The 54,820-nt window shown below is 66.3% G+C and carries 57 protein-coding genes (2 of these 57 only partly in view); 29 read left to right on the top strand and 28 right to left on the bottom strand.

Annotation, left to right across the window (positions count from 1 at the left end):
* The 5 genes in view from AC1RMD_RS02370 to AC1RMD_RS02350 are tightly spaced (at most 57 nt apart) and all read left to right on the top strand, a layout consistent with a single transcriptional unit that may run on beyond the window.
* Positions 1 to 605: the final stretch of a penicillin-binding protein activator gene (locus AC1RMD_RS02370; protein ID WP_492923277.1), read on the top strand. The gene continues 832 nt to the left of window position 1, outside the view; 605 of the gene's 1,437 nt are visible here — the last part of the coding sequence; its start codon lies off the left edge, out of view; it ends in the stop codon at positions 603 to 605.
* 7 nt (positions 606 to 612) lie between these two features.
* Positions 613 to 963 (top strand): YraN family protein, encoded by a 351-nt coding sequence (locus AC1RMD_RS02365; RefSeq protein ID WP_492923275.1) that lies wholly within the window; start codon positions 613 to 615, stop codon positions 961 to 963.
* 57 nt (positions 964 to 1,020) lie between these two features.
* The gene (locus AC1RMD_RS02360) at positions 1,021 to 1,617 is read left to right on the top strand and encodes a phosphoheptose isomerase (protein ID WP_020703882.1); all 597 of its coding nucleotides are present in this window, start codon (positions 1,021 to 1,023) and stop codon (positions 1,615 to 1,617) included.
* Positions 1,610 to 2,260, top strand: coding sequence for a BON domain-containing protein (locus AC1RMD_RS02355; protein ID WP_492923273.1), 651 nt, complete (start codon positions 1,610 to 1,612; stop codon positions 2,258 to 2,260). Before AC1RMD_RS02360 ends, AC1RMD_RS02355 begins: the two co-directional genes overlap by 8 nt.
* A gap of 50 nt (positions 2,261 to 2,310) precedes the next feature.
* The gene (locus AC1RMD_RS02350) at positions 2,311 to 2,826 is read left to right on the top strand and encodes a peroxiredoxin family protein (RefSeq protein ID WP_492923271.1); all 516 of its coding nucleotides are present in this window, start codon (positions 2,311 to 2,313) and stop codon (positions 2,824 to 2,826) included.
* 98 nt (positions 2,827 to 2,924) lie between these two features.
* On the opposite strand, the gene AC1RMD_RS02345 is transcribed toward AC1RMD_RS02350, so the two are convergent.
* The 5 genes from AC1RMD_RS02345 to AC1RMD_RS02325 are packed head-to-tail and all read right to left on the bottom strand — an operon-like array spanning position 2,925 to position 6,088.
* Positions 2,925 to 3,815, bottom strand: coding sequence for a DUF3034 family protein (locus AC1RMD_RS02345; RefSeq protein WP_492923269.1), 891 nt, complete (start codon positions 3,813 to 3,815; stop codon positions 2,925 to 2,927).
* A 19-nt stretch (positions 3,816 to 3,834) separates the two neighbouring features.
* A complete protein-coding gene (locus AC1RMD_RS02340; protein WP_492923267.1) occupies positions 3,835 to 4,308 on the bottom strand; it encodes a group I truncated hemoglobin in 474 nt (157 codons plus the stop codon).
* A gap of 10 nt (positions 4,309 to 4,318) precedes the next feature.
* Entirely contained in the window at positions 4,319 to 4,741 is a 423-nt protein-coding gene (locus AC1RMD_RS02335) for a PaaI family thioesterase (protein ID WP_492923265.1), read from the bottom strand.
* A gap of 58 nt (positions 4,742 to 4,799) precedes the next feature.
* Positions 4,800 to 5,504: an anti-sigma factor gene (locus tag AC1RMD_RS02330; protein ID WP_492923263.1), complete on the bottom strand. Its 705-nt coding sequence runs from the start codon at positions 5,502 to 5,504 to the stop codon at positions 4,800 to 4,802.
* Complete coding sequence (locus tag AC1RMD_RS02325) at positions 5,501 to 6,088, bottom strand: sigma-70 family RNA polymerase sigma factor (RefSeq protein WP_492923261.1); 588 nt, start codon at positions 6,086 to 6,088, stop codon at positions 5,501 to 5,503. Before AC1RMD_RS02325 ends, AC1RMD_RS02330 begins: the two co-directional genes overlap by 4 nt.
* A gap of 145 nt (positions 6,089 to 6,233) precedes the next feature.
* On the opposite strand from AC1RMD_RS02325, the gene AC1RMD_RS02320 reads away from it, so the two are divergent.
* The 5 genes from AC1RMD_RS02320 (at position 6,234) to AC1RMD_RS02300 (ending at position 12,462) form a co-directional block, all read left to right on the top strand.
* Positions 6,234 to 8,249: a TonB-dependent receptor gene (locus AC1RMD_RS02320; protein WP_492923259.1), complete on the top strand. Its 2,016-nt coding sequence runs from the start codon at positions 6,234 to 6,236 to the stop codon at positions 8,247 to 8,249.
* Between the two features lie 95 nt (positions 8,250 to 8,344).
* Positions 8,345 to 9,871: a DUF4331 domain-containing protein gene (locus AC1RMD_RS02315; protein WP_492923257.1), complete on the top strand. Its 1,527-nt coding sequence runs from the start codon at positions 8,345 to 8,347 to the stop codon at positions 9,869 to 9,871.
* Positions 9,868 to 10,107: a hypothetical protein gene (locus AC1RMD_RS02310; RefSeq protein WP_492923255.1), complete on the top strand. Its 240-nt coding sequence runs from the start codon at positions 9,868 to 9,870 to the stop codon at positions 10,105 to 10,107. The genes AC1RMD_RS02315 and AC1RMD_RS02310 overlap by 4 nt, the downstream gene beginning before the upstream one ends.
* A gap of 61 nt (positions 10,108 to 10,168) precedes the next feature.
* Positions 10,169 to 11,344: a tetratricopeptide repeat protein gene (locus tag AC1RMD_RS02305; RefSeq protein WP_492923253.1), complete on the top strand. Its 1,176-nt coding sequence runs from the start codon at positions 10,169 to 10,171 to the stop codon at positions 11,342 to 11,344.
* Entirely contained in the window at positions 11,341 to 12,462 is a 1,122-nt protein-coding gene (locus AC1RMD_RS02300) for a HupE/UreJ family protein (RefSeq protein WP_492923251.1), read from the top strand. Before AC1RMD_RS02305 ends, AC1RMD_RS02300 begins: the two co-directional genes overlap by 4 nt.
* 11 nt (positions 12,463 to 12,473) lie before the next feature.
* Here AC1RMD_RS02300 and AC1RMD_RS02295 read toward each other — a convergent pair whose 3' ends face one another.
* From AC1RMD_RS02295 to yfcF, 6 genes are all read right to left on the bottom strand, one after another.
* Complete coding sequence (locus AC1RMD_RS02295) at positions 12,474 to 12,779, bottom strand: Txe/YoeB family addiction module toxin (protein ID WP_492923249.1); 306 nt, start codon at positions 12,777 to 12,779, stop codon at positions 12,474 to 12,476.
* Positions 12,742 to 13,029: a type II toxin-antitoxin system Phd/YefM family antitoxin gene (locus AC1RMD_RS02290; protein WP_492923247.1), complete on the bottom strand. Its 288-nt coding sequence runs from the start codon at positions 13,027 to 13,029 to the stop codon at positions 12,742 to 12,744. Before AC1RMD_RS02290 ends, AC1RMD_RS02295 begins: the two co-directional genes overlap by 38 nt.
* 151 nt (positions 13,030 to 13,180) lie before the next feature.
* Positions 13,181 to 13,417 (bottom strand): type II toxin-antitoxin system Phd/YefM family antitoxin, encoded by a 237-nt coding sequence (locus tag AC1RMD_RS02285; protein WP_492923245.1) that lies wholly within the window; start codon positions 13,415 to 13,417, stop codon positions 13,181 to 13,183.
* A 145-nt stretch (positions 13,418 to 13,562) separates the two neighbouring features.
* Positions 13,563 to 14,549: a lipoyl synthase gene (lipA, locus tag AC1RMD_RS02280; protein ID WP_492923243.1), complete on the bottom strand. Its 987-nt coding sequence runs from the start codon at positions 14,547 to 14,549 to the stop codon at positions 13,563 to 13,565.
* A 31-nt stretch (positions 14,550 to 14,580) separates the two neighbouring features.
* Entirely contained in the window at positions 14,581 to 15,267 is a 687-nt protein-coding gene (gene lipB / locus AC1RMD_RS02275) for a lipoyl(octanoyl) transferase LipB (protein WP_492923241.1), read from the bottom strand.
* Positions 15,268 to 15,281: 14 nt separating this feature from the next.
* Complete coding sequence (gene yfcF / locus AC1RMD_RS02270; protein ID WP_492923239.1) at positions 15,282 to 15,911, bottom strand: glutathione transferase; 630 nt, start codon at positions 15,909 to 15,911, stop codon at positions 15,282 to 15,284.
* A gap of 122 nt (positions 15,912 to 16,033) precedes the next feature.
* Here yfcF and AC1RMD_RS02265 point away from each other — a divergent pair, with 122 nt between their 5' ends.
* On the top strand, positions 16,034 to 16,933 hold the full coding sequence (locus AC1RMD_RS02265; protein WP_492923237.1) for a transcriptional regulator GcvA: 900 nt from the start codon (positions 16,034 to 16,036) through the stop codon (positions 16,931 to 16,933).
* A 1-nt stretch (position 16,934) separates the two neighbouring features.
* Here AC1RMD_RS02265 and AC1RMD_RS02260 read toward each other — a convergent pair whose 3' ends face one another.
* From AC1RMD_RS02260 to AC1RMD_RS02245, 4 genes are all read right to left on the bottom strand, one after another.
* Entirely contained in the window at positions 16,935 to 17,210 is a 276-nt protein-coding gene (locus tag AC1RMD_RS02260; protein ID WP_492923235.1) for a DUF493 family protein, read from the bottom strand.
* A 79-nt stretch (positions 17,211 to 17,289) separates the two neighbouring features.
* Positions 17,290 to 18,102 carry a hypothetical protein gene (locus AC1RMD_RS02255; RefSeq protein WP_492923233.1) on the bottom strand — a complete coding sequence of 271 codons (813 nt, stop codon included), beginning with the start codon at positions 18,100 to 18,102 and terminating at the stop codon, positions 17,290 to 17,292.
* A 26-nt stretch (positions 18,103 to 18,128) separates the two neighbouring features.
* Complete coding sequence (locus AC1RMD_RS02250) at positions 18,129 to 18,914, bottom strand: DUF2491 family protein (RefSeq protein ID WP_492923231.1); 786 nt, start codon at positions 18,912 to 18,914, stop codon at positions 18,129 to 18,131.
* Between the two features lies 1 nt (position 18,915).
* On the bottom strand, positions 18,916 to 19,701 hold the full coding sequence (locus tag AC1RMD_RS02245) for a hypothetical protein (protein WP_492923229.1): 786 nt from the start codon (positions 19,699 to 19,701) through the stop codon (positions 18,916 to 18,918).
* Between the two features lie 86 nt (positions 19,702 to 19,787).
* On the opposite strand from AC1RMD_RS02245, the gene AC1RMD_RS02240 reads away from it, so the two are divergent.
* Positions 19,788 to 20,273 (top strand): phage regulatory CII family protein, encoded by a 486-nt coding sequence (locus AC1RMD_RS02240; protein ID WP_492923227.1) that lies wholly within the window; start codon positions 19,788 to 19,790, stop codon positions 20,271 to 20,273.
* A gap of 263 nt (positions 20,274 to 20,536) precedes the next feature.
* On the opposite strand, the gene AC1RMD_RS02235 is transcribed toward AC1RMD_RS02240, so the two are convergent.
* A complete protein-coding gene (locus AC1RMD_RS02235; protein ID WP_492923225.1) occupies positions 20,537 to 22,477 on the bottom strand; it encodes a DUF6600 domain-containing protein in 1,941 nt (646 codons plus the stop codon).
* 88 nt (positions 22,478 to 22,565) lie between these two features.
* On the bottom strand, positions 22,566 to 23,207 hold the full coding sequence (locus AC1RMD_RS02230; protein WP_492923223.1) for a LysE family transporter: 642 nt from the start codon (positions 23,205 to 23,207) through the stop codon (positions 22,566 to 22,568).
* A gap of 149 nt (positions 23,208 to 23,356) precedes the next feature.
* Here AC1RMD_RS02230 and AC1RMD_RS02225 point away from each other — a divergent pair, with 149 nt between their 5' ends.
* Together AC1RMD_RS02225 and AC1RMD_RS02220 are read left to right on the top strand one after the other, a co-directional pair.
* Positions 23,357 to 24,295 (top strand): DUF808 domain-containing protein, encoded by a 939-nt coding sequence (locus AC1RMD_RS02225; protein ID WP_492923221.1) that lies wholly within the window; start codon positions 23,357 to 23,359, stop codon positions 24,293 to 24,295.
* Positions 24,296 to 24,375: 80 nt separating this feature from the next.
* A complete protein-coding gene (locus AC1RMD_RS02220) occupies positions 24,376 to 26,454 on the top strand; it encodes an EAL domain-containing protein (protein ID WP_492923219.1) in 2,079 nt (692 codons plus the stop codon).
* On the opposite strand, the gene AC1RMD_RS02215 is transcribed toward AC1RMD_RS02220, so the two are convergent.
* Positions 26,451 to 26,645 carry a hypothetical protein gene (locus tag AC1RMD_RS02215; protein ID WP_492923217.1) on the bottom strand — a complete coding sequence of 65 codons (195 nt, stop codon included), beginning with the start codon at positions 26,643 to 26,645 and terminating at the stop codon, positions 26,451 to 26,453. The two genes, AC1RMD_RS02220 and AC1RMD_RS02215, sit on opposite strands and share 4 nt — an antisense overlap.
* 150 nt (positions 26,646 to 26,795) lie before the next feature.
* On the opposite strand from AC1RMD_RS02215, the gene AC1RMD_RS02210 reads away from it, so the two are divergent.
* The 11 genes from AC1RMD_RS02210 (at position 26,796) to AC1RMD_RS02160 (ending at position 38,448) form a co-directional block, all read left to right on the top strand.
* Positions 26,796 to 28,427 (top strand): methyl-accepting chemotaxis protein, encoded by a 1,632-nt coding sequence (locus AC1RMD_RS02210; protein WP_492923215.1) that lies wholly within the window; start codon positions 26,796 to 26,798, stop codon positions 28,425 to 28,427.
* Positions 28,428 to 28,429: 2 nt separating this feature from the next.
* Positions 28,430 to 29,863, top strand: a complete 1,434-nt coding sequence (gene hemN / locus AC1RMD_RS02205; RefSeq protein ID WP_492923213.1) for an oxygen-independent coproporphyrinogen III oxidase — start codon at positions 28,430 to 28,432, stop codon at positions 29,861 to 29,863.
* The gene (locus AC1RMD_RS02200; protein WP_492923211.1) at positions 29,860 to 30,621 is read left to right on the top strand and encodes a sulfite exporter TauE/SafE family protein; all 762 of its coding nucleotides are present in this window, start codon (positions 29,860 to 29,862) and stop codon (positions 30,619 to 30,621) included. Before hemN ends, AC1RMD_RS02200 begins: the two co-directional genes overlap by 4 nt.
* Positions 30,600 to 33,101, top strand: coding sequence for a heavy metal translocating P-type ATPase (locus tag AC1RMD_RS02195; RefSeq protein WP_492923209.1), 2,502 nt, complete (start codon positions 30,600 to 30,602; stop codon positions 33,099 to 33,101). Before AC1RMD_RS02200 ends, AC1RMD_RS02195 begins: the two co-directional genes overlap by 22 nt.
* Positions 33,101 to 33,256: a cbb3-type cytochrome oxidase assembly protein CcoS gene (gene ccoS / locus AC1RMD_RS02190; protein ID WP_492923563.1), complete on the top strand. Its 156-nt coding sequence runs from the start codon at positions 33,101 to 33,103 to the stop codon at positions 33,254 to 33,256. Before AC1RMD_RS02195 ends, ccoS begins: the two co-directional genes overlap by 1 nt.
* Positions 33,257 to 33,353: 97 nt before the next feature.
* Positions 33,354 to 34,781, top strand: a complete 1,428-nt coding sequence (gene ccoN / locus AC1RMD_RS02185) for a cytochrome-c oxidase, cbb3-type subunit I (protein WP_492923207.1) — start codon at positions 33,354 to 33,356, stop codon at positions 34,779 to 34,781.
* Positions 34,782 to 34,795: 14 nt separating this feature from the next.
* Complete coding sequence (gene ccoO, locus AC1RMD_RS02180; protein ID WP_492923205.1) at positions 34,796 to 35,410, top strand: cytochrome-c oxidase, cbb3-type subunit II; 615 nt, start codon at positions 34,796 to 34,798, stop codon at positions 35,408 to 35,410.
* Between the two features lies 1 nt (position 35,411).
* Positions 35,412 to 35,576: a cbb3-type cytochrome oxidase subunit 3 gene (locus AC1RMD_RS02175; RefSeq protein ID WP_492923203.1), complete on the top strand. Its 165-nt coding sequence runs from the start codon at positions 35,412 to 35,414 to the stop codon at positions 35,574 to 35,576.
* Complete coding sequence (ccoP, locus tag AC1RMD_RS02170) at positions 35,569 to 36,522, top strand: cytochrome-c oxidase, cbb3-type subunit III (protein WP_492923201.1); 954 nt, start codon at positions 35,569 to 35,571, stop codon at positions 36,520 to 36,522. The genes AC1RMD_RS02175 and ccoP overlap by 8 nt, the downstream gene beginning before the upstream one ends.
* Positions 36,519 to 37,904, top strand: coding sequence for a cytochrome c oxidase accessory protein CcoG (ccoG, locus tag AC1RMD_RS02165; RefSeq protein WP_492923199.1), 1,386 nt, complete (start codon positions 36,519 to 36,521; stop codon positions 37,902 to 37,904). Before ccoP ends, ccoG begins: the two co-directional genes overlap by 4 nt.
* A gap of 10 nt (positions 37,905 to 37,914) precedes the next feature.
* Entirely contained in the window at positions 37,915 to 38,448 is a 534-nt protein-coding gene (locus AC1RMD_RS02160) for a FixH family protein (protein ID WP_492923197.1), read from the top strand.
* Between the two features lie 7 nt (positions 38,449 to 38,455).
* Here the strand turns inward: AC1RMD_RS02160 and fnr are convergent, their stop codons facing one another.
* From fnr to AC1RMD_RS02145, 3 genes are read right to left on the bottom strand one after another with little or no spacing between them, the layout of a single operon-like run.
* The gene (gene fnr / locus AC1RMD_RS02155) at positions 38,456 to 39,214 is read right to left on the bottom strand and encodes a fumarate/nitrate reduction transcriptional regulator Fnr (protein ID WP_492923195.1); all 759 of its coding nucleotides are present in this window, start codon (positions 39,212 to 39,214) and stop codon (positions 38,456 to 38,458) included.
* A 46-nt stretch (positions 39,215 to 39,260) separates the two neighbouring features.
* Positions 39,261 to 39,779 carry an RNA polymerase sigma factor gene (locus AC1RMD_RS02150; RefSeq protein ID WP_492923193.1) on the bottom strand — a complete coding sequence of 173 codons (519 nt, stop codon included), beginning with the start codon at positions 39,777 to 39,779 and terminating at the stop codon, positions 39,261 to 39,263.
* On the bottom strand, positions 39,776 to 40,000 hold the full coding sequence (locus AC1RMD_RS02145; RefSeq protein ID WP_492923191.1) for a YgaP family membrane protein: 225 nt from the start codon (positions 39,998 to 40,000) through the stop codon (positions 39,776 to 39,778). The genes AC1RMD_RS02150 and AC1RMD_RS02145 overlap by 4 nt, the downstream gene beginning before the upstream one ends.
* 189 nt (positions 40,001 to 40,189) lie before the next feature.
* Between AC1RMD_RS02145 and AC1RMD_RS02140 the strand changes: the two genes are divergently transcribed.
* The 4 genes from AC1RMD_RS02140 (at position 40,190) to AC1RMD_RS02125 (ending at position 47,909) form a co-directional block, all read left to right on the top strand.
* Entirely contained in the window at positions 40,190 to 40,936 is a 747-nt protein-coding gene (locus AC1RMD_RS02140; RefSeq protein ID WP_492923189.1) for an alpha/beta fold hydrolase, read from the top strand.
* A gap of 91 nt (positions 40,937 to 41,027) precedes the next feature.
* Positions 41,028 to 44,576: a response regulator gene (locus tag AC1RMD_RS02135; protein WP_492923187.1), complete on the top strand. Its 3,549-nt coding sequence runs from the start codon at positions 41,028 to 41,030 to the stop codon at positions 44,574 to 44,576.
* Between the two features lie 209 nt (positions 44,577 to 44,785).
* Positions 44,786 to 47,161 carry a catecholate siderophore receptor Fiu gene (locus AC1RMD_RS02130; RefSeq protein ID WP_492923185.1) on the top strand — a complete coding sequence of 792 codons (2,376 nt, stop codon included), beginning with the start codon at positions 44,786 to 44,788 and terminating at the stop codon, positions 47,159 to 47,161.
* A gap of 67 nt (positions 47,162 to 47,228) precedes the next feature.
* The gene (locus AC1RMD_RS02125) at positions 47,229 to 47,909 is read left to right on the top strand and encodes a Fe2+-dependent dioxygenase (protein ID WP_492923183.1); all 681 of its coding nucleotides are present in this window, start codon (positions 47,229 to 47,231) and stop codon (positions 47,907 to 47,909) included.
* 7 nt (positions 47,910 to 47,916) lie between these two features.
* On the opposite strand, the gene AC1RMD_RS02120 is transcribed toward AC1RMD_RS02125, so the two are convergent.
* The 7 genes from AC1RMD_RS02120 to AC1RMD_RS02090 form a co-directional block, all read right to left on the bottom strand.
* Positions 47,917 to 48,564 carry a TMEM175 family protein gene (locus tag AC1RMD_RS02120; protein WP_492923181.1) on the bottom strand — a complete coding sequence of 216 codons (648 nt, stop codon included), beginning with the start codon at positions 48,562 to 48,564 and terminating at the stop codon, positions 47,917 to 47,919.
* A gap of 63 nt (positions 48,565 to 48,627) precedes the next feature.
* Complete coding sequence (locus tag AC1RMD_RS02115) at positions 48,628 to 49,017, bottom strand: YybH family protein (protein WP_492923179.1); 390 nt, start codon at positions 49,015 to 49,017, stop codon at positions 48,628 to 48,630.
* Positions 49,018 to 49,103: 86 nt separating this feature from the next.
* Positions 49,104 to 50,213, bottom strand: a complete 1,110-nt coding sequence (locus tag AC1RMD_RS02110; protein WP_492923177.1) for an ABC transporter ATP-binding protein — start codon at positions 50,211 to 50,213, stop codon at positions 49,104 to 49,106.
* Between the two features lie 12 nt (positions 50,214 to 50,225).
* On the bottom strand, positions 50,226 to 51,068 hold the full coding sequence (locus AC1RMD_RS02105; RefSeq protein WP_492923175.1) for a carbohydrate ABC transporter permease: 843 nt from the start codon (positions 51,066 to 51,068) through the stop codon (positions 50,226 to 50,228).
* On the bottom strand, positions 51,065 to 51,964 hold the full coding sequence (locus AC1RMD_RS02100) for a carbohydrate ABC transporter permease (RefSeq protein WP_492923173.1): 900 nt from the start codon (positions 51,962 to 51,964) through the stop codon (positions 51,065 to 51,067). The genes AC1RMD_RS02105 and AC1RMD_RS02100 overlap by 4 nt, the downstream gene beginning before the upstream one ends.
* Entirely contained in the window at positions 51,961 to 53,190 is a 1,230-nt protein-coding gene (locus tag AC1RMD_RS02095) for an extracellular solute-binding protein (protein WP_492923171.1), read from the bottom strand. The genes AC1RMD_RS02100 and AC1RMD_RS02095 overlap by 4 nt, the downstream gene beginning before the upstream one ends.
* 67 nt (positions 53,191 to 53,257) lie before the next feature.
* Positions 53,258 to 54,820 carry the 3' portion of a hypothetical protein gene (locus tag AC1RMD_RS02090; protein WP_492923169.1) on the bottom strand. Its footprint extends 420 nt past the window's final position, so only the last 1,563 of its 1,983 coding nucleotides appear in the window; the start codon falls outside the window, past its right edge; the stop codon is at positions 53,258 to 53,260.

The raw sequence follows: 54,820 nt of genomic DNA, 5'->3' as shown, positions 1-54,820 counted from the left end.
TCAGAATGGTGGAGCTGAGCGCGCCGGACGGCTACCTCAGCGATCCGGAACTGATGCAGCTGCGCGCCCGCCTGCGCGACGATACGCCCGGCCTGCTGTTTTCCGCCATGAGCGCCGACCAGACCCGCCAGCTGCGCGGCGCCCTGGGCGACGCCTCCAACAGCGAGCCGAGCAACCCCACCTTCAGCACCGCCGACGCGCTGCCGCCGCCGCCCGTTCCCGCGCCGGCGCCGCAATTGCGGGCGCTGCCGATCTACGGCACCTCGGCGCTGAACCCCGGCGGCGGCAACAGCAGCCCGACCCAGGAGCTGGACGGCGTGCGCCTGCTGGACCTGCCGTGGCAAATCCAGCGCGACCATCCGGCGGTGATGGTCTATCCGCATCCGCTGCAATCGAACAGCGCCGACATCGAGCGCCTGTACGCGCTGGGCATCGACGCCTACCGGGTGGCGCGCGAGATCGGCCGTCACCGCGCCGGCCGCTTCCACCTGGACGGCGTGACCGGCCGGCTGACCGTCGACTTCGGCCAGGGCGCGGCCAGTTTCGAGCGCATCGAGCAGCCGGCCGTGTATAAAAACGGCGTGCCGCTGCCGGTCACGCCGTGAGGCCGCCATGCCGCAGACCGCGCAACAACGGCTGGGCCGGCTCGGCGAAGACCGGGCGCTGGCCCACCTGAGCGCCGCCGGACTGGTGTTGGTCGAGCGCAATTTCCTGTGCAAGGCCGGCGAGATCGACCTGATCATGCAGCACGGCGCCCACCTGGTGTTTGTCGAAGTGCGCCGGCGCGCCCTCGGCCGCTTCGGCGGGGCGGCCGCCAGCGTCACCCCGGCCAAGCAGCGGCGCCTGATCCACGCCGCCCAGTTCTACCTGCTGCGCTACCGCCAAGCGCCGCCGTGCCGCTTCGACCTGGTCGCCATCGACGGCGAAAAGTTGTCATGGATACAAAATGCGCTGGAAATGTAAGCATTTTTAACAGCGCTTGTCCGGACCGCTGTGCGGCTGCACTATAATCAGCACACTATGAATAATCAACGCATACTCTCGCACTTCCACGAAAGTGCCGAACTCAAAATCCAATCCGCCACCGTCCTCGCTCCGCATATCGCGCAAGCGATCGAGCTGATGTTCTCGGCGTTGTCCAACGGCAATAAGATTCTGGTGTGCGGCAACGGCGGTTCGGCCGCCGACGCCCAGCACTTCGCGGCCGAGCTGGTGGGGCGCTTCGAACGCGAACGCTTCCCGCTGCCGGCCATGGCGCTGACCACCGACACCTCGATCCTGACGGCGGTGGCCAACGACTACAGCTACCGCGAGATCTTTTCCAAGCAGGTGCAGGCGTTCGGCCAGGCCGGCGACATCCTGCTGGCGTTCTCCACCTCGGGCAACTCGGCCAACGTGATGGCGGCGATCGAAGCGGCGCTGGAGCGCGAAATGCGCGTGGTGGCCATGACCGGCAAGGGCGGCGGCGCCATCGGCAAAATGTTGACCGACGCCGACGTGCACATCTGCGTGCCGGCCGACCGTACTGCCCGTATCCAGGAAGTCCATCTGGTAACCATACACTGCATTTGCGACGGCATCGACGTCGCGCTATTCGGAGGAGATGCGAATGACTAATCCCGGCGCAATCTGGAAAAAAGTACAACGGCCGCTGGCCATGAGCGTGCTGTGCGGCGCTATGCTGGCGTCGTTGTCGGGCTGCGTCGCGCTGGTCGCGGGCGGCGCCATTTCCGGGACGCTGGCCGCAACCGACCGCCGCACCCTGGGTGCGCAGACGGAAGACCGGGCGATCGAAGTCAAGGGCAGCCTCAAGCTCAACAACGTCGTCGGCGATGCGGGTCATACCAACATCAACAGTTTCAACCGCCGGGCGCTGCTGACCGGCGAAGTGCGCGACGAGGCCATGAAGGCCGCCGCCGAGCGCGAGCTGCGCGGCATCGAAGGCGTGGTCATGGTGATCAACGAGCTGGAAATCGCCGGTCCGTCGAGCTACACCTCGCGCTCCAACGACGCGCTGATCACCACCAAGGTCAAGGCCAGCCTGGTCGACATGAAGGATATCTCGGCCAACTCCTACCAGGTGGTGACCGAGCGCGGCGTGGTGTTCCTGATGGGTCGCGTGACCCAGCGCGAAGGCCAGATCGGCGCCGACGTGGCGCGCGGCGTCAGCGGCGTGAACAAGGTGGTCAAGGCGTTCGAATACATCACCGAGGACGAGTGGAAGAGCTTGCAGCCGAACAAGTCGGCGTCCAACTCGTAATCCGGGGGAGGTCTATAATGGCCTCCTCTCCTTAGTCGCCTGGATTCATCATGCAAAAGACGCAATCGCCCGGCTGGATCAAGCCAGTACTGGCCGCCGTGCTGATCGGCGCCATCGGCTTTGGCGGCTACCTGTCGCTGAACAAGCGGCAGAGCGCGCCGGAAGTCACCTTCCTCAGCATCAAGGGCGAGAAGATCGCGCCGGAGAGCTTGCGCGGCAAGGTAGTGATGGTCAATTTCTGGGCCACCTCGTGCACCACCTGCGTGGCCGAGATGCCGAAGATGGTCGAGACCTACAACAAGTTCAAGGGCCAGGGCCTGGAGTTCGTCGCCGTGGCGATGAGTTACGACCCGCCGAACTACGTGCTGAACTACGCCGAAACCCGCCAGCTGCCATTCAAGGTGGCGCTCGACACCGACGGCTCGGCCGCCAAAGCCTACGGCAACGTCGCGATGACGCCGACCACCTTCGTCATCGGCAAGGATGGCAAGATCCTCAAGCGCTACCTGGGCGAGCCCGATTTCGCCGCCCTGCACAAGCTGCTGGAAGAATCACTGCAAGGCTAAAACCCTCGGGGGTCAAGTCTGACATTCGGACACGAGCTCTGCCGTAACTGGCGTTACGGCAGAGCTCGTGTCCGAATGTCAGACTTGACCCCCGCGTTTTAGAAACCGGCCTGCGCTGACAGGTACAGGCCGTGCTGTCGCTTCGGGTTGAAGATGGTGATGTCGCCCAGCTCGGCATACGCTGCCGTCAGCGAAAAATTTTTGCTCGGGAACCAGGCGACAAACGCGTCGTAATATGCCTTCTCGTTGTCCACGCCCAGATTGTGCGGCTTGCGGCGGTACTCGGCGCCCACCGCCAGCTTGCGGTTGAGCAGGTAGGCAATCGACACCTCCGGCATCAAACGCATGCTGTCCCCCTTGTCGCCGCCAAAGCCCAGCAAACCCATCTGATTGGCGCGGGTCGCGCGCAGCGTGCCGTTCAATAGCAGACTCTGCTCGAACAGGATCTTGGTGGCCGCCACGTAGTAGTCGTAGCCATGGTCGTCCTTGGCGCCGAGTTGCTTCACATTGCTCACGCCCAGCGCGCCCAGACCACCCACACCCTTGTTGCGCTTGTACAGGATGCCGAGCGCCACCTGCGGCATCCAGCTATCCTGCTGGTAGACGGCGTCGCCCGCCAGCCTCAGCTTCACGCCCAGGATGTCCTGCTTGATGTCGAGCAGGTTCAGCGGCGCCAGGCTGCCCTTGAATGCCTGCGTGGCCAGCGACAGCTCCAGCCGGTCGGCGATGCCGACCGCCATGCCGTAGCTGTCGAGCTTGTAGTCCTGGGTGGCCAGGCGCGTGTAGTGCGCGTTGCCGCCCCAGCTGTCGCGCGTGCCGTAGCCGCCGATCAACGCCCACGGCGTGATGCCGCCGCCGCCCGCGCCTTCGACCTGGCTGACGCCGCCGGTGGCGAGGAACTTGCCCATGTCAGGCTTGGCCTGCGCGGCCGCGCCGCCGCAGGCCAGCACGGCGGTCAGGACGGTCAGCGCCGATACGAGGTTTTTCATCGTGCTGCTCCTGGCGCCATCATTTGGTCACGATGGCGCGCTGCATCGGCGCCAGTTTCGCAATCAGCTTGTTCGATACGCTGCTGGGCACATGGTTCTGCTCCATCGCGATCTGCAAGTCCTCGGTCAGCGCGTTGAACATCGCATTGGTGATCTGCATGTCCTGGTGCACGCTGGCCATGTCGCGCACGGTGCCGACGCCATCCATCGTCCTGTCGCGGTATTTGCCGGTGTACTTGCACGGGCCGCCGGCGAACTCGCAAAACTGCTCCTGCAGGCGCGCGCCAACCTGCACCATGTCGAAGTCGGCAAAGGTGTCCTTGATGCGCGGGTCGGCCAGCACCAGCGGGATAAAGGTGTCGACGATCTTGCGGATGCCCTCCTTGCCGCCCAGGCCGACGTAGGTGGCGTCATCGGTGTAGGGCGTTTGCGCCATCGCCAGCGACGACGCCAACAACATGCCGAGCCCGGCCATCCTGGAAAAATGCGGCATGCCATCCCTCCTATTTCGGGAACAAAATCATCTGCGTGCAGCGGAACAGGGCGATGGTCTTGCCGGTCGCCTTGTTGCTGACAATCGCATCCCAGACCTGCGTGGTGCGCCCCAGGTGCACCGCCTTCGCGGTCGCAACCACCACGCCGTCGCGCGCCGTGCCCAGGTGATTCGATTTCAGCTCGATGGTGGTGAAACTCTGTCCGCCCTCGGGCAGGTGCGAGAAGCAGGCGTAGCCGCAGGCGGTGTCGGCCAGCGTCACCACGCTGCCCGCGTGCAGGTAGCCGTTCGGCGCCAGGTGCTGCGGCGTGACCGCGAACTCGGCCACGATCTCGCCTTCGCGCACGCCGGTGACGACGATGCCCAGCAGGTCCGGCAGCGTACCCTTGCCGAAGTTGTTGAAATATTCCGGGTTGAACTTGCTGGCGTCCATAGCTGTCCTTGGCGAATGGGGGCCCTGGGCCCGACACTGGATGATAGCAACTTTCCCCCTACATCACCCGGACCCAGCTGCCCTTGTACAGGATCGGTCCGGTCGGCCCGTTCGGATCCGGCGAGCCGCCCTTGGGCTCCAGCGTGACCGCCAGCAGCGCCACGTCGGCGCCGACCGCCTTGCTGGTCATCGCCAGCTTGAGCTCGCCACGCTCGCTCAGCAGGCCGAGCGAACGCGGATGGCCCGACTTCGGCACCGCCCACAGCTCCAGCGATTTATCGCCCGGCACCGCCGCCGCGCCCACCACGCGCACCGTCATCGACTGGTGGCGGCTGTCGCCGGTCAGCAACAGCGCGGTCTGCGCCTTGTCGTCGGTCAGCGTGGCGACGTAGTCGAGCTGCGGCGCCTGCATGGTGCGCACGCCTATCGTCACCACCAGCAAGGCCGCGACGGCGGTCGACACCATGCCCAGCGAACGCCAGAACGTCACCGACTCGTTGCGCCAGAACTGCCAAGCCGCATGCGCGCGCGGCAGGTTCAGGCGGCGCTCGACGTCTAGCCACACCTGCTTGCGCGGCTGCTGCGCGGTCGAGAACTCGGCCAGCGGCGCCAGCCGGTCCTGCCATTCGGCGACGACGCGGCGCAGCGCGGCATCGTTATGCAGATGGCCTTCGAAGCGGCGGCGCGCGCCACCCTTGAGCGTGCCCAGCACGTATTCCGCCGCCAGCTTGTCGCGCAGCGGCGCGTTGTCGCGGAGGTTCATGCGCGCTCCCCTTTGGCCAGGCAAGTCCTCAGCTTGTCGAGGCTGCGGCGTATCCAGGTCTTGACGGTGCCGATCGGCAGCGCCATCTGCTGCGCCACCTCGCTGTGCGACAGGTCATGGAAAAACGCCAGGCCCAGCACCTGCCGGTGCAGCCCTTCCAGCGCCAACATGCAATAGGCCAAGGCCTTGGCGTCGCGGCTCATTTGCAGCGCCTCGATGGGCGTGGCTGCGGGATCCTGCAGTGCATTGATCACCTCGCTGTCAAACTGATCGCCGTCGATTTCGGTGGTCACATCGCTGCGGCGCAGCAGATCGAAAGCCTTGTTGCGGACGATGGTCGTCATCCAGGTCATGGGGGCGGCCAAGTGGCTTTGATAGGTGCCGGCGTTGTTCCAGATCGCGACGAAACTTTCCTGCAGCACCTCTTCGGCCAGTTCGCGCTTGATCAATATACGCAGCGCGAAGCCGAACAGTTTCGCCGATGTCGCGTCGTAGAGCGAACGAAATGCGACCGCGTCGCGTTGCGCCGCACCTTGCAGCCAGAGGCGCAGCTGCTGGGGATCGAGAGTATTCGCGTCTGACACTGCGGGCCTTCGGGAAGTAGGGAAAAAGTAGCAAGCGTGAGAAAAATACCATACCCGCGCGGGCGCGAACATCAATTTATTTTGAATCCGATCGCGGCTCCGCTGCGTACATGGGTCATCGAAAATTCAAAGCGGGAGCAGGGTGATGATCAAGAGCAGTATCGCCGGACTGGCCGCCGCCGCCGTCGCGGCCGGCGCCTTCGCCACCGAAGCGGGCGGTGATGATGCGGCGACCGCGCGCGTCGTCGTGTTGGCGCATTACGACAACGCGGTCGGCACTTCGGACGCGGCCAGCCAGGGCACGGTCACGTCCAGCCTGATCGCCAGCCGGCCGGCGCTGCGCACCGGCGAGCTGCTGGAATTCGTGCCCGGCATGATCGTCACCCAGCACAGCGGCGACGGCAAGGCCAACCAGTACTTCCTGCGCGGCTTCAACCTCGACCACGGCACCGACTTCGCCACCTATGTCGACGCCATGCCGGTCAATATGCGCAGCCACGCCCACGGCCAGGGCTACTCGGACCTGAACTTCCTGATCCCGGAACTGGTGCAGCGCATCGACTACAAGAAGGGCGGCTATTTCGCCGACGAGGGCGATTTCTCATCGGCCGGCGCGGCCCACGTCCGGCTCGCGGACCGGCTGCCGCAAGGCGCCGCCAGCCTGACCCTGGGCAGCCACGGCTACCGGCGCGGCGTGCTGGCCGACTCGTTCGCGGCGGCCGGCGGCACGCTGCTGTACGGCCTGGAACTGAGCCGCAACAACGGCCCGTGGCAGACGCCGGAACAGGTGCGCAAAGCCAGCGCCACGCTGCGCTACACGCGCGGCAATGCGCAGGACGGCTACAGCATCACCGCCATGGCCTACCGCAACCGCTGGACCGCCACCGACCAGCTGCCGCAGCGCGCGGTGGACGACGGCCGCATAGACCGCTACGGCAGCACCAATCCGAGCGACGGCGGCGACACCGCGCGCACCAGCCTCGCATGGGCTATGCATAAGCGCCGCGAGGGCGGCATCACCGAAGCGTCGGCCTATGTGGCGCGCTCCAGCCTGGACCTGTACAGCGACTTCACCTACCTGCTCAACGACCCGCTCAACGGCGACCAGTTCCAGCAAAACGAGCGCCGCACGATGGCCGGCATCAATGCGAGTCAAACGTGGGTCGGCCAGCTAGCCGGTGTGGACATGCGCAACAAGTTCGGCGTGCAGACGCGCTACGACCGCATCGCGCCGCTCGGCCTGTACCACACGGTCGCGCGCCGGCGCATCGCCACCGTCAGCGAAGACCGCGTCAACCAGGCCAGCGCCGGCCTGTATTGGGAGAACACCAGCTACTGGTCGCCGGCCTTGCGCAGCATCGCCGGGCTGCGCTATGACGCTTACCGTTTCAACGTCAACGGCGCCAGCACCGACGCGCACAAGGCGTCGCCCAAGCTGTCGCTGATCTTCGGCCCGTGGAAGCGGACCGAGTACTTCGTCAACTACGGCGCCGGCTTCCACAGCAACGACGCGCGCGGCGTGCTCAAGGCCGCCGATCCGGCCACGCCGCTGGTGGGCACGCGCGGCGCCGAACTGGGCGTGCGCAGCGAATGGCTGCCCGGCCTGCAAAGTTCGATGTCGCTGTGGACACTCGATATCGATTCCGAACTGGTGTTCGCCGGCGACAGCGGCGACACCGAGGCCAGCCGCCCCAGCCGCCGCCGCGGCATCGAGTGGAGCAACCACTACATCGCCGCGCCGTGGCTGCTGTTCGATCTCGACCTGTCGGCCTCGCGCGCGCGCTATCGCCGCAGCGACCCGGCCAGCAACTACGTGCCGGGGGCGCTGGACAAGGTGGCCTCGTTCGGCGTGACAGTCAAGGACATCGGCCGCTGGTCCGGCGGCTTCGAGCTGCGCCACTTCGGTTCGCGTCCGCTGAGCGAGGACAACAGCGTGCGCTCCGCCGCCACCACGCTGGCCTACGGCCGCATCAGCTATCAGCCGGACCGCAAGACCAGGCTGACGCTGGACGGCTTCAACCTGTTCAACCGCCGCGCCAGCGACATCGACTACTACTACGCGTCGCGCTTGCCGGGCGAGCCGGTGGAGGGCGTCAGCGGCGTGCACTTCCATCCGGTCGAACCGCGCACGCTGCGGCTGACGCTGAGCAGGAATTTTTAAGCGATAAATCTTATCTGATTTGAATCCGGCGCGCATCCAGCACCGTATATCAACACGCAGTACCTGGCAGATCAACCTATTGGGGAGAAAACGCAATGCAAACTATCGTCAAACACGCGATGCGCGCGGCCGTCATCGGCGCCGTGGCAAGCGCATTCGCACCAGCGGCCATGGCATCCAGCCACCGCGAAGCGCCGTTCGTCACGCAGAGTCCCAAAGTCGACGGCACCGACTTCTACATGTTCCGCAGCTATGAAAGCGGCCGCGCCGGCTTCATCACGCTGATCGCCAACTACATCCCGCTACAGGATGCCTATGGCGCGCCGAACTACTTCGCCATGGACCCGAAGGCGTTGTACGAGATCCACATCGACAACAACGGCGACGCCAAGGAAGACCTGACCTTCCAGTTCCGCTTCAACAACGCCAACCGGGACAGCAAGTTCACCGTCGGCGGCAAGCAGGTATCGATACCGCTGGTGATCAACGGCGGCGCCATCGCCGGCCCCAACGCGGCCGGCGCCAATGTGCGCGAGACCTACAGCGTCAACGTGGTGCGCGGCGACCGCCGCACCGGCGCCAAGGCCGCCGTGAGCAACGCGGCCGACGGCGGCACCACCTTCGACAAGCCGCTCGATAACATCGGCAACAAGTCGATCCCGAACTACGCGGCCTATGCCGCCGCCCACCTGTACAACGTCAACATCCCCGGCTGCGCCACGCCGGCGCGCATGTTCGTCGGCCAACGCAAGGACCCGTTCGCCGTCAACCTCGGCGAGCTCTTCGACCTGGTGAACATCAAGGCCCCGGCCACCGAATTCAACGCCAACGCCGAGCGCGCCGCCAGGGACGACCTGGACGACAAGAACGTCACCTCGATCGAACTGGAAGTGGCCGCCTCATGCCTGACCGCGGCCGGCGGCAGCGATCCCGTGATCGGCGGCTGGACCACGGCCAGCGTGCGCCAGGCGCGCCTGCTGAACCCGACGCCGAATTCCAGCTCGCCGTCGAAAGAAGGCGGCGCCTGGGTCCAGGTCTCGCGGCTCGGCATGCCGCTGGTGAATGAGGTCGTCATCGGCCTGAAGGACAAGGACACCTTCAACAGCAGCAAGCCTGCCGGCGACGCGCAGTTCGCGACCTACGTCACCCATCCAACGCTGCCGGTGTTGATCGAGATCCTGTACGGCAGCGCCGGCGCCAAGGCGCCGACCAACTTCCCGCGCAACGACCTGGTGGCGGCCTTCCTCACCGGCGTCAAAGGCCTGAACCAGCCGGCCACCGTGACCGCTTCCGAAATGCTGCGCCTGAACACCTCGACGCCGGCCGTCGCGATGGGCGCGCAGAACCGCCTGGGCGTGATCGGCGGCGACAATGCCGGCTTCCCCAACGGCCGCCGTCCCGGCGACGATGTGGTCGACATCGCGCTGCGCGTGGTGATGGGCAAACTGTGCACGCTGAACCTGGGCTGCGCGCCGGCCGACGCAGCGGCCGGCGGCCTGCACTTCACCGACGGCGCCTACCTGGACGACAGCTACTTCAGCGCCGCCTTCCCGTACCTGAAGACGCCGATCGCCGGTTCGCCGCAAACCTCGGGCATCACGTCCGCACGGAGCAAACCATGAAGTACCTCGGCCTGATTGCGCTGCTGGTGCTCAGCGCATGCGGGGGCAGCACCAGTTATGAAGACCACACGCCGGTCACGCCGCCGCCACCGCCGCCGGTGGTGACGCTCGACGCGTTCTACACTGCGCTACTGGCCATCGTCGGCGATGGCAGCGAAACCTCCACCGAGCCGATGGCGACGGATAGCGTAGTCGCCACCGCGCCGGAGGACACGGAACCGGTCGCATACAAGTAAGCCATGCAGCACAAGGGCGGACGCAATATGCGTCCGCCCTTTCCGCCGTTCAGAGGTCATCATGAAGAAACCATTATTTGCGCTGCTGTTGTCATGCTTCGCCGCTGCGGCGCAGGCGGCGCCATACATACCGGCCACCGGGCGGCAGACTATCGAGACGCTGCCGCGCCGTGGCGACCCGGTGCAGCAGGAACTACGCCGCATGCGCAGCGAGTTGAACGCGCACCCCGACGACCTGGCGTTGGCCACCAGCCTTGCCACGCGCTACATCACACTGGCCCGTAGCGAAACCGATCCGCGCTATCTGGGCTATGCGCAGGCGGCGCTGGCGCGCTGGTGGTGGCTGGATGCGCCACCGGCGCCGGTGCGCCTGCTGCGCGCCACGCTGCTGCAAAGTACCCACCAGTTCAAGCCGGCGCTGGACGATCTGAAGGCCGTGCTGGCCGCCGATCCGCACAATGCGCAGGCCTGGCTGACGCAGGCCACCGTGCAAACCGTGCAAGGCGACTACGCCGGCGCCACCGCCAGCTGCGCCCACCTGTCCGCGATGTCGATAGAACTGGTCACCATCGCCTGCATCGCCAACGTCGGCGCGGCGACGGGGCGCTCGTTAAAAAGCGAACAGCTGCTGGACCTGACGCTGGAACGCAGCAGCAACGCGCCGGCCGAGCTACAGGTATGGGCGCTGACGCTGCTGGCGGAAATGGCGCAACGGCGCGGCGCGGCCGACATCGCCGAGGCGCGCTACAAACGCGCGCTGGCACTGAGCCCGCGCGACAGCTACCTGCTGGGCGCCTATGCCGATTTCCTGCTGGAGCAGCGGCGCGCAAACGAAGTCGCCACGCTGCTGAAGGACCAGACCCGTATCGACGCGCTGCTGCTGCGTCGCGCGCTGGCGTTGCAGCAGCTAGGCAACGCGCGCGTAGCGTTGGCCGCGGATGTGAAGGAACTGGCGGCCCGCTTCGACGCCGCAGCCCAGCGCGGCGACACCGTACACCAGCGCGAGCAGGCGCGCTTCGAGCTGATGCTGCGGCACGATCCGGCCACCGCGTTGACGCTGGCGCGCAAGAACTGGGCGGTGCAAAAAGAGGCGGCCGACATTCGCATCTATCTGGAATCGGCAGTGCAAGTGCGCGACGCCAACGCCGCCAGGCCAGTGCTGGACTGGATCGCCTTGAATCACACCGAGGACGTGGCCGCATCGCGCCTGATCCGACAACTGGAAACGGGGACATGATGAAACGGCTGATGCTATTTTTCGCGCTGCTGTGCGGCGTGGTGCTGCCGGCCTTTGCGCACAAACCCAGCGACAGCTATCTGTCGCTGGAAGTGCAAGGTGAGCGCATTGCCGGCCAGTGGGACATCGCGCTGCGCGACCTGGATTTCGCCATCGGCCTTGACCAGGATGGCGACGGCAAGCTGACGTGGGACGAGATCCGCGCGCGGCATGCGGCGATCGCGGCGTATGCGCTGGAGCGTCTCGGCATCGCCACCGACAAGGGCGCCTGCCGCATCGACGCCGACCAGCAGCTGATCGACAATCACACCGACGGCGCCTACAACGTGCTGCGTTTTCACGCCGCCTGCCCCAGCCCTGTAACGGCGCTGACCATCAACTACCGGCTGTTCGCCGATCTCGATCCGCAGCATAAGGGCTTGCTGCGTTTGACGCGCGACGGTGCGACATCCACCGCGATTTTCGATCCTGCGCATGCGCGCCAGACCATGTCGCTGACATCGCCGGACCGCTGGCGGCAGTTCGGCGCCTACGTGAAGGATGGCGTGTGGCATATCTGGATAGGCTACGACCACATCCTGTTCCTGCTGTCGCTGCTGCTGCCGGCGGTGATGCTGGGCGCGCGCGGCACGCCGTCGGCCAGCCTGCGCGAGTCCTTCATCGACGTGCTGAAAGTGGTGACGGCCTTCACGCTGGCGCACTCGCTGACCTTGACGCTGGCCAGCCTGTCGCTGATCTCGCTGCCTTCGCGCTGGGTGGAATCGGCGATTGCGGCCTCGGTGGTGCTGGCGGCGCTGAACAACATCTATCCGCTGTTCCGAGGCCGGCGGCCGGTGGCGGCGTTCGGATTTGGGCTGATCCACGGCTTCGGCTTCGCCAGCGTGCTGATCGACCTGGGCCTGCCGCAGGGTGCCTTGCTGACCAGTCTGTTCGGCTTCAACCTGGGCGTAGAGATCGGCCAGCTGTGCATCGTCGCCGCCTTCCTGCCGCTGGCGTTCGCGCTGCGCGGCACCTGGTTCTACCGCCGCCTGCTGACCAGCGGCTCGGCGGTGATCGCGCTGGTGGCCGTAGTGTGGCTGGCCGAACGCGCGTTCGACCTGAAGCTGATTAGCGTCTGATCCCCTGCATGCTATTTGTCGTCATAGTGATGGCGGCAAGCGGCCACGTAAATGCAACCTTCGTCGGGAAGGTAGACCAGCCTATGCTGGCGGTCTATTCTTCTGGACCAAAAACCACTTAACTCTCCCCTCAATGGCTCCGGCTTGCCGGTACCGTGAAATGGATCCTTAAGACATTCATCGATGAGATCATTAATCCGTTCAGCGATTTTAGGATCGCCATGCTGCCAATGGAGATAGTCTTCCCATGCATGATCAGACCATGACAAGGCAGGTTTTTTAGCCTGCTGCTTGTTTTCGGCTTTTTTGTTTTTCATCGCGAATCAGTTCTCGAACCTGGGCCTTACCGGCTTTAATCTGCGCAACGGATTCCATCAGGCGGCTGGCATTCTTGGCTGATCCCAAGAGGTACATGGTTTCCTGCATGCTGTTGAAATCGGCCAACGACAGCATGACGACGTGCTCACCGCTAACGCGGGTGATCACGGTTGGGGTGTGATCATTGCAAACATCATCCATCACGCTTTTCAAGCTGGCTCGTGCCTCGCTAAAAGTAAGGATGTTCATAATGCCCCCTAGGCTAAATGGTTTCGCAATTTATTGTACAAGATATTGTACTCAAATAGCTGTCTACGTAGCCTTGCTTTTCTCGATCAGCAGCTGGTTTATCTAAGGAGTCAAACCAGTTCGGAATATCCCGCCACAACGCGGTCGGCGGTCATTTTCCTTCGAAGGCGGCCTGTATGTCGTCGGGGAGCGGTCCATCAAAGTCATCAGCGATCCAGATCTTTCCCTTCATTGAGCCGGGCTTTCGCAAGGCTGTATGAGCGTGCACCGCTACCAGCCGGACAACAGGCTTGCCACCTGCGGCAATGATGACTTCCTGGCCATTGGACGCATCTTCAATCAGCGTTGATAGCCTGATTTTCGCTTCATCAATATCGAATATCGCCATGTTCATCTCCGAGCAAACTAATTCCAGTCTAGCTTGCGCAAAGCTGATAGCAAGGCACGTAGGAGTCCACCCTCTGATATCGATCAACGAAAAAAAAAAGCAAGCCGTCTTGCGAGGGCTTGCTCTTTGCGACGTTGCTGAATTTTTACCCAGCAGCCAGCACGTTATGCGCCTGCTCGTCCGCGTGGTACGAGCTGCGCACCATGGCGCCGACGGCGGCGTGCTTGAAGCCCATCTTGTAGGCTTCTGCTTCGAACATTTTGAACACGTCCGGGTGCACGTAGCGGCGCACCGGCAGGTGGCTGTTCGACGGCGCCAGGTACTGGCCGATGGTCAGCATGTCGATGTTGTGCTCGCGCATGTCGCGCATCACTTGCAGGATCTCTTCGTCGGTCTCGCCCAGGCCGACCATGATGCCGGACTTGGTCTTGACCGCAGGGTACATGTCCTTGAATTCCTTCAGCAGCTGCAAGGAGTGCATGTAGTCCGAGCCCGGACGCGCTTCCTTGTACAGGCGCGGCACGGTTTCCAGGTTGTGGTTCATCACGTCCGGCAGGCCGTCCTTGAAGATGTCCAGCGCCTTTTGCAGGCGGCCGCGGAAGTCCGGCACCAGTACTTCGATCTGGGTCTTCGGCGACAGCGCGCGGGTGTGCTGGATGCACTCGACGAAGTGGCCGGCGCCGCCGTCACGCAAATCGTCGCGGTCGACCGAGGTGATCACCACGTAGCTCAAACGCAGCTCGGCGATGGTCTTCGACAGGTTGAACGGCTCTTCCTTGTCCAGCGGATCCGGACGGCCGTGGCCGACGTCGCAGAACGGGCAGCGGCGGGTGCACTTGTCGCCCATGATCATGAAGGTCGCGGTACCCTTGCCGAAGCATTCGCCGATGTTCGGGCAGCTCGCTTCTTCGCACACGGTCACCAGCTTGTTCTCGCGCAGGATGTCCTTGATCTCGTAGAAACGGGTCGACGCCGAGGCGGCCTTGACGCGGATCCAGTCCGGTTTTTTCAGGCGCTCGACCTGCTCGATCGGCACGATCTTGATCGGAATGCGCGCGGTCTTGCTGGCGCCTTTTTGCTTTTCGCTTGGGTTGTAAGCCGGGGCAACGCTGGTGGTGGTTTCAGAAGTCATTTGGCTGCGTGCCCTCGCGGGCAAAGTTTGGTTATTCGTGTACTGCGGGTTCGGCCACATGCGCCAGAACACTGATCAGCTCATCGGCCAGCTGTTGTTGCACGTCGGACAACACAGCGGTCGCGCCGACGGTGCGCATATCGACTGTTTCCAGCCCGGCATAGCCGCAAGGATTAATCCAGGAAAACGGGGCCAGATCCATCGCCACATTCAGCGACAGCCCATGATAGGTGCAACCGTTGCCGCGCACTTTCAAGCCGAGCGCGGCGATTTTGGCGCCTTGTTTCGGTCCGCCGGCCATGTAGATGCCCGGCGCGCCGTCAACGCGCTCACCGACGAGATTATACGCGCCTAAGACGTTGATGATCGCCTGCTCGATTTTATTAACGAATTGCCGAGCGTACAGCTTGCCGCCGGGCTTGTTGCGGCGCAGGTCCATCAGCAGGTAGATCACCACCTGGCCGGGGCCGTGGAAGGTGACTTCGCCGCCGCGGTCGGTCTGCACCACCGGGATCGCATCCGCGCCCGCCAGCAGGTGGCCGCGGTCGGCGCCCAGGCCCAGCGTGAACACGGGCGGGTGTTCGACGATCCACAGTTCGTCGCGGGTGTCCGGCGTGCGCGCGTCGGTGAAGGCGCGCATCGCGGCGAACGTGCTGTCGTAGTCGGCGAGGCCGAGGTGGCGTATCAGCGCCGGCTCGGTTGGGGTAGGAGACGTCATGCCGACATTATAAATCAGCCCGGCTGGTGACGCTCCAGCCACTGCTGGATGGACGGCCGCTGCCACTGGCCGGCGGCGTAGTCCTTGAGCTTTTGCGGCACGGCGTCGCCGTTCAGGATCAGGCGGTTGAGCATCAGCGCCAGGTCGACGTCGGCCAGCGACCAGCTGTCGAACAGGTTGGGGCGGCCCTCCTGCACCAGCTGGCTGGCGGCGTGGATCAGTTTATCGGCCGCGGCCTGGCCGGCCGCCGTCAGCGGCTGGCAAGCCTTGCCAAAAAATACAGTTTCCGTATCCCGCTCGGCGCGCAGCGGCAGCAGGTCGCTGCGCAGCCAGGCCTGGATCTGCCGCGCCTGGGCGCGCTGGCGCCGGTCTTTCGGGTACAGCGCGAGGTATTCCGGCGCCGGAAAGCTCTCTTCCAGGTATTCGGTGATCGCGGTCGACTCGGTCAACACAAAATCGCCCTCGACCAGCGCCGGCACCCGGGCGGTCAGCGCGCGCGCCGTGTAAGCGCTGTGTTTCTGCTGGCCGGCTTCCAGGTCCACGGTCTTGACGGTGAACGGCAAGCCTTTTTCGGTCAGCGCGACAAAGGCCGACAAGGCGTAAGGACTGGTGAAAAGGCTGTCGACGTACAGTTCAAAAGGCATGGCGGCTCCCGCTAGAGTAGATTTATTCACATGGTAAGCCTTGCCGTAGCGCCTGTATAACGTTATATTTTCGTGATTCTAGCTAATTTTATTCACATAGTTATCCACAGCATGCCGACCTGATGAGCGCCAGCCGCCGCCTGCCCAATTTTTCCGCACTGCGCGCCTTCGAGGCGGCGGCACGCCACGAGAACTTCTCGCGGGCGGCGGAGGAGTTGCATCTGACGCATGGCGCGATCAGCCATCAGGTACGCGCCCTGGAGGAGGAATTGGGGCGGCCGCTGTTCGTGCGGCATGGCCGGCAGGTGAAAATAACTAGCGACGCGCTGAAATTTGCCCAGTTTTTAGGCAAATCCTTTGCCGACATCACCGCCGCGGCCGACGCCATGCGGGCTTCCAGCGTCAACCAGCGGTTGACGATTTCATCGATTCCATCGTTCGCCGCGCGCTGGCTGGCGCCCCGGCTGGGCCGGTTTATCGACCTGTACCCGGATATCGAGGTGGTGCTGCAATCGAGCGGCCAGTTGCAGGACCTGGCGCGCGACGGCATCGATGTCGGCATCCGCTTCGGGCGCGGCAACTATCCGGGGCTGGTGGTGCAGCGGCTGATGGGCGATGTCTATTATCCTGTAGTGAGTCCCCACTATCGCGGTGGACAGCAACCGGCCACGCCGCACGAGCTGCGTCTGCACACGCTGCTGCGCTCGGTGGAGCCGTGGTCGCCATGGCTGCGCGCGGCCGGGGTCGACATGGCCGAGCCGGCCGGCGGCTTGATGTTCGAGGATTTGTCGATGCTGATACGCTCCGCCGCCGACGGCAACGGGGTGGCGCTGGTGCGCCATGTGGTGGCGATGCAGGAGATCGCCTCCGGGCAACTGTTGCGGCTGTTCGATACCGCCACGCCGTGCCCGGACGAGTACTTTTTCGTGTCACCGCCCGGCGCGGCCGGACGGCCGCAGGTACAGGCGTTTCGCGACTGGCTGCTGGAGGAGATTGCCGTCTTCCAGCGCCAGCAAGCCTGATTTACATCACAATCTTGACCATCGGGTGTGCCGACAGTTCGGTGTACAGGGCGTCGAGCTGCTCGCGGCTGATGGCGCGGATGGTCACGGTCAGGCCGGTGTAATTGCCCTTGGGCGAAGGACGCACTTCCATTTTGCCTTCATGGAAATCCTTGTCGTGCTTTTGCACCACCAGCACGATGGTCGCGGCGAAATCGATATGAGTCGGGCCCATCACCTTGATCGGGAAGTCGCTCGGGTACTCGATGAGGGACTCAGACGGCGGGATCGCTTGCATATTCATTCCAATCAAAAAAGAAAACCGGCGGCGTCAACGCGACGCCACCGGCCTCTATTGTAGCCAATTCAGCGCAGGCTTACGCTTTGCCCAGCGCCAGGGTGGCGGTTTCCTGCGGCGCGGCCAGCTGCGCCGGCTGCTGGCCGGACAGCCGCTGCAAGCGCGCCAGCGCCGATTCGTTGGCGACGCCCGGCTGGCTGACCGACTTGCGGATCGCCTCCAGCTCGGCGGCCTGCTCGTACGGACGCTGGCCGATGTCGGTGACGATCTTCATGCCGGCCGCCTCGTTGCTGATGGCTTGGGCGCGGCGGGTCAGCGCGTTCAGCGCGCTGGAGTTGCCGCGCATGCCGGACAGCCCGGCCAGCTGACTCTGGCGCTCGGCGCGCAGGTTCTGCAAATCCTGCTGGGCGCGGGCCGAGGCCAGCGCCTGCATCGCCTTCTTCGCCGCCGAATCGAACTCGGCCAGCTGCTTGGACAGCGCATCGACGATGGTTTGCAGTTCGTCCATGTACTGGCGGGCGTCGGCTTCCTCCTGCAATTCCTGCGGCATGCGCGCCTTGTTGCCTTCCAGCTCGTCGCAGAACAGGGTGATGGTCGCTTCCGAAATCTTGCCGGCGGCCAGGCGGTCGGCCAAGGTGCCGGCGGCCTGCTCGTCGGTGGCGATCAGCTGGCGCAGCTTGACCACGTCGGCCGCTTCCTTGTCGAAGGCGCTGCGGGCGGCGGCCAGTTTTTGCGCGGTCTGGCGCAGGCTGTCGGCCAGCCGGTCGCGGTCGGCCTCGGTGGCCGTTTCCGGATCAAAATTGGCGATCGCTTCGGAAACACGGTCGCCCAGCGCACCAAAATGTTTGTTGATCAAGCGCGCGGTCAAACCCCAGCCATTCAAGTTGCTCATGTCAGTCGTCCTTAAAAAGTTGCGCGTCATTGAATAACGACGCGTTGCTGCTCAACCGGGATACCGATGACGAAGTCGACATGGATCCCGCGTTTTGATGCATCGCCGTTCACGCTGCTGATGATTTCAGTCGTGATCAGCAAATATTCGTTGCCGCCGCTGCGCAGCTCGCGCACATACGGCATGAAGTACATTTCCTGGCGCAGGCCGGTGCGGCCGCTGGTGTCGTCCAGCCGGGTCTCGGTGCCGGAAAACGGCGTGACGAACTCGGCGTTCGGATCGCCGGCGTCGCGCCAGTAGTCGACGCCGTCGCGCTGGCCGAACACCAGGTCCAGATCGGCCTGGTCCAACCCGACGTCGCCCAGCTGCTCGCGCCACAGCGTGTAGCTGCGGTCGCCCAGGCCGGCGCCGGCCAGGCCCATGTAGGCCTCCTGGTCTTCCACCGTTTCCGGGATCACGCGGGCCAGCTGGGTGCAGTACATCACCTCGGCCACCTGGCCCTGGGCGTCCTGGTACACCTGCAGGAACTTCTCTTTCGAGTCCCGCTCGCCGGTGTCCAGGTAGTAGCGGTACAGGCCGCCGTTCTGCTTGAGCCGGATCTGCGACACCGCGACGATGCGGGTGTCGCCTTCGTCCGGCAGCGCGATCAGCGAACCGTCGCCGGCGGCGCGCAGCAGCGGCGACTGCTGCAACTGGATCACGCTGCCGATGCGCGCCCCCAGCGGCAAGCCCTGGTCCGTGCGCGGCGCCTCGGTCCCGGCCAGCTTGGCAGCGCCATTGCGCAGGTAGTTATATGCATCCGACCAGCCCATCTCAGTTCCTTTCAAATGAATAATTTGTCGCGTTGCCGGCCCGCAGACGGCGCAGCTTGCGCACCGAATACACCACCGCCCACACCATCACGCTCAGCACGCCCAGCCAGACCAACCAGCGCGCCACCGTGGCCAGGAAGGACGGCGCTGGCGCCGGCGCTTGGGCGGCCGGGACCGGATCACCCAGTCCCGGCATACCGTTGACCATGCCGGCCTGGGCGGCGCCAGTGTCCGCCGGGGCCGGGTTGCCGACAGCGGGCGTGGTCGCGGTCGGGTACGACACCGGCTGATGGCTCTGGCTCATCGCCCGCCCCAGCATGAAACCCAGCACGCCGTGCATCAGGCCGTTACTCGGCTGCTGCACGATGACCGGCGCCTGCTGGTACACCGGCGGCGCCTGATACACCGGCGACGGCTGCTGCCGCGAAACCGTATCGTTTAGCGGCGGCGGCGTGGTCGGCGCGGCGGCGGCCCGGCGGCTGTCCAGCGTTCTCAGCGCGTTGGCTCGGGCGGCGCTCTGGTCCAGGTCGCGCGAGGCGGCCGAGGTGTTGCGCGGCGTGGCCGAGGCCGGCGAGCCGGGCGCCTTGCCGAATGCGCCCGGACCGCTCTGGCGGTTGGCCGGCGGCGCGCTTGGCGAGCTCCGGGATGAGTTGCTCTTTTGTGAAGAAAATCCACTTTTATACGACGACGATGTGCCAGAATGTGAAGACGTACGCGGCTCCGCCAGCACATTGGTGCCCAGCGCAAGGCATAACGTCAGTAACAGCGCAGTATGGAAGGACTTCATGATGTCTTTTCGCAAAGAAGTTGAATGAAAATCAGCATAGCGCCGCGCGCCGGCGACTGCATCGGTAATAAAAGGCTAGCTTCACCATGACACGCAAATATCTGGACATGAATCAACACGACGCGCTCTACAAAGTGGCGCGCAGCTACCCCGGCGGCATCGACGCGCTGGCGCAGGCGATGGGCATCTCGGTCAACGTGCTGCGCAACAAGCTGGCGCCGACCATCGCCTCGCACTACCCCTCGTTCGAGGAAGTCTCGGCGGTGGTGGACCTGTGCCACCGCGCCGGCGTGGCCGACGCCCACCTGCCGCTGCACGCGCTGCTGGTGCGGCACGGCATGGCGGCCTTCGTCGTGCCGACCCCGGCCAACATCGGCGACGACGACCTGTCGCAGACCGTGTGCAAGGTGATGAGCCAGGTGGGGGCGGTGGCGGAGGCGGTGTCGACCGCGCTGATGGACGGCAAGGTCACGGCGGCCGAGGCCGACCTGATCGAACGCGAATTCCAGGGCGCGCTGTCGGCGCTGGGCGAATGGCGGGCGCGGTTGCGCCTGAAGGCGGAGCAACGATAAAAAGTCGCGCCCAAAAAAAAGCCAGCCCGAGGGCTGGCAAAAACTATTCTCTGATCGGAAATTGGGAAAAATCCGGAAAATAGTTGGGGCAAAGGGGGACAGTCTCGACGATCCTGCGTGGCGGATGCTGCCATCCTTGTTCTCACGCTTCCCACCGGGTTTATCAATATTGCAACGTTATACATTGCAACAGACAAAGTCCATCCGAATGTGATGAACTGCTGTTTTGGCTCCCTGAACGACCTATTTCCCGGATCAGGCGGTTACTCGCGGTTCTGATGCCGGCTGTCGCCGCGGTCCTCCTTGCGGCGCTCCTGCTGCTTGTCGCGGCCGTTGTCGCGGTTTTCCCGTTGTTGCGGCTGGGCTTGCGGCTGAGCCTGTGGCTGCGCTTGCGGCTGCTGGCGCGGCGGCTGCATCGGCGGCTGCTGCGCCTGCGGCGGCTGGGCTTGCGGCTGCGTCTGCTGCTGAGGCTGCGGCACCGGGCGCCGTTCTTCCTGCTGCCGGTACGGACGGCGATTCTCATCCCTATCCCTGTCGCGTTCGTAGCGTTCGCGGTTGGCCGGGAACGGCGTCGGCACGGTGGGCGCCGCCACCGGCGCCGCCGTGATCGGCGGATTGGCTTTCTGGAGATTCGGCGTCACCGCGATCGGCGGATTGGCCTGCTGGATGGTCGGTGCCGGCGCCAGCACCGGATTGGCTTGCTGGATATGCGGCGTGCCCGGCGCCTGGCCCGGCCGGCCGTGCGTCCGCACATCGATGCGCACATCGCCCGGCTGGATGGTTTGCGGCGGCGCGTCCGGATGGCCGAACTGGCCTGGCGCCAAGGTCGTGGTCTGCGTCCGGCCCGGCTGCACGGAGGCCGGTTGCGGCACCGACGGCGCGGTCAACACCCGCGACGGACGATCCGGGCGGCCGTCATGGTCGCGGTCTTGCCAGCCGCGGCGGTTGGTGTCCAGCGTGCGCGCGACGGACGGCTGCGGCGGCGCCACCGGCGCGGCGCTCGCCGCCAGGTTGGCCGCCGGTATCGCCTGCTGGCCGCGCGGCACCTGCACGCTGCGATGGCGCCCTTCAAACTGATCGCGCGGCAGCACGGTCAGGCCGTCGCGCCGGTCCACGTGGCCGGGCACGCTCGTGCGCGGCTCGAAAGACTTGCCGTTGTGGGACCAGCTCAGGCGCCGCTCGTGATCGGACGACACCCGGTAATTCGGCACGTAGCGCTCGCGCGGCGACAGCGGGAACCAGCCCAGGCCGGGACGATGGTCGCGCGCGAAATGCTCGCCGCCGACCCAGCCCACCAGCGCCGGCGCCCACACCGGACGCCCGGCGGAGCGTCCCGGCGCCCAGCACCAGCGGCGGTTGACCATCACCCAGCGGCCGTAATGCGAGGGCGCGTAGCCCCACGGCGCGTTGTCGACCCAGGTCCAGCCCCACGGCGCCAGCCAGATCCAGCGGCCGTCGCGGTAGGGCGCCCAGTCGATCGCCACATTGCGCGGGGTCCACAGCGCGCCGTACTCGACGCTCTCGGTCCAGCTGCCGTTGCGGTCCAGTTCCTCGTAGCCGGTCATGCCGGTGGAGACAAAACGGCTGCTCACCGAGGCCTCGGCGGCGCGGTCGCGCTCGTCGGACCAGACATCGAAGCCGTCGCGTCGCGCCGCGCTGGTGCGGAGATCCACGCTGCTGACCTCGACAAGGCGGCCGGGGCTGACCGTCACCGACGAACCGGCGCCGTCCACCCGCGCGCTGCCGGCCAGCACGCCGATCTGGCTGGTGTCGGCGACGCGCTCGGCGTCGATCCGCACCAGGCCGGGTTCGAGCAGGGTGACGCGCGCTTGCGGCGTGCTCAGTTCGAAATCGCGCAGCAGCTCCGGGTTGCGCACCCGGATGCTGACGCTGCCGTAATTCAGGCGCAGCCGCAGCAGGTCGTCGTCCAGGTCGATGATTTCCAGGTCGGAATCGCCATCCAGACGCACCGCCGTCGAGCCGACGCGGAATTCGGTGCGGGCGCCGCCGGCGGTGGTCAGGTGGCTGGCGCCGGTCACCGGCCAGTTCAGCGATGCGGCCATGGGCTCGTCGTCGCCGACCAAGGTGACCTGGCCCTGCACCGCGGAAATACGGCCGACCATGGCGGGCGGGTCCGCCAGCGCGAACGAACCGAAGCCGGCCAGGGCGGCCAGCACGGCGATTTGAATCAACTTGCGGCTCATGGCGGCGTCTCCTTGTATATTTATCATTTAACGCCGCAGCGAGCGATTCGACTACAGGGCTTACACCGCGTTACACATCGCAAGCAAATCAGGTACTTGCGCCGCCCCGTTTGACGAAGAACAAGGCCGCGCCGACCGCCATCAGCAAGCCGCCGAACACCCGGTTCTGCTGCTTGACGGCGCCGGCGTCGCGGAAATAGCGCTGCATGGACGAGGCCAGGAAAGCGTAGCTGTGCATCACCACCAGGTCGATGCAGCACATGGTGGCGGCCAAAATCAGCAGTTGCGGCAGCAGCGGCGAACCCTGGGTTATAAACTGCGGCAACACCGCCACCATGAAGATAATGCCCTTGGGATTGGTGGCGTTGGTCAGGAAACCGGTCAGGAAGCGTTTTTGCGCGCTCGGCACCATCACCTCGGCGCGTTCCTGCCGGCTGCTGACGCTGACCTTGGCGCGCCACTGGCTCAGGCCCAGGTAGATCAGGTACAGCGCGCCGACCGTCTTGACCACGCTGAACGCCACTTCCGAGGCCAGCAGCAGCGAGCCGACGCCGGCGCCGGCGATGAAGAAAATCATCATCAAACCGCTCTGCAGGCCGAGGATGGTGGCGGTGGTGCGGCGCACGCCGAACGACAGGCCGTGCGACATCGACAACACCGCGCCCGAGCCGGGCGAGACGGCGATGATGCAGGCGGCGATGAAAAAGGTGATCCAGGTGGCGAAGCTCATGATAGTCCCGTGCGGTCAGCCGCAGCACCGTGCTGCGGGGCAAAGTACATTGTAGCGGCGTTGGCGGCTCGCCGCCTGGCCCGTCATCGGTTAATATTGCTGATCAACCAAGGAACCGATATGACACAACCTCCACCGGAGCACCGCTAATGGCCGGCACCAGCCTGCTGGCGCTGATCGACGACATCGCCACCATCCTCGACGACGTCGCCCTGATGAGCAAGATGGCGGCCAAGAAAACCGCCGGCGTGCTCGGCGACGACCTGGCGCTGAACGCTCAGCAGGTGGCCGGCGTGCGCGCCGACCGCGAACTGCCGGTGGTATGGGCGGTGGCGGTCGGTTCGCTGAAGAACAAGGCCATCCTGGTGCCGGCCGCGCTGGCGATCAGCGCGTTCGCGCCGTGGGGCATCACGCCGCTGCTGATGATCGGCGGCCTGTACCTGTGCTACGAAGGCTTCGAGAAAATCGCCCACAACGTGCTGCACAAGGACGAGGTCGACCAGCACCTGGGCGAACTGGCCGACGCCGTCAGCGATCCGGACGTCGACCTGGTGGCGCTGGAAAAGGACAAGATCCAGGGCGCGATCCGCACCGACTTCATCCTCTCGGCCGAGATCATCGTCATCGCGCTGGGCACGGTGGCCGGGGCCAGCTTCCTGCAGCAGGTGACGGTGGTGGTCGGCATCGCGCTGGTGATGACGGTGGGCGTGTACGGCATCGTGGCCGGCATCGTCAAGATGGACGACGCCGGCCTCTACCTGAGCCAGCGCGGCGGCAGCGCGGTGCGCGCGCTGGGCCGGTTGCTGCTGGCGGCGGCGCCCAAGCTGATGAAGCTGTTGTCGGTGGTGGGCACGGCGGCCATGTTCATGGTCGGCGGCGGCATCCTGACCCACGGCCTGCCCGGCGCCCACGACCTGATCCACCACGCCGCCGAAGCGGTCGCCACGGTGCCGACGGTGGGGCCGCTGCTGGCCTGGGCCACGCCAGTCACCTTGGACGCGCTGGCCGGCGTGGTCGCCGGCGCGCTGGCCCTGGCGCTGGTGACGCTGGGTGGAAAACTATTAAAACTATTTAAACAGAAAAAATAGTCCAGGCGCGCCGCAAAAAAACTTCACCAACCACGGAACTCCCTGCCGCCTTTGCGCTCAAATGGCAAAGGAGATAGCGTATGGAGAAACTGCAGCGACATCTGCGCATGGCGCTGGACGCGGCGCGGATGATGATCTGGGATTCCGAGCTGTCGGGAGGCAAGGTCATCGACAGCACCGTCAAGTGGATGGGCGCCGGCACCAGCCTGCTGGGCTTGCCGGCCGGCGACCTGACGCAGCCGTTCTCCATTTTTTTACTCTCCGTCGATCCCGAAGACCGCGACCAACTGCTGGAAACCATGCAGAGCGCGGTCGACCGCTGCACCGGCTATGAAGTCGAGTACCGGGTGCGGTGGCCGGACGGCAGCCGCCACTGGCTGGCCGCCAAGGCCCACGTGTTCTGCGACGAACTGCAGGCGCCGGTCGGCACGCTGGGCATCGTCTGGGACATCACCGAGCGCAAGGACAACGAACAGGCCACGGCGCGCCAGCGCGAGCTGGCCGCCGTCACGCTGCGCTCGATCGGCGAGGGCGTGATCACCACCAACGCCGACGGCAAAACCGACTACCTGAACTACATCGCCGAACAGCTGACCGGCTGGACCTTGGAGCAGGCGCGCGGCCTGCACATCTCCGCCACGCTCAAGCTGATCGACGACGCCGGTTCGCCCATCCCGGAACACGCGGCGCTGCAATGCCTGCGGCTGCGGCAGGCGATCGGCATGTCGTCGCAAAACCAGCTGGTCACGCGCGAGGGCCGCCACATCGCGGTCGAGGAATCGGCCGCGCCGATCTGGTCCGACACCGGCGAACTGCTGGGCGCGGTGGTGGTGTTCCGCGACGTCAGCCACGAGCGCAAGCTCAGCAAGCAGCTGTCGTGGAACGCCAGCCACGACACGCTCACCGGCCTGATCAACCGGCGCGAATTCGAAGTGCAGACCGCCGCCGCGCTGCACACGGCCAAGGAAGAAAACCATGTGCACGCGCTGCTGTACATGGACCTGGACCAGTTCAAGATCGTCAACGACACCTGCGGCCACACCGCCGGCGACCTGCTGCTGCAACTGCTGGCCAAGATGCTGCAGACCCAGATGCGCGACAGCGACATCCTGGCCCGCCTCGGCGGCGACGAGCTGGGCGTGCTGCTGCCGCACTGCCCGCCCGACCAGGCGCTGCTGATCGCCGACCAGCTGCGCCAATCGATCAAGAATTTCCGCTTCGTGTGGGACCACCACACCTTCGAGCTGGGCGTGAGCATCGGCCTGGTCGAGATCAACCACCACAGCAAGTCCATGACCGAGCTGCTGATCGCCGCCGACCAGGCCTGCTACCTGGCCAAGGAGCGCGGCCGCAACCGCGTGCACCTGTACCAGGATTCGGACTTGCGGCTGGCGCGCCGCCAGGGCGAGATGCAATGGGTGTCGCGCCTGAACGAAGCCTTCGAGCACCAGTACTTCCGGCTGTACGCCCAGCCCATCGTCGGCCTCGGCCTGCACCAGGAAAAGCACGACGAAGTGCTGATCCGCATCCAGCCGGCCAGGGGCGAGCTGATACTGCCGGGCGCCTTCATCCCCGCCGCCGAGCGCTACGACATGATGACGGCGATCGACCGCTGGGTGATACGCGCCGTCTGCCGCTACGTGCAGCGCACCCGCGCTGAGCAGGGGGACCGGCCGCCGGAGCCGGCCCAGTACTCGGTCAACCTGTCGGGCAGCTCGCTGAGCGACGAGGGGCTGCACGACTACATCATCGACCAGTTCGCCGAACACGGCATCGCGCCCGAGCAGATCTGCTTTGAGATCACCGAGACCGCCGTGATCGCCAACCTGATCAAGGCGCAGGATTTCATGGCCGGGCTGAAGGCGCTGGGCTGCCGCTTTTCGCTGGACGACTTCGGCAGCGGCCTGTCCTCGTTCGCCTACCTGAAGGCGCTGCCGGTGGACTACCTCAAGATCGACGGCGTGTTCATCCGCGACATCGCCAACAACGCCATCAACCGCGCCATGGTCAAGGCCATCAACGAGGTCGGCCACGTGATGGGCATCTGCACCGTGGCCGAATACGTCGAGGACGAGCCGACCCTGGCCGTGGTGCGCGAGCTGGGCCTGGACTACGCCCAGGGCTACGCGGTCGGCACGCTGCGCCCCTTGACCGCCTAGGCGGCCAGCCCGGCCTCGCCGCGATGGGCGTCGGCATGGGCCCGCAAATATTCGGTAGCACTTACCACCGCGTTCAGCAACCGCGGCGGCGTCTGCGCGCCGTGGGGAAAACTGGCGCGCTCGGCGAAATACACGATGTCCTGCGGCCGCCCGCACGCGTTCGACGATGGCGTAGCTGCCGATGCCGGCATCAAAAATTCCTATAGGGCGCCGCAGTTCCATGATTTCCCTGGCTATCCCAATCCGGGGAATTTTGATCCACATCAATAAAATTGCGCGTCGGACTACGTAAACTGATCGGATCAATTGCGATAGAGCAATTATTCGATCGGAGCCCCAACATGCGCAACAACCAGCCCGTTAGCAACCGTGAAATAGAAGTCTTGGACGACCAGGCCATCGTCTCAAAAACTGACTTAAGTGGCAACATTGTCTATGTAAATCCCTATTTCACACAAGTTAGCGGATTCAGCGAGGCGGAGCTGCTGGGCGCGCCGCAAAACATCGTGCGCCATCCGGACATGCCGGCCGAAGCCTTCGCCGACCTGTGGGACTCCATCAAGGGCGGCATGCCGTGGACCGGCATCGTCAAGAACCGTTGCAAGAACGGCGACTTTTACTGGGTGCGCGCCAACATCACACCGATCCGCGAAAGCGGCCAGACCACCGGCTACATGTCGGTGCGGGTCAAGCCCACGCGCGAACAGATCGACAACGCCGAACTAGCCTACCGCGCCATCCGCGAAGGCGGCAAGCACGGCATCCGCATCAAGAACGGCCAGGTGATCCGTTCCGGCGCCGGCACGCTGCTGTCGCGCCTGAGCCATGTGTCGCTGGCGATGCGCATCTGGCTGGCCACCAGCGTGGTCAACGTGCTGCAGGTGATCGTCTGCGCGGCCGCGCTGATGGGCGGCGGCGGCAACAGCTACGCCATCTTCGGCACCACCTTCGTCGGCCTGTTGATCAACGTCTTCCTGTGGTACACCATCCGCTCCTCGGTGCTGAAACCGCTGGAGCGCGCACTGCACGGCGCCCGCTCGATCGCCGCCGGCGACCTGTCCTGCTCGTTCGACACCGAGTCCACCGACGAAGTGGGCCAGCTGCTGCGCGCCTTGCAGCAAATGAACAGCAACCTGATCGCCACCATCCGCGACGTCCGCACCAACGTCGAGACGATGGCCGTGGCCACCCGCCAGATCGCCGCCGGCAACGCCGACCTGTCCGGCCGCACCGAGGCGCAGGCCGCCAGCCTGGAGGAGACCGCCTCCAGCGTCGAGCAGTTCTCGGCCACCGTCAAGCAGAACGCCGACAACTCGGCGCAAGCCAACCAGCTGGCGCTGAACGCTTCCAACGTCGCGCTGCAGGGCGGCGAAATCGTCGCCGACGTCATCGCCACCATGGACGAGATCAACACCTCCTCGCGCAAGATCGTCGACATCATCGGCCTGATCGAGGGGATCGCCTTCCAGACCAACATCCTGGCGCTGAACGCGGCGGTCGAAGCGGCCCGCGCCGGCGAACAGGGACGCGGTTTCGCGGTCGTCGCCGGCGAGGTGCGCAACCTGGCCCAGCGCAGCGCCACCGCCGCCAAGGACATCAAGCACCTGATCAACATCTCGGTCGGCAAGGTCAGCGCCGGCATGCTGCAGGTCGACCGCGCCGGCGCCACCATGAAGGAAGTGGTGACCTCGGTGCAGCAGGTGACGTCCATCATGCACGACATCTCGGTGGCCTCGCACGAGCAGAGCATCGGCGTCGACCAGGTCAACGCCGCCATCGCCCACCTGGACCAGGTCACGCAGCAGAACGCCGCCCTGGTCGAAGAGGCGGCCGCCGCCACCGCCAGCCTGGCGCTGGAGGCGGGCGGCCTGACGCAGGCGGTCAGCCTGTTCAAATTCGGCGGCAGCCGCAAGGTGCGCCCGCTGCGCGCGCCAGTTCGCCAACCACAAACCATGAAACGACTCGCGGCCTGAACATGAACACCATTGAGAACCACGCCGGCGGCGCCTTCCCCAACGTCGAATTCGACGCCGCCATCATCGGCAAGCTGAGCCAATCGGGCCCGCGCTACACCTCGTATCCCACCGCCGACCGCTTCCAGCCGGACTTCGGCTACGGCCAGTTCCTGGAGGCGGTGGCCGGCCTGCGCATGCGCCGCAGCCAGCGGCCGCTGTCCTTGTACATCCACATCCCGTTCTGCGACACCGTCTGCTACTACTGCGGCTGCAACAAGATCGTCACCAAGGACCACAGCAAGGCCGCCACCTACCTCGGCTACCTGAAGCAGGAGATCGACATGCAGGGCCGCCTGTTCGCCGGCATGGGCCAGATCGAGCAGCTGCACTTCGGCGGCGGCACGCCGACCTACCTGAGCGACCGCCAGATGGGCGACCTGATGGCCCACCTGCACGCCAACTTCCAGTTCGCGCCGGACGCCCAGGGCGAGTATTCGATCGAGATCGACCCGCGCACCGTCAGCGTCGACCGCGTGCGCTCGCTGCGCGCGCAAGGCTTCAACCGCATCAGCCTGGGCGTGCAGGATTTCGATCCCGAGGTGCAGAAGGCGGTCAACCGCATCCAGCCGGAGGCGGAAACCCGCGCCGTGATGGACGCCGCGCGCGACGCCGGTTTCCGCTCCATCAGCATCGACCTGATCTACGGCCTGCCGAAGCAGAGCATGGCCAGCATGGAGCAGACGCTGGACAAGGTGATCGCCGCCAACCCCGACCGCATCGCGCTGTACAACTACGCGCACATGCCGCACCTGTTCAAGCCGCAGCGCCGCATCGCCGACGCCGACCTGCCGACGCCGGCCGTCAAGCTGGACTTGCTGGCGCTGTGCATCCGCCGCTTGTGCGCGGCCGGCTACGTCTACATCGGCATGGACCATTTCGCCAAGCCGGAAGACGAGCTGGCGGTGGCGCAGCGCCAGGGCCGTTTGCAGCGCAACTTCCAGGGCTATTCGACGCGCGCCGAGGCCGAGCTGATTTCCTGCGGCGTGTCGGCCATCAGCGCGGTCGGCGCCACCTACAGCCAGAACGAGAAAACGCTGGAGGCCTACTACGAAAAGCTGGACGAAGGCAGGCTGCCGGTCACGCGCGGCATCAAGCTCGACACCGACGACCTGCTGCGCCGCATCGTGATCCAAAAGCTGATGTGCAATTTCGAATTGTCGATCGCCTCCATCGAGCAGGCCTATCCGATCCGCTTCCAGCAGTACTTCGCGACCGAGCTGGAAAAGCTGCGCGCCTTCGAGGACGACGGCCTGCTGGAGGTCGATCCGGAATGGATCACCGTGACGCCGAAAGGGCGCCTGCTGATACGCAATCTCTGCATGGTGTTCGACCGCTACCTGAACCTGCCGCGCGCCGACGGCCCACAGCCGCTGCGCTACTCGAAGACGATATGAACGCCCTGCAGCTATTGCCGGTGATGGTGGTGGGGCTGGCGGGCAGCGTCCACTGCATCGGCATGTGCGGCGGCATCGTCGGCGCGCTGTCGGTGAGCACCGCGCCGCTGCCGCGCAACGTGATACCGATCGCCGTCATCGCCAGCACCAGCGCCTTGCCGCGCGTGCTGGCGTACAACGCCGGCCGCATCGCCAGCTACATGGCGGCCGGCGCGCTGGCGGGCGGCCTGGCCGGCGGCGCGCGCAGCATCGCCTCGCTGGCCGGGCTGCAGCTGGGCTTCTACTGGCTGGCCAACCTGATGCTGGTGGCGCTGGGCCTGTACCTGATGGACGCCTGGCGCGGCCTGGCCGTGCTGGAGCAGGGCGGGCGCGTGCTGTGGCGGCGCGCGCAGCCGGTGATCGCGCCGATGATGACAGCGCTGATGCCGGCCACCCGCCCGCACCAGGCTTTCGCGCTCGGCCTGCTGTGGGGCTGGCTGCCGTGCGGCATGGTCTACAGCGTACTGCTGACCGCGATGCTGAGCGGCTCGGCCGGCGACGGCGCCGCCGTCATGCTGGCCTTCGGCCTGGGCACGCTGCCGATGCTGACCGGCCTCGGCCTGATAGGCGCGCGCCTGCAACGCGCGCTGCAACAACGCCGCGTGCGCGTCGCCTGCGGCTTGCTGGTGCTGGCCTTCGGCGTGCTGGGCCTGGCGCGCGCGGCCGGCGGCATCGCTCCCGACTGGATGGATACCCTATGCCTGACACCACATCAATAGGCAGCGTCGCGCCGCCAGGCGCGAACGGAAGCGCCCGTGCCGACGCCGGCATCTGCTACCACTGCGGGCTGCCGCTGCCGGCCGCCGTCAATCCGGCCTGGACCGTGCGCATCGAGGGCGCCGCGCACACCATGTGCTGCCCCGGCTGCGCGGCGGTGGCGCAAACCATCGTCGACCTGGGCCAGCAATCCTACTACCGCGAACGCTCCGCCTTCGCCGCCAGCGCCGAGGGCGCCGACATGCTGCCGCCGGAGCTGCGCCTGTACGACAACGCCGACCCGCGCTTCGCCCTCGACGAAGACAGCCGCGAAACCACGCTGGCGGTCGAAGGCATCCGCTGCGCCGCCTGCGTGTGGCTGATCGAGCAACGGCTGGCCAAGCTGCCCGGCATCGACAGCGCCCAGCTCAACGTCGCCACCGAGCGCCTGTACGTGCGCTGGCGCCAGGACGCCTGCCAGCCCGGCGACATCCTGGCCGCGCTGCACGCGATCGGCTACGCCGCCTATCCCTACGACGCCCTGCGCCACGGCGAGCAGCAGCGCAAGGCCGCCAAGACCCTGGGCCGCCAGCTGTTCGTGGCCGGCCTGTCGATGATGCAGGTGATGATGTACGTGGCGCCGGCCTACCTGGCCGAGTCCGGCACGCTGGACGACAGCATGGCCGCGCTGATGCGCTGGGCCAGCCTGCTGCTGACCTTGCCGGCGATCTGCTATTCGGCGCAGCCGTTCTGGCGCGGCGCCTGGGCCAGCCTGCGCGCGCGCGCGCCGGGCATGGACGTGCCGGTGGCGCTGGGCATCGCCGCCGCGTTCGGCGGCAGCGTGGCGGCCACCGTGCGCGGCCAGGGCGAAGTGTATTTCGATTCGGTGACGATGTTCATCTTCCTGCTGTTGTGCAGCCGCTACCTGGAGTTGCGCGCGCGCCGCAAGGCCGGCGCCGCGCTGGAGCGCCTGCAGCACGCGTTGCCGGCCTCGGCCACGCTGCTGGCCGACTACCCGGACAGCCACGCGGCCACCCTGGTCAAGGCCGCCGCGCTGGCGGTGGACGACGTCATCATGATCAAGCCGGGCGAGGCGGTGGCGGCCGACTGCGTCATCCTCGACGGCCGCACCGTGCTCGACCTGTCGCTGCTGAGCGGCGAAAGCGCGCCGGTGGCCAAGGACGTCGGCGACGCGCTGCCGGGCGGCGCCATCAACGCCGGCGCCGTGATCCGCGCGCGCGTGACCCGGCTGGCGCTCGACAGCACCATGTCCCAGCTGGTCAAGCTGATCGACCGCGCCGGCCGCGACAAGCCGCGCATCGCGCAATGGGCCGACCAGGTGGCCGGCTGGTTCGTGCTGGCGCTGCTGCTGTTCGCGCTGCTGACCTTCGGCTTCTGGTTCTGGCTGGACGGCGACAGCGCCACCCGCGCCTGGCCGATCGCGATCGCGGTGCTGGTGGTGTCCTGCCCGTGCGCGCTGTCGCTGGCCACGCCGACCGCGCTGGCCGCCGCCACCGACCGCCTGCTGCGGCAAGGCGTATTGATCACCGGCCCGCAAACGCTGGAAACGCTGCACCGCGCCACCCACGTGGTGTTCGACAAGACCGGCACGCTGACCTACGGCAAACCGATGCTGCAGGAAATCCAGCAGCTGGCTCTGATGCAACCCGACTTCTGCCTGCAGGTGGCGGCCGCGCTGGACGCCGGCAGCGCCCACCCGCTGGCGCGCGCCATCGTCAACGCGGCGGCGGCGGCCCAGGGCGGCGCGCGCGCCGACTGGCAGCCGGTGGTGGCGGTCGAAGCCCCCGGCCGCGGCGTCGAAGGCGTGCTGCACAACCGCCTGTACCGGCTCGGCAGCGCCAGCTTCGTCGCCGAGCTCAGCGGCGCGGCGCCGCCGCACGACACCGGCGGCGGCGTGACCCCGGTCTACCTCGGCGTCGACGGCCAGTGGCTGGCCTGTTTCCACCTGCACGACGCCCTGCGGCCGGACGCCCAGGCCACGGTCGATTATTTCCGCCAGGCCGGCAAGACCGTGGTGCTGCTCAGCGGCGACCACGAACGGCTGACGCGCCAGGTCGGCGACCAGCTCGGCATCCACACCACCGTCGGCGGCTACCTGCCCGATGAAAAACTGGCCTTCGTCCAGCGCCTGCAGCAAAAGGGCGCGGTGGTGGCGATGGTGGGCGACGGCATCAACGACGCCGCCGTGCTCAGCGCGGCCGACGTCTCGTTCGCGATGGGCGCCGGCGCCGCGCTGGCGCAAGCCCATGCGGACGCGGTGCTGCTGTGCGGCCGCCTGGACGCGGTGGCCGCCAGCGCCCGCGTGGCCGACCGCACCATGCGCGTGATCCGCCAGAACCTGGGCTGGGCCAGCGTCTACAACGCGGTGGCGATCCCGGCGGCGGCGCTGGGCTGGCTCAACCCGTGGCTGTCCGGGGTCGGCATGGCGCTCAGCTCGGCCGTGGTGGTGGCCAACGCGCTGCGCCTCAGAAGGGGTCCATGATGGAAGCGCTGTACCTGCTCATCCCGCTCAGCGTGCTGCTGGTGTTCGCCGCGCTGTGGATCTTCTTTTCCGCCTCGGACGGCGGCCAGTTCGACGACCTGGTCGGCCCGGCGCTGCGCGTGCTGCAAGACGACGACAAGCCGCCACCGGATTGACTTGATCCGGGAAATTTTGATTCACATCAAGGATTTTTGAGTCTCGCAAACGTAATCTTTGATACACATCATCAAAGCGTTCTTGGGAGAACTTCAAGTGGACCTTGCACAGAACTACAACTACAAGATTGTGAAGCAATTCGCAATCGCCACCGTGGTCTGGGGTATCGTCGGCATGCTGGTAGGCGTCATCATCGCCGCCCAGCTGGCATGGCCGGCGCTGAACCTGGACATTCCATGGTTGACCTACGGCCGCCTTCGGCCTTTACATACCAATGCCGTCATCTTTGCGTTCGGCATCAGCGGACTTTTCGCCACCTCGTACTACGTGGTCCAGCGCACCTGCCAGGTGCGGCTGTTCTCGGACAAGCTGGCCGCCTTCACCTTCTGGGGCTGGCAGGCGGTGATCCTCAGCGCCGTCGTCACGCTGCCGCTGGGCCTCACGCGCGGCAAGGAATACGCCGAGCTGGAATGGCCGATCGCGCTGCTGATCGCGGTGGTGTGGATCGCCTACGCGGTGGTGTTCTTCGGCACGCTGCTGACGCGTAAGGTCAAGCACGTCTACGTCGCCAACTGGTTCTTCGCCGGCTACATCATCGCCGTCACCCTGCTGCACGTGGTCAACGCCGCCAGCATGCCGGCCACGCTGTTCAAATCGTACTCCGCCTACTCGGGGGTGCAGGACGCCATGATCCAGTGGTGGTACGGCCACAACGCGGTCGGCTTCATCCTGACCGCCGGCTACCTGGGCATGGTCTACTACTTCATACCCAAGCAGGCCGAACGTCCGGTGTACTCGTATCGCTTGTCGATCGTGCACTTCTGGGCGCTGATCTTCACCTATATGTGGGCCGGCCCGCACCACCTGCACTACACCGCGCTGCCGGACTGGACGCAATCGATCGGCATGGTGTTCTCGCTGATCCTGCTGGCGCCAAGCTGGGGCGGCATGATCAACGGCATCATGACCTTGTCGGGCGCCTGGCACAAGCTGCGCACCGATCCTATCCTGAAGTTCATGATCGTCTCGCTGTCGTTCTACGGCATGGCCACCTTCGAAGGTCCGATGATGTCGATCAAGACCGTCAACGCGCTGTCGCACTACACCGACTGGGGCATCGCCCACGTCCACGGCGGCGCGCTGGGCTGGGTCGGCTTCATCACCATGGGCTCGATCTACTACCTGCTGCCGCGCCTGGCCGGCCAGCAAAAAATGTATAGCACCAAGTTGATCGACCTGCACTTCTGGGTCGCCACCATCGGCATCGTGCTGTACATCGCCGCGATGTGGATCGCCGGCGTGATGCAGGGCCTGATGTGGCGCGCGGTCAATCCCGACGGCACCCTGACCTACACCTTCGTCGAAGGCGTCAAAGCCACCTACCCGTACTACGTGGTGCGCTTCCTCGGCGGTCTGCTGTACCTGAGCGGCATGTGCGTGATGGGCTACAACACCTGGATGACCTTGCGTAACCGCGAAACCGCCGTGGCGCGCATTCCCGCGCTTGCCGCCGGCCACGCCTGATATCGGAGCGAAGCATGAAATTTTCACATGATTGGATCGAGAGAAACCCCTGGCTGCTGATCGCGCTGGTGACCTTGGTGGTCAGCGTCGGCGGCGCCGTCGAGATCGTGCCGCTGTTCTTCCAGAAGTCCACCACCGAGCCGGTGGCCGGCCTGAAACCGTACTCGCCGCTGCGCCTGGCCGGCCGCGACATCTATGTGCGCGAAGGCTGCTACAACTGCCACTCGCAGATGGTGCGCCCGTTCCGCGCCGAGACCGAACGCTACGGCCACTACTCGGTCGCCGGCGAGTTCGTCTACGACCGGCCGTTCCAGTGGGGTTCCAAGCGCACCGGGCCCGACCTGGCGCGCGTGGGCGGCCGCTACAGCGATGAATGGCACCGCACCCACCTGGCCAATCCGCGCGACGTGGTGCCGGAATCGAATATGCCGAACTATCCGTGGCTGGCGCAGACCGCGCTGGCGCCGGAAGGCATCGTGCCGAAGATGAAGGCCTTGAAGCGGCTGGGCGATCCCTACACCGACGCCGAGATCGCCGCCGCCCCGGCCGAGCTGAAAGACAAGACCGAAGAAGACGCCCTGATCGCCTACCTGCAAGGCCTGGGCACATTAATCAAGACGAGGAACTAGCATGGCTATCGACAACCTGTTTGACCGCGCCAGCAGCGTGATGACGGTGATTTCCTTCATCACTTTCATCGGCATCCTGTGGTGGGCCTTCATCCGCAACAAGGAAGCCGATTTCGCCGAGGCGGCACAGCTGCCGTTCGACGACGAGGAGAACCGTCATGGCTGATTTCACCAACGGCTTCTGGGACATGTACATCGTGGTGCTGACGCTGCTCGGCATCGCCGGCTGCGGCATCCTGCTGTACTCGCAATCGCAGATCAAGGGCAAGAGCGGCGAAACCACCGGCCACGTGTGGGACGAGGACTTGAGCGAACTGAACACGCCGATGCCGCGCTGGTGGATGTGGCTGTTCTACATCACCATCGTGTTCGCGCTGGTCTACCTGGTGCTGTATCCGGGCCTGGGCAGCTACGCCGGCAAGCTGGGCTGGAAATCCTCGGGCCAGTACCAGGCCGAGCTCAAGCAAGCCGACGCCGAATACGGTCCGCTGTTCGCGCAATACCAGAAGCAGGACCTGAAGGCGGTAGCGGCCGATCCCAAGGCGCACGCCATCGGCGAACGCCTGTTCCTGACCTACTGCGCGCAGTGCCACGGTTCGGATGCGCGCGGCAACAAGGGCTTCCCCAACCTGGCCGACAAGGACTGGCTGTTCGGCGGCGCCCCTGAGACCATCAAGGAAACCATCCTGCACGGCCGCACCGGCGTGATGCCGGCGATGGGCGCCGCGCTGGGCTCGGACAAGGAAGTGGAGAACGTCGCCCACTACGTGCTGAGCCTGTCCGGCTCGACCGCCGATCCGATCAAGGCGGTGTTCGGCAAGGACAAGTTCGGCGCCTGCATGGCGTGCCACAGCGCCGGCGGCACCGGCAACCAGGCCATCGGCGCGCCCAACCTGAGCGACAAGATCTGGCTGTTCGGCGGCAGCGCCGAGACCATCATGGAAACCATCCGCAAGGGCCGCAGCACCACCATGCCGGCCTTCGACGACTTCCTCGGCGACGCCAAGGTGCATGTGCTGGCCGCCTACGTATGGAGCTTGTCGAACGACGTCAGCCACGTTGCCAGCTTACCAGTCGCGGCGGCGACAGAAACCGCCACGGCAGCAAAATGAACGATCCTGCGCCACAAGTGATCAAGATGTATGCGGCGCGCGAGGAAATCTACCCGCGCGAAACCTCGGGCCGCTACGCCCGCCTGCGCTGGCTGTGTGTCTGGCTGACGCAGCTGGCGTTCTACTGCACCCCGTGGATGCAGTGGAACGGCCGCCAGGCCCTGCTGTTCGACCTGGCGGCCCGCAAGTTCTACATCTTCGGCCTGGTCTTGTGGCCGCAGGACTTCATCTACCTGGCGGCGTTGCTGATCATCTGCGCCTATCTGCTGTTCCTGGCCACCGCGGTGGCCGGGCGGGTGTGGTGCGGCTTCGCCTGTCCGCAAACGGTGTATACCGAAATCTTCCTGTGGATAGAACGCCAGATCGAAGGCAAACGCAGCGCCCGCATGGCGCTGGACCGGCAGCCGCCGTCGGCCGCCAAGTTCGCCAAAAAGGGTGGCAAGCACCTGGCCTGGGGCGCGGTGGCCTTGTGGACCGGCTTTACTTTTGTGGGCTACTTCACGCCGATCAAATTGCTCGGCAACGAGGTGCTGACGTTGAGCTTCGGCCCGTGGGAATGGTTCTGGGTGCTGTTCTACAGCCTGGCCACCTACGGCAACGCCGGCTGGCTGCGCGAGCAGGTGTGCAAGTACATGTGCCCGTACGCCCGCTTCCAGAGCTCGATGTTCGACCGCGACACGCTGATCATCACCTACGACACCGAGCGCGGCGAACCGCGCGCGCCGCTGTCGAAACGGGAGGAGCTCAACGGCGGCTCCTGCATCGACTGCAGCCTGTGCGTGCAGGTCTGCCCGACCGGCATCGACATCCGCAAGGGCTTGCAGTACGAGTGCATCGGCTGCGCCGCCTGCGTCGACGCCTGCAACGGCGTGATGGACAAGATCGACCAGCCGCGCGGCCTGATCCGCTACAGCACCGAGCGCGCGATGCTGATGCACTACACGCCGACCGAGATCCGCCAGCGCACGCTGCGCCCGCGGGTGCAGATCTACGCCGCCATCCTGGCGCTGATCGTGGTCGCGGTCGGCACGGCGCTGTGGCTGCGCACGCCGCTCAAGCTGGACGTGATCCGCGACCGCGGCGCCATGGGGCGCGAGGTGGAAGAGGGCATGATCGAAAACGTCTACCGCTTGCAGATCATGAACACCACCGAGCAGGCCCACACCTACCGCATCCGCGTCAGCGGCATACCCGGCTTGGCGCAAGTGACGCCGGACCTGGTGCGGCTGGAAGGCACCGAGACCAAGGCCTATCCGATCCGCCTGCGCAGCGCGCACGGCGCCGGCAATCCGGGCTCGAACAAGATCGAGATCGAACTGACCGCAGTCGACCAGCCGTCGCTGCACGTAGAGGAACATGCGGTGTTTTTCGTGCCGCGCTAAGGGGACGCAGATGAATGTATCGATCATGACGCAAACGCCGTGGTGGAAGCAGCGCTGGCCGTGGCTGTTGATGCTGGGCCCGGCCGTGGTGGTGGTGGCCGGCAGCTACACCGGCTGGCTGGCCTACTCGCGCCCGGACGCGCTGGTGGTGGGCGACTACTACAAGCAGGGCAAGGCCATCAACCAGGACTTGCGGCGCGACCGCCTGGCGTCGTCGCTGGGCTTGTCGGCGGTGATCGGCTACGACGCCACCCAGGGCACGCTGAACGGCCAGCTGCGCCGCACCGCCAGCGACCAGGGCCAGACCGAACGGCTGTTCGTGCACCTGTCGCATGCGACGCTGCCGGAGAAGGATATCCAGCTGGTGGTGCAGCCGGATGAGTTCGGCGCATTCCAGATCAACCTGCCGATGCTGGAACGCAGCCGCTGGGTGGTGCTGATCGAAGGCGAGCAGCGCGACTGGCGCCTGGCCGGCACGTGGAGCTGGCCGGCGCAACGCCAGGTGACGCTGCAGGCGGACTTGCCCCAGGTCGCCGGCAACTAGCCGGCAACTAAGCGCAGGTCTGGGTGCCGGCGGTGATGGCCTTCAGCGTCGCCGGTTGCAGCAGCTCGATCTCGCGGTTGCTCACGCGCAGCAAGCCTTCCTTCTTGAACTTGGACAGCAGGCGGCTGATGCTCTCGATCGTCAGCCCCAGGTAGTTGCCGATCTCCTCGCGCGACATGCGCAGCTGGAAGGCGTGCGGCGAATAGCCGCGCGTCTCGTAGCGCGACGACAGGTTGACCAGGAAGGCGGCAAAGCGCTGGGTCGCCTGCATATTCCCCAACAACAGCATCACGCTTTGCTCGCGCGTGATTTCCTGGCTCATCATGCGGTGGAAGTGGCGCAGCAAGGTTGGCATATCGGCCAGCAACTGCTGCAGGCTGTCGAAGGGGATCTCGCACACTTCGCTGTCTTCCAGCGCCAGCGCGGTGCAATGGTGCAGGTCGGCGCTGATGGCGTCCATGCCCAGCAATTCGCCGGCCATCTGGAAGCCGGTGATCTGCTCGACGCCGTCGCGGTTGACCTGGTAGGTCTTGAAATGGCCCAGCCGTATCGCATACAGGCTCTGGAAAGTGTCGCCGATACGAAACAGCGGCGCGCCGCGCGCCACCTTGCGCCGGCGGCCGATGATCTGGTCCAGCCGGTTCATATCGTTGTTGTCCAGCCCCATCGGCAGGCACAACTGGTGCATGCTGCACGTCGCGCAACTGGCCTTGAGGTTCTCGATGCTGGCGCTGGGCAAGACCAGCGAAGGAAGTTCTCGTATCATGACGCCATTGTAGACCTTTGGTCGTCATTATTGGCCGATGCCGCAGTTAGCCGATCAGGTATTCGCGCGCCATTTTGCGCGCCCGGTGCAGCCGGCTCTTGACGGCGGCGCTGCTCTGGCCGACGTCGGCGGCGATCTCGGCGATCGACATTTCGGCGAAATCGCGCAACAGCACCACCTGCAGGTAATCGGCCGGCAAGGACTCCAGCGCGTTGACCAGTTCCAGCCGCAGGCCGGCCGTGTCCTGGCTGGCCAGCCATTGTTCGGCGCGCTCGTCGTCCCACGGGTCGTGGCCGAGCGCGGCGCGCCCCAGGCGGTGGCAGGCGCGCTTGACCACCTGGAACAGCCAGCCGGAAAACGCCGCCAGCAGGCGCACCGACGACAGCCGCCGCGACAGCACCAGCAAGGCTTCCTGCACGGCGTCGTCGACGTCGCCGACCAGGCAGTTGCGCTGGGCGTAGCGGCGGATGTCGGGCTGGCACAGCCGCAGCAGCTGCGCCAGCGCCGCCGGATCGCCGCGATGGGCGGCGTCCAGCACCGCCAAGTGTTGTACTGCCAGGCTCATAGTCCCCCAGTTTGTTTGGCCGCCCGGTCGAGGCGGCGGCCGACCAGCGCGCACATCGGGCAGAAGCCGAACAGGCCGGAAGCGACGATGCCCGCCGCCGACGCCGCCAGCACCAGTCCCCACAGGCCGCCCAGCAGGGCGATGCCGGCCCAGGCCGCGATCACGCCGGCCACCACGCGCAGCGCGCGTTCCCAGTTCGGTACGTTTTTAACATAAAACATCGTGCACTCCAATTTTTCGCAGAGGAAGTCCCTCGGCAGCTAAGAGGCGGGCGGCGGCCGTTTGGATTCTGAATTATCACAAATTATTTAAACTATTTAACTTGCACACTATTTAATTGCACGCTATAGTTCAACCCATCAGGTAGCGCACTACTTGATCGCTAACTAACAAACCACAAGGACCACATCATGAAACGCACTCTGATCGCTACCGCTCTGCTGGCCTCCACACTGGGCGCCCACGCCGCCGCCCCGGCCACCGACACCACCGTCGTGCTGGTACACGGCGCCTTCGCCGATGGTTCCAGCTGGAACAAGATCATCCCGCTGCTGCAGGCCAAGGGCCTGAAGGTGGTGGCCGTGCAGAACCCGCTGACCTCGCTGGCCGACGACGTCGCCGCGACCCAGCGCGTGGTCGATGCGCAGACCGGCAAAGTGGTGCTGGTGGGCCATTCGTGGGGCGGCACCGTCATCACCCAGGCCGGCACCAGCGACAAGATCAAAGCGCTGGTCTACGTGGCCGCGTTCGCGCCGTCCGAGGGCGAAGCCTCGGCCGACCTGGGCCGGGATTACGCGGTGCCGCCGGGCATCGCCACGCTGCAGGCCGACGCCGCCGGCTACCTGTGGCTGCCGACCGACTCGGTGGCCAGGAACTTCGCCCAGGACCTTTCCCCGGCCGCCGCCGCGCTGATCGCCGCCACCCAGGGCCCGATCAATTCCAAGGCCTTCGGCGACGTCACCACCGTGGCCGCATGGAAAACCAAGCCCAACTACTACATCGCCGCCGCCCACGACCGCATGATCGCGCCGGCGCTGCAACAGGCGTTCGCCAGGAAGCTCAACGCCACCACCGTCACGCTGAACGCCAGCCACGTGCCGATGCTGTCGCAGCCGGCCAGGGTGGCGCAAGTGATCATTGCCGCCGCCCGGCGTTAATCCTGTTGCCAAGGCCGGGCTTTGATAGGAGAATTTGCTGTCTATCTGGCATTTCTCCGTTACTCCGCCCGACCTCGCCTCCAAGGATGAAATGAAGTCACCCGGCATCAAGGCCAAAGTTGCGCTGGCCACCAGCATCACCTCGGTCCTGATGATCGCTCTGGTGACCGTGGTGCAGACCCACCGCATGCAGGACGACTTCACCAAGGTGCTGTTCACGCAACAGACGGCGCTGATCAACCGCACCGCCGAGGAGCTGGACGACAAGCTGCTGTTGTTGCTCGATATCATCACCGTCTCGGCGCGCAACCAGCCGCCCGCCATCGCCCGCTCGCCCAATCAGCTGCGCGCCTACTACCGGGACCGCGCGGTGCTGGCGCTGTTCGACGACCTGCTGGTGCTCAGCCCGCAAGGCACCATCATCGCCGACCTGCCGGAGGTGCCGGCCCGGGTCGGCATCGAAGCCGCCGACCGCGACTACTTCAAGACGGTGATGCGCACCCGCAAGCCGATGATCACCGAACCGCTGATCGGCCGCGCCGGCAAGCAGCCCATCGTGCAGATGGTGGCGCCGGTGCTGGACGCCCATGGCGAGGTGGTGTGCGTGCTGGTCGGCGTGCTGCGCCTGTACAAGGACAATCTGCTGGGCCACCTGCGCAACGCCAAGGTCGGCCGCACCGGCTACTACTTCGCGCTGACCCGCACGGCGACGCCGGTGTATGTGCTGCATCCCGACCTGAGCCGCATGCTGCAGCCGCGCCAGCCCAATGCCAACGCCGCCACCACGCGCGCGCTGGAGCACGATTTCGAAGGCACGGTCGACAGCGTCAACGGCGCCGGCAAGCGCACCCTGAACAGCTACAAGGCGCTCAAGTCGGTGGACTGGGTGCTGGCGGCGTCGCTGCCGGCCGAGGAAGCGTTCGAGCCCTTCAACGGCGTGCTGTACCGCCTGCTGCTGTGGAGCGGCCTGGCCTCGCTGCTGGCGGCCGCGCTGGTCGGCGGGGTCACCCTGCGCCTGCTGGCGCCGCTGATCAAGCTGCGCGACGCCATCGTCGCCCTGCGCGACAACCCCAGCCGCTTCACGCCGCTGCCCGTCCACGCGCAGGACGAGGTCGGCCAGCTGACCAGCGCCTTCAACGACCTGATGCGCGAACGGCTGGCGGCCGACGCCCGCCTGCAAAGCCTGGTGGAGTTCGCGCCCAACGCCATCGTGGTGGTCGGCGTCGACGGCCGCATCGAAACCTTCAACCGCGAGGGCGAGCGCTGCTTCGGCTACCAGCGCGCGGCGGTGCTGGGCCAGCCGCTGGAGATGCTGGTGCCGGAACGCCTGCGCGGCCAGCATGCGGCCCACCGCGTCAAGTTCTTCGCCGACCGCCTCAGCGCCGAGCCGGTGCGCATGGGCGACGGCACGGTGCTGTACGGCCTGCGCCGGGACGGCAGCGAGTTCCCGATCGAGATCAACCTGAGCGCGGTGCGCACCGACCAGGGCACCAAGGTGCTGGCGGTGATTTCCGACATCACCGAGCGCCACCGGCTGGGGCTGGAGGTGGAGGCGCGCGCCGCCGAGCTGGAGCGCGAGCGCGACCGCGCCGAGGCCGCCAACCGCGCCAAGAGCGAGTTCGTGGCCAATATGAGCCACGAGATCCGCACGCCGATGAACGCGGTGCTGGGCATGGTCTACCTGCTCGGCAATACGGCGCTGACGCCGCAGCAGCGCAAATACCTGAGCATGGTGCGGGTGTCGGGCCAGTCGCTGCTGGGCATCCTCAACGACGTGCTGGATTTTTCCAAGATCGAGGCGCGCCACATGGAGTTGTCGCCGGTGGAGTTTGCGCTGGACGACACCATGAACTCGCTGGCCACCCTGATGACCATGAACGCCGGCGACAAGGAGCTGGAGCTGGCGATCAGCGTCGATCCGGCGGTGCCGCGCCAGCTGCGCGGCGACGCCATGCGCCTGCAGCAAATCCTGGTCAACCTGGCCGGCAACGCGATCAAGTTCACCGAGCACGGCGAGGTGGTGGTCAGCATCGAGCTCAGCGCGCGCGACGCCGACCACGCGCTGCTGCGCTTCGAGGTGCGCGACACCGGCATGGGCATGACCGAGTCCCAGCTGGCGCAGCTGTTCCAGGCCTTCTCGCAGGGCGACCAGAGCATCACGCGGCGCTTCGGCGGCACCGGCCTGGGGCTGGCCATCACCAAGCGCCTGATCGAGCTGATGGGCGGGCAGATCGCCGTCCACAGCGAGCAGGGCCAGGGCACCCGGTTCTGGTTCAGCCTGCCGTTCGAGGTGCTGCCCGAGCTGCCGGACCAGCGCCGCAAGCCGGCCCTGGGCCATCTGCGCCTGCTGGTGGCCGACGACAACCGCACCAGCCGCGAAGTGATCGCCAAGCTGATCCGCGCCTGGGGCTGGCAGGCCGACGAGGTCGATTCCGGCGCGGCCGCGCTGCACCGCTACCGCCAGAGCCAGCAGGCCAAGCAGACCTACGACGTGGTGCTGGCCGACTGGCACATGCCCGGCATGGACGGGCTGGCCACGGCCAAGGGCATCCGCGAGGCGGCCGGCGGCGGCCGGCAGCCGATCGTGGTGATGGTCAACGCCTTCGCCCGCGACCATGCGGAGGAAATCTCCAACGCGCCGGAGGCCGACGTGGTGCTGGTCAAGCCGATCACCAGCTCCAACCTGTTCGACGCGCTGCACCAGGCGCTGGCGGCCAAGGGCGACGGCCTGCCGCAGGCGGTGGCCGAGGCCGGAATCGCCGGCAGCCTGGCCGAGCGCCATTTCCTGCTGGTGGAAGATAATGCGCTAAATCAAGTTGTGGCGCGCGGCATCCTCGAACACGCCGGCGCCACGCTGGACGTGGTGGGCGACGGCCGCCAGGCGGTCGAGCTGCTGCGCACCAGCGCCAGCCGCTACGACCTGGTGCTGATGGACATGCAGATGCCGGTGATGGACGGCTTTACCGCCACCCGCATCCTGCGCCAGCAGCTGGGCCTGACCTTGCCCATCATCGCCATGACGGCCGGCGTGCTGGGTTCCGAGCGCCACCGCAGCGAGGAGGCCGGCATCACCGATTTCATCCCCAAGCCGATCGAGGTCGAGGAAATGCTGGCGGTGCTGCAGCGCCACCTGCCGCAGCTGGCGCCGGCCGCGCCCAGCACCGACGATTTGCTGGCCGCCATGGCCGCCGCCGCACCCGCGCCGGCGCCGGCCGTGTCGATGCCCGCGCCGCCCCAGGCGCCGCCGACGCCGGTCCCGGCCGCCGCGATGCCGGCCGGCGAGGCCGCCGTCTTCAATATGGACAGCCTGATGCGGGTGATGGGCAAGGACGCCAAGGGCCGCGCCGTGATGCTGAAGATGGTGCGCGGCGTCGTCGCCGCCGGCATGGAACCGGCCGACCTGGCCGGCCAGGCGCTGCGGGAAGGGCGGCTGCGCGACGCCGCCCGCCTGTTCCACAGCCTGCGCGGCGCGGTCGGCGTGCTGGGCGCCAAGCGCCTGATCCAGGCCACCGTCGAGGCGGAAAACGCCATCAACGAACAGCGCGACGACGAGCTCGAACAGCGCTACCAGACCGTCCGCGCCGAGCTGGAACAAACGCTGGCGCGCGCCCGCGCCTGGCTCGACACCGAACCATCCTGAGCTGCCGCCGCTGCACGGCCGTCACATTTCGCGTCCCGGCCCGGGACGCTGTGGTTTTTCGCATAGCGAAACGCTATTGATAACAATTCGCATTTACATCCACTCGCTTCATTGTTACAATCCTCCGCATGAAATCGCCATGATCCGGCAGCCAGACGCAAGAAAGCAGTAGCCCAGCGCAGCCAGCCGCCTACATTCTCGGAAGAAAGATGCAAATGATTAAGAGTCGCAAACACGCGCAATCGCGCTTCAATCAACAGATGGGCGCGGCATTGGCCGTGATGCTGCTGCCGGTCGCCGCCCACGCGGCCGACGCCGGCACCGACCCGGTGCTTGTGACCGGCAACAACCAGACCTTGCAGGAAGTCCGGGTTCGCGGCGACGCCATCAACGACTTCAAGGCCGACAAGGCTAGCTCCGCCAAGTACACCGAGAAACTGATCGACACCGCCCAGTCGCTGACCGTGATCAAGAAAGAGCTGATCGAACAGCAGGGCGCCGTGACGCTGACCGAAGCGCTGCGCAACACCCCGGGCGTGGGCGCCTTCTTCCTGGGCGAAAACGGCAGCACCACCACCGGCGACGGCATCTATATGCGCGGCTTCGACGCCTCCGGCAGCATCTACGTGGACGGCGTGCGCGACGTCGGCTCGATCTCGCGCGACACCTTCAACATCGAACAAATCGACGTGCTCAAGGGCCCGGCCGGCACCGACAACGGCCGCAGCTCGCCGACCGGCGCCATCAACCTGGTCAGCAAGAAGCCCCTGCTGGAAGACGCCTACCTGGGTTCGGTCACGGTCGGCAGCGGCAGCCAGAAGCGCGCCAGCGCCGACCTGAACAAGGTCATCAACGCCGACACCGGCACCGCCTTCCGCCTGAACCTGCTCGACCAGGACAGCGGCAATCCGGCGCGCGACGTGGTCAAGAACAAGCGCTGGGCGATCGCGCCGTCGGTGGCCTTCGGCCTGAACGGACCGACCCGTGTCTACCTGAACTACCTGCACGTCGACCAGAACAACATTCCCGACGGCGGCGTGCTGACCATCGGCCTGCCGGGCTGGACCCCGCCGGCGCCGGTCGTCCTGACGCCGGCCACAGGTGGCAAGCCGCCCGTGCTGGGACCGAGCTTCGACTTCATGGCCGGCGCCAAGGCGGTCGATCCGAAGAACTTCTACGGTTCGGTGCTGGACTTCGACAAGGTCAAGGCCGACATGTTCACCGCCCGCATCGAGCATGACTTCGCCGGCGGCGCCAAGCTGCAAAGCACCACCCGCTACGGCCGCACCAAGCAGGACTACCTGCTGACCTCGTTCATGTCGACCGGCGCCAACCTGCGCAACGTCGTCGCCGGTTCCAATCCGGACAACTGGATGATGGCGCGCACCAACCTGACCTACAAAGACCAGCTGAACGAAATCATCACCAACCAGACCACCGTCACCGCCGACTTCGACGGCGGCGCGCTCAAGCACACCGTGGTGGCCGGCCTGGAACTGGTCAACGAGAAGCAGACCAACTACACCAACGTCAACGCGCCGGGCGCGACCGGCCTGCCGCTGGTCTACATCTACCATCCTGACTCCAGCCAGGCGGTGACGCCGGCCCAGGTCAGCCTGGTGCGCAACGGCGCCCGCGGCGACGGCAGCACCAACACCGAGAGCGTGTACCTGTTCGACACCGCCAAGCTGGGCGACCAGTGGATCTTCAACGCCGGCGTGCGCCTGGACCACTACAACACCACCTACAACGGCGTGACGGTGCAGGGCGTGGCCACGCCGCAAAAGATCCCGGTCGGCACGCTGCTGGCCAACTCGCTGACGGCCTCGGACAACCTGCTCAACGGCAAAGTGTCGGCGCTGTACAAGCCGACCGCCGACAGCAGCGTCTACGCGCTGGTGGCGACCTCGAAAGCGCCGCCGGGCGGCGCCAACTTCACGCTGAGCTCGGCCGCCAGCAGCTCGTCCAACCCGAACTACGATCCGCAGATCACCACCAACTACGAGTTCGGCACCAAGTGGGATCTGCTCAAGCAGAAGCTGTCGCTGTCGGCCGCGGCCTACCGCACCGACGTGCGCAACGAGATCGAAGTCGACCCGACCAACGCCGCCATCTTCTACCAGAACGGCAAGAAGCGCGTGCAGGGCATCGAACTGGGCGTGACCGGCGAGCTCATGCGCAACTGGCTGATCAGCGCGGGCTATACCCGCATGTCGACCAAGGTGGTGTCCGGCAAGGTGGTCACCGCCGCCGGCGAGAACCTGCTGAGCTACACGCCGAAACAGGCGTTCACGCTGTGGACCTCGTACACGCTGCCGATGGGCCTGCAAATCGGCGGCGGCGCCCGCTTCAGCGACAAGCTGATGCGCGGCACCGACGGCGCGGTCGGCACCCCGGCCTACGCCGATGCGTACTGGGTGCTGGACGCCATGGCTTCGTATCCGGTCAACAAGCACGTCGACCTGCGCCTGAACGTCTACAACCTGGCCGACAAGGACTATGTCCAGGCGATCAACAAGTCGGGCTACCGCTACACCCCGGGCGCGCCGCGCTCGGCCAGCCTGACCGCCAACTTCAAGTTCTGATTTTCAGCTACTCACTGCAGGCCCCGCCCATTCCGGCGGGGTCTTTTTTTTTCAAGGAGAGTTTTCCATGATGCTGCACATCCCCGCCGTACTGAGCCGCGAACAAGTGGCCGCCATGCGGCGCCGGCTGGACCAGACCGACTGGGTCGACGGCCGCGGCACGGTCGGCGCCCAGGGCGCGCTGGTCAAGCAGAACCGCCAGCTGGCCGAGGGCTCGGCGCTGGCGCAGCAACTGGGGGCGGAGGTGCTGGCGGCGCTGGCGGCCAGCCCGCTGTTCTTTGCGGCGGCGCTGCCGCTGCGCACCTGTCCGCCGCTGTTCAACAGCTACGCCGGCGGCGAACACTACGGCGCCCATGTCGACGGCGCGCTGCGGCGGGTGGCGGCCACCGGGCAATGGCTGCGCACCGATGTGTCGTCGACCCTGTTCCTCAGCGACCCCGAGGACTACGACGGCGGCGAGCTGATCGTCACCGACGCGTATGGCGAGCATGAAGTCAAGCTGCCGGCCGGCGATCTGATCGTGTATCCGTCGACAAGCGTGCACCGGGTCGAGCCGGTCACGCGCGGGGCGCGGGTCTGTTCCTTCTTCTGGACCCAGAGCATGGTGCGCGACGATATGCGGCGCAGCCTGCTGCTGGAGCTGGACCAGAACATCCAGAGCCTGCGCGCGCGCCTGGGCGACTGCCCGGAACTGGTCGGCCTGACCGGCCACTACCACAACCTGCTGCGGCAGTGGAGCGAGGTCTAGGCCGGATTCAAGCGGTGGCGGCGGCGCGCGCGTAACGGCGCTCGACGCGCGCACCCAGCGGACGCAGCGTGAACATCAGCACAAACACCATGTTGGCCTTGCCCGGCGCGACATAGCCGAGCAGCAGCGCCAGCGTCGCGATCAGCATCACGCCGAAGCTGCGCACCAGCGTCGCGCGGTAGACGCCGACGCTCATCGGATGCACGCACAGGCCGGGATGGCGGTGGATATGCCGCGCCACCAGCAAGGTGGACACGCTCATCCAGATCATCACGCCGGAATACACCATCTGTCCCGTGGTCGACGCCATCTGGCCGTTGACCGCCGAGGCGAACGGCAGCAGCGAGGCGCCGGACAGGCTGAGGATGGTCAACCACAGCAGGCCCTGGTCGGCATGCCGCACGTAGCTGAACAGGCGGTGGTTGACGATCCAGAAAATCGCCAGCACGAAAAAGCTGATCAGCCACGAGATCAGGTTGGGGATCAGGCCCACCAGCGCGCCTTGCAGCGCCGCTTCGCTGGTCAGGTGGGCGTGTTCGGGCAGGCGCAACTCGATCACCAGCAAGGTCATGGCGACGGCGAAGATGCCGTCCACCAGGGCTTCGATACGGTGTTTGCTCAGCTGCGGCTGGCCGTCGTGGCTAAAATCTGTCATCACTGGTCCTGTTGTTAATCGAACAGCAGCCATTTTTGCCGCGATATACGGAAATTGCAACTGTTAGCGCTTGGCCAGGCGGGTGGCGTGGTAGCGCTCGATCCGCCAGGCGTCGCCGTCGCGTTTGAAGACCGCCGTTTCCAGAAAGCCGTAGGGGGTTTCCGCGCCATCGCTGGCGATCCAGACCGCATCGTTGCTGACCGTGGTCCAGGCCACATCGCCGTGCGCCTGGGTGCGGAAGCCGTGCAGGCCGGCCCGTTGCCGGCCCAGCGCGGCGCTCGACTTCAGCAGCGCCATGACGGCGGCCTTGTCCAGGATGCGGTCCTGCTCGATCATGAGGAATGCCGCCGTCAGCCCGGCCTCGACCGCGCCCCAGTCATGGCGCTCCAGCGCGCGGTGCCAGTCGGTCAGCGCCGCCTCGGCGGCGCGGGTGTCAGACTCCATGCTAGGCATGCTCTATCCTTTCCGAATACGGCCCGGTCTGGCCGCGATGCCGAAAAGCTTAGCATGGAGGGCTCGTCAGCGGTGCGCCGTAGCGCTTATTTGCCCGTCAGCCTGCGCAGCGCCAGGCCATCGTCGCGGAAGGCATGCAGCGCGGCCGCCGGCAGCGAGAACGCCACCGTCGCGCCCGCCCGCAGGCTGTCGTCCTGGGTCTTGGCGACCAGCAGGGCTTGCTCGTCCGCCCAGCGCAGGTGCACATAGCTGTGTTCGCCCAGCGCCTCGACGTGGACGATCTGCGCCTGCCACTCGCCCGCTCCCAGCACCAGGTGCTCGGGACGGATGCCCAGCGTCAGCGCGGCTCCCGGCTCCAGGTCGGCGCCATCGACCGCGGCCTCGCAGGCGCGGCCGCGCAGGGTGGCGACGATGCCCTGCGGCGTCACGGCGGCCAGGCTGGCACCCAGGAAATTCATCGCCGGCGTGCCGATGAAACGCGCCGCGAACAGATTGGCCGGATGATGGTACAGCTCCAGCGGCGTGCCGATCTGCGCCACATTGGACTGGCCCGGCGCTTCGGCGGCCGGACGCAGCAGCACGATCTTGTCGGCCAGCGTCATCGCCTCCACCTGGTCGTGGGTCACGTAGATCATGCTGGCCGTATGCAGCTCGCGATGCAGGCGCGCGATCTCCAGCCGGGTCTGGGCCCGCAGCGAGGCGTCCAGATTGGACAGCGGCTCGTCGAACAGGAACACCTTGGGCTTCTTGACGATGGCGCGGCCGATCGCCACCCGCTGGCGCTGGCCGCCGGACAGCGCGCCGGGCTTGCGCGCCAGCAGCTCGTCCAGTTGCAGTATCCGCGACGCCTCCCTCACGCGGCGCTCGATCTCGGCCTTGTCCAGCCGTTGCCGGGTCAGGCCGAACGCCATGTTGTCGTACACCGTCATGTGCGGGTACAGCGCGTAGCTCTGGAACACCATGGCGATCTGGCGCTGCGCCGGCGGCACGTCGTTGATGGTGCGGCCGTCGATGGTCACGGTGCCGGCGCTGACCGGCTCCAGTCCGGCGATCAGCCGCAGCAGGCTCGATTTGCCGCAGCCCGAAGGGCCGATGAATACGCAGAACTCGCCCGGCGCGATGTCCAGGTTGATGTCGTTCAGGACGTGCTGGCCGTTGTAGGCCAGCGCGATGTGGTTGAGGCTAACTTGCGTCATGGGATTCTCGTTTTACTTGATGCCGCTGGACTGGTCGTTGACGTTCAGGAAGTGCCGGTTGAGCCCGATGTACAGGATCAGGATCGGCAGGATGGAGATCACCGAGCCGGCCATGATCAGGTTCCAGGACGACGCCTTGGCGTACTGCTTGGCCACCGCGTTCAAGCCCTGGGTCAGCAGATACTGGTCGACGCTGGAGATGAACAGCAGCGGTTTCATGAACTCGTTCCAGATGCCCATGAAGACGAAAATGGCCTGGGTCGCCAGCGCCGGCTTGGCCATCGGCAGCACGATGCGGAAGAAGCGGTGGAACGGCCCCGAGCCGTCCAAGGTGGCCGCCTCTTCGATTTCAACCGGGAAGTTGATGAAGAACTGGCGCATCATGAAGATGTAGGCGATCGACACGGCCGAGGTCAGGATCACCGACAAATGGGTGTCCACCAGGCCCATGCGCGCGACGATCATATAGGCCGGGATCATGGTCACCTGGCTCGGCACCATCACCAGCAGCATCATGCTCTGGAACAGCAGGCCGCGGCCGCGGAAGCGGAAACGCGCCAGCGCGTAGCCGGCCATGGTGTTGAACAGGACGTTGAGCACGGTGACGGCCAGCGCCACCGTGAACGAATTCCACAGCCACTGGTAGAACGGGCCGTGCAGGATCATCTCGTAGGCCGCCAAGGTCGGCGCCTGCGGCCAGACCTGCTCGGCGCCGGCGATTTCGCGGGTGGTCTTGAGCGAGGTCAGCACGGCCCAGGCGAACGGCGCCAAGGTCAGCAGGCTGTAGCCAACCAGCACCGCGTACAGCGCGCCCTGCCGCAGGCGCGCGCCGGCAGAGTGGGACGGGCGGCTCATCGGTTGGCTCCATTCGGTTGCACAAAGCGGTTCAGGATCAGCGTGGCGCAGAAGATGATCGCGGTCAGCACCACCGCCAGCGCGCACGCCAGGCCCATGGTGTTGTAGTTCTTGAAGGCGAAATGGTAGATCAGCAGCGTGAAGGTCAGCGTGGCGTTCTCCGGCCCGCCCTCGCCGCCGGACAGGATGAAGGCCTGGTCGAACACCTGGAAGCAGCCGATCAGCCCCATCGTCAGCACATAGCAGGTGATCGGCATCAGTTGCGGCACGCTGATCTCCCAGTGGCGGCTGACCGGACCGGCGCCGTCCAGCAGCGCGGCCTCGTACAGCGCGGCCGGGATCTCCTGCAGGCCGGCCAGGAACACCACCATGTAGCCGGGGATGGTGGAGAACACGTTCATCAGCATGATGATGCCCAGCGCCCATTTGGGATCGCCCAGGAAATTGATGCTGTGGCCGAAGTGCTGCTGGAGGAACTGCACCACCAGGCCGTTGTTATTGAACAGCCACATGAAGATCATGGTCATCGCCGCCGACGAGGTCAGCGTCGGCAGGAACAGCAGCGTGACGAAGCTGCGCTTGAAGCGGATCTTGCCGTTGAGGGCGCAGGCCAGCGCCATCGCGATCACCGTCTGCAACGGCACCACCACCGCCACGTACGTCATGGTGTTGCGGCAGGCGGCCCAGAACTTGTCGTCCTCGACCAGATACGCCAGGTTGCGCAGGCCGACGAAGCTGTGGCGCCCCGACACCAGGTCCATCTTCTGCACCGAGACAAACAGCGCATAGGCGATCGGCGCCAGCGTGAACAGGCTGATCACCAGCAGCGCCGGCAGCAGGAAGGCATAGGCGCCGATGCTGGCGCCGCGCGGGATTTTGGGCAGGGAAGGCATCATCGCTGGCGCTCGATTTCACGGTTGGAGACGGTTTCGGCCTTCTCCAGCGCCTGCTGCAAGGACTTGCTGCCGTTGAAGGCGGCCAGGAACTGGTTGCCGAAATTGGTGTTGAGCACCGGCAGTTCGATGCCGCGCGACCACACCGTCGCATAGGCCGCGCCGGCCACGTGCGCCGCCAGCACCGGCGCGCTGCGCACCTGCATGGCCGCCTCCACGCTGCGCCGGGTCGGCAGCGTGCCCGAGGCGGCGGCCCACAGCCGCATGCCGGCGCCGGTCATGTAGCGCGCGAAGCGCAGGCCGGCCGCCTTGTTCTTCGCGCCGCGCGGCACCGCATAGCCGACCACGAAGGCCATGGTCTGCTTGCGCTGGTTCACGGTCGGCATTTCGCGCGTGATGAAGGGCACGTCGCCATAGTCGTGCCGGAGCGCCGGCTGCACCCAGTTGCCCTCCATCATCAGCGCGGCGCGCCGCGTGCCGAAGGCGGCGCCCGGCCAGTCGGCGCCGAGGTCGTCCTTGGGCGAGTACAGGTACTTCAGCACATGGCCGGTGACCAGCTGGTTCAGATAGGCGTAGGCGACCGCGTTGCCGGTGAAGTGGGCGTGGCCGTCGGCGCCGATCAGCGGCTGGCCCGAGGTTTCCAGCGCCGCCAGATGGCGCGCCAGGTCCTTCTCGATGATCATCGCCGCCACGCCGCGCGGCAGGCGCGCCTGCAATGCCTGGGCAAAGCGCATCAGGCCGTTGAAGTCGCGCGGCACGTCGTCCGGACGATAGCCGGCCTGCTTCAACAGCTGCGGATTCAGGTATAGCGCCAGCGTCGAATAATCCTTGGGCAGGCCGTACAGCTTGCCGTCGCGGCCGCGGAAGGCTTGCAGAAACTGCGGGTAGAAATCGGCCTGGTCGGCCGCGTCCAGCTCCAGCGGCTCCAGCACGCCGCTTTCGATCAGCACCGGCGCCTCGGACGCGTCCAGGTAGAACACGTCGGGCGGGTTGTTGGCGGCGAAGCGCGACTTCAGCACGTCCTGGTACTTGTCCTCGATCACCTGCTTGCGCACGGCGATGCCGGTGCTGTCGGTGAAGGCGGCGGCGGCCAGGTCGAAGGCCGCCACCTCGGCGGGCGACGAGCCCCAGACGGCCACCGTGACCGCCTCGGCGGCCCGTCCCGGCGCCGCCATCGCCAGCGCGGCGCACAGCGCGGCCGCGCGCAGGCGGCCTGGTATATCGTTCATTGCATTGTCTCCTGGTACTGCGGTGGCCGTGATCGGCGCATGGTGGGGGGCGGCATGCGACGCACTGCTACGCGGACATTGTACTGGCGGCCAGCGGCGGCCGGACCGCCAGGTAGACCGTGCTCCACAACTGCACCGCGTTCGATTCGTCGGCGGTGGCGGCGCCCGGACCGAAAGGCTGCAGGCGGTAGCCGCCGTCCGCCCAGGTCCACGACCACAGCTCGGAATTGCTCTGCGCCTGGGTCGGCAGGATGACCGCCCACAGCGCCTGCTGCGCCTCGGCCAGCAAGGCGCGGGTGCGCTCCGGCAAGTCGCCGCGCGCCAGTTGTCGCGCCAGGCCGGCCGCCAGCAGCGCCTGTTGCCACGACCACACCACGGCGCCGTGGTAGCGGTCCGGTCCGAACAGCGGCCGCAGCGCGGCGTCGGTATAGGCGCCGTTGGCCACCAGCATGCCGACCCCGGTCATCAGTCCGGCCGGGAAGGGCCGCATGACGGCCGCCAGTTCGCGCTCGATCAGTGCGGCCGGCGGCTGTTGCAACATCAGCGCGAAGCCCAGGTCGGAATGCAGCACCGGCACCGGAGCGCCCTGGGCGTCGAGCGCGATGGCGTTGAACGCCAGCTCGCCGTCGGCCAGGCTGGCCAGCGCCGGCGCGGCGTCGACACCCAGTTCGGCGGCGCAGGCGCGCACGCTGGCGCGCGCCGCCTCGGCGCCACGGCGCACCGTGAAGTAGCCGGGCACCTGATCTTCCCACAGCTGCGCCAGCGCGGCCGCCGTGGCGTCGTCGTCCAGGTAGGGCGCCAGCAGGCCGCTGGCGTGCAGCGCGGCGATGGCGCGCAGCGCGGCCGGCACCAGGATGGCGTTGACGTTGTACGAGACGACGCCGCCGCCCAGGCCGTCCGCGCTGTCGCGCCAGTCGCCGGTGGGATGGCCGGGTTTCAGGTGGATCAGCGTGGCGATGCCCGGCCGCCGCGCATAGGCGCCGGCCAGCTGCTGCACCAGGCGGAAATTGCGGCTCAGCGCGACGCCGCGCGGCTGGCCGTCGGCGCCGGCTCCGGCCAGCCACTGCGCCGCGCGCGCCGCGCCGCCGGCCGGCTCCAGCAGATAGGCCATGGCCACCGGCGCCAGCATGAAATCGTCGTCGACCATCTTGTAGTCGTACAGCGGGGCGCCGCCGCCGCCGTGCAGCAGCGCGCACTCGCCGATGTCTTCCTCGTGGGCGACGGCGCCGTGCGGGTCGAGCCGGTCCAGCACCGACCCCAGCCCGGCTTCGACGGCCTGCGGCGTCAGCGCCGGCATCAGCAGCAGCAGCGACATCAGCGTGTCGCGCCCGAAATAGGTGTTGAAGCGCCACGAGCCGGCCAGCAGCTTGTCGCGGTAGCTGAGGAAGGCCAGGCTCTGGCGCGCGCGCAGGGTGCCGGCCGCCGGGTCGCGCAACAGCTGGGCGGGCGGCAGCGGCTGCAGCGCGGTCTCGCCGGACAGCGTGGTCAGCCGCAAACGCAGGCTCTGGCCGGCCGCCGCGCTCAGGGTGATGCGGCCGTGGGCGTCGGTGTCGACCCGGCCGTTCAGCACGTCCAGCCCGATGGCGTAGCCGGCGGCGCCGTCCAGGCGGTCGCGCGACCAGCGCACGCT

The organism is Duganella sp. GW822-FHT06D06 (assembly GCF_058799615.1).
This window is presented reverse-complemented; position numbering and strand designations above follow the sequence as displayed.

Coding starts and splice junctions, on each gene's coding strand:
- AC1RMD_RS02365 (WP_492923275.1), top strand. CDS start 613: ATGCCGCAGACCGCGCAACAACGGCTGGGCCGGCTCGGCGAAGACCGG.
- AC1RMD_RS02360 (WP_020703882.1), top strand. CDS start 1,021: ATGAATAATCAACGCATACTCTCGCACTTCCACGAAAGTGCCGAACTC.
- AC1RMD_RS02355 (WP_492923273.1), top strand. CDS start 1,610: ATGACTAATCCCGGCGCAATCTGGAAAAAAGTACAACGGCCGCTGGCC.
- AC1RMD_RS02350 (WP_492923271.1), top strand. CDS start 2,311: ATGCAAAAGACGCAATCGCCCGGCTGGATCAAGCCAGTACTGGCCGCC.
- AC1RMD_RS02345 (WP_492923269.1), bottom strand. CDS start 3,815: ATGAAAAACCTCGTATCGGCGCTGACCGTCCTGACCGCCGTGCTGGCC.
- AC1RMD_RS02340 (WP_492923267.1), bottom strand. CDS start 4,308: ATGCCGCATTTTTCCAGGATGGCCGGGCTCGGCATGTTGTTGGCGTCG.
- AC1RMD_RS02335 (WP_492923265.1), bottom strand. CDS start 4,741: ATGGACGCCAGCAAGTTCAACCCGGAATATTTCAACAACTTCGGCAAG.
- AC1RMD_RS02330 (WP_492923263.1), bottom strand. CDS start 5,504: ATGAACCTCCGCGACAACGCGCCGCTGCGCGACAAGCTGGCGGCGGAA.
- AC1RMD_RS02320 (WP_492923259.1), top strand. CDS start 6,234: ATGATCAAGAGCAGTATCGCCGGACTGGCCGCCGCCGCCGTCGCGGCC.
- AC1RMD_RS02315 (WP_492923257.1), top strand. CDS start 8,345: ATGCAAACTATCGTCAAACACGCGATGCGCGCGGCCGTCATCGGCGCC.
- AC1RMD_RS02310 (WP_492923255.1), top strand. CDS start 9,868: ATGAAGTACCTCGGCCTGATTGCGCTGCTGGTGCTCAGCGCATGCGGG.
- AC1RMD_RS02305 (WP_492923253.1), top strand. CDS start 10,169: ATGAAGAAACCATTATTTGCGCTGCTGTTGTCATGCTTCGCCGCTGCG.
- AC1RMD_RS02300 (WP_492923251.1), top strand. CDS start 11,341: ATGATGAAACGGCTGATGCTATTTTTCGCGCTGCTGTGCGGCGTGGTG.
- AC1RMD_RS02295 (WP_492923249.1), bottom strand. CDS start 12,779: ATGAAAAACAAAAAAGCCGAAAACAAGCAGCAGGCTAAAAAACCTGCC.
- AC1RMD_RS02290 (WP_492923247.1), bottom strand. CDS start 13,029: ATGAACATCCTTACTTTTAGCGAGGCACGAGCCAGCTTGAAAAGCGTG.
- AC1RMD_RS02285 (WP_492923245.1), bottom strand. CDS start 13,417: ATGGCGATATTCGATATTGATGAAGCGAAAATCAGGCTATCAACGCTG.
- lipA (WP_492923243.1), bottom strand. CDS start 14,549: ATGACTTCTGAAACCACCACCAGCGTTGCCCCGGCTTACAACCCAAGC.
- lipB (WP_492923241.1), bottom strand. CDS start 15,267: ATGACGTCTCCTACCCCAACCGAGCCGGCGCTGATACGCCACCTCGGC.
- yfcF (WP_492923239.1), bottom strand. CDS start 15,911: ATGCCTTTTGAACTGTACGTCGACAGCCTTTTCACCAGTCCTTACGCC.
- AC1RMD_RS02265 (WP_492923237.1), top strand. CDS start 16,034: ATGAGCGCCAGCCGCCGCCTGCCCAATTTTTCCGCACTGCGCGCCTTC.
- AC1RMD_RS02260 (WP_492923235.1), bottom strand. CDS start 17,210: ATGCAAGCGATCCCGCCGTCTGAGTCCCTCATCGAGTACCCGAGCGAC.
- AC1RMD_RS02255 (WP_492923233.1), bottom strand. CDS start 18,102: ATGAGCAACTTGAATGGCTGGGGTTTGACCGCGCGCTTGATCAACAAA.
- AC1RMD_RS02250 (WP_492923231.1), bottom strand. CDS start 18,914: ATGGGCTGGTCGGATGCATATAACTACCTGCGCAATGGCGCTGCCAAG.
- AC1RMD_RS02245 (WP_492923229.1), bottom strand. CDS start 19,701: ATGAAGTCCTTCCATACTGCGCTGTTACTGACGTTATGCCTTGCGCTG.
- AC1RMD_RS02240 (WP_492923227.1), top strand. CDS start 19,788: ATGACACGCAAATATCTGGACATGAATCAACACGACGCGCTCTACAAA.
- AC1RMD_RS02235 (WP_492923225.1), bottom strand. CDS start 22,477: ATGAGCCGCAAGTTGATTCAAATCGCCGTGCTGGCCGCCCTGGCCGGC.
- AC1RMD_RS02230 (WP_492923223.1), bottom strand. CDS start 23,207: ATGAGCTTCGCCACCTGGATCACCTTTTTCATCGCCGCCTGCATCATC.
- AC1RMD_RS02225 (WP_492923221.1), top strand. CDS start 23,357: ATGGCCGGCACCAGCCTGCTGGCGCTGATCGACGACATCGCCACCATC.
- AC1RMD_RS02220 (WP_492923219.1), top strand. CDS start 24,376: ATGGAGAAACTGCAGCGACATCTGCGCATGGCGCTGGACGCGGCGCGG.
- AC1RMD_RS02215 (WP_492923217.1), bottom strand. CDS start 26,645: ATGCCGGCATCGGCAGCTACGCCATCGTCGAACGCGTGCGGGCGGCCG.
- AC1RMD_RS02210 (WP_492923215.1), top strand. CDS start 26,796: ATGCGCAACAACCAGCCCGTTAGCAACCGTGAAATAGAAGTCTTGGAC.
- hemN (WP_492923213.1), top strand. CDS start 28,430: ATGAACACCATTGAGAACCACGCCGGCGGCGCCTTCCCCAACGTCGAA.
- AC1RMD_RS02200 (WP_492923211.1), top strand. CDS start 29,860: ATGAACGCCCTGCAGCTATTGCCGGTGATGGTGGTGGGGCTGGCGGGC.
- AC1RMD_RS02195 (WP_492923209.1), top strand. CDS start 30,600: ATGCCTGACACCACATCAATAGGCAGCGTCGCGCCGCCAGGCGCGAAC.
- ccoS (WP_492923563.1), top strand. CDS start 33,101: ATGGAAGCGCTGTACCTGCTCATCCCGCTCAGCGTGCTGCTGGTGTTC.
- ccoO (WP_492923205.1), top strand. CDS start 34,796: ATGAAATTTTCACATGATTGGATCGAGAGAAACCCCTGGCTGCTGATC.
- AC1RMD_RS02175 (WP_492923203.1), top strand. CDS start 35,412: ATGGCTATCGACAACCTGTTTGACCGCGCCAGCAGCGTGATGACGGTG.
- ccoP (WP_492923201.1), top strand. CDS start 35,569: ATGGCTGATTTCACCAACGGCTTCTGGGACATGTACATCGTGGTGCTG.
- ccoG (WP_492923199.1), top strand. CDS start 36,519: ATGAACGATCCTGCGCCACAAGTGATCAAGATGTATGCGGCGCGCGAG.
- AC1RMD_RS02160 (WP_492923197.1), top strand. CDS start 37,915: ATGAATGTATCGATCATGACGCAAACGCCGTGGTGGAAGCAGCGCTGG.
- fnr (WP_492923195.1), bottom strand. CDS start 39,214: ATGATACGAGAACTTCCTTCGCTGGTCTTGCCCAGCGCCAGCATCGAG.
- AC1RMD_RS02150 (WP_492923193.1), bottom strand. CDS start 39,779: ATGAGCCTGGCAGTACAACACTTGGCGGTGCTGGACGCCGCCCATCGC.
- AC1RMD_RS02145 (WP_492923191.1), bottom strand. CDS start 40,000: ATGTTTTATGTTAAAAACGTACCGAACTGGGAACGCGCGCTGCGCGTG.
- AC1RMD_RS02140 (WP_492923189.1), top strand. CDS start 40,190: ATGAAACGCACTCTGATCGCTACCGCTCTGCTGGCCTCCACACTGGGC.
- AC1RMD_RS02135 (WP_492923187.1), top strand. CDS start 41,028: ATGAAGTCACCCGGCATCAAGGCCAAAGTTGCGCTGGCCACCAGCATC.
- AC1RMD_RS02130 (WP_492923185.1), top strand. CDS start 44,786: ATGCAAATGATTAAGAGTCGCAAACACGCGCAATCGCGCTTCAATCAA.
- AC1RMD_RS02125 (WP_492923183.1), top strand. CDS start 47,229: ATGATGCTGCACATCCCCGCCGTACTGAGCCGCGAACAAGTGGCCGCC.
- AC1RMD_RS02120 (WP_492923181.1), bottom strand. CDS start 48,564: ATGACAGATTTTAGCCACGACGGCCAGCCGCAGCTGAGCAAACACCGT.
- AC1RMD_RS02115 (WP_492923179.1), bottom strand. CDS start 49,017: ATGCCTAGCATGGAGTCTGACACCCGCGCCGCCGAGGCGGCGCTGACC.
- AC1RMD_RS02110 (WP_492923177.1), bottom strand. CDS start 50,213: ATGACGCAAGTTAGCCTCAACCACATCGCGCTGGCCTACAACGGCCAG.
- AC1RMD_RS02105 (WP_492923175.1), bottom strand. CDS start 51,068: ATGAGCCGCCCGTCCCACTCTGCCGGCGCGCGCCTGCGGCAGGGCGCG.
- AC1RMD_RS02100 (WP_492923173.1), bottom strand. CDS start 51,964: ATGATGCCTTCCCTGCCCAAAATCCCGCGCGGCGCCAGCATCGGCGCC.
- AC1RMD_RS02095 (WP_492923171.1), bottom strand. CDS start 53,190: ATGAACGATATACCAGGCCGCCTGCGCGCGGCCGCGCTGTGCGCCGCG.